At 49.7% G+C, this 57,671-nt stretch carries 54 protein-coding genes, 2 pseudogenes and 1 other annotated feature (1 of these 57 cut by a window edge); of the genes and pseudogenes, 34 read left to right on the top strand and 22 right to left on the bottom strand.

Annotation, left to right across the window (positions count from 1 at the left end; translation table 11 throughout):
• The first annotated feature begins 127 nt into the window (after window positions 1–127).
• The 11 genes from mnmG (at window position 128) to IX31_RS17675 (ending at window position 10,210) form a co-directional block, all read left to right on the top strand.
• Window positions 128–2,017 carry a tRNA uridine-5-carboxymethylaminomethyl(34) synthesis enzyme MnmG gene (gene mnmG, locus IX31_RS17725; protein ID WP_034460705.1) on the top strand — a complete coding sequence of 630 codons (1,890 nt, stop codon included), beginning with the start codon at window positions 128–130 and terminating at the stop codon, window positions 2,015–2,017.
• A 56-nt stretch (window positions 2,018–2,073) separates the two neighbouring features.
• The gene (rsmG, locus tag IX31_RS17720) at window positions 2,074–2,697 is read left to right on the top strand and encodes a 16S rRNA (guanine(527)-N(7))-methyltransferase RsmG (RefSeq protein ID WP_034460704.1); all 624 of its coding nucleotides are present in this window, start codon (window positions 2,074–2,076) and stop codon (window positions 2,695–2,697) included.
• 618 nt (window positions 2,698–3,315) lie between these two features.
• Complete coding sequence (gene atpI, locus IX31_RS17715; protein ID WP_034460701.1) at window positions 3,316–3,696, top strand: F0F1 ATP synthase subunit I; 381 nt, start codon at window positions 3,316–3,318, stop codon at window positions 3,694–3,696.
• Between the two features lie 8 nt (window positions 3,697–3,704).
• The gene (gene atpB, locus IX31_RS17710) at window positions 3,705–4,523 is read left to right on the top strand and encodes a F0F1 ATP synthase subunit A (protein WP_034460700.1); all 819 of its coding nucleotides are present in this window, start codon (window positions 3,705–3,707) and stop codon (window positions 4,521–4,523) included.
• A 48-nt stretch (window positions 4,524–4,571) separates the two neighbouring features.
• Window positions 4,572–4,811, top strand: a complete 240-nt coding sequence (atpE, locus tag IX31_RS17705) for a F0F1 ATP synthase subunit C (protein ID WP_000429386.1) — start codon at window positions 4,572–4,574, stop codon at window positions 4,809–4,811.
• A gap of 61 nt (window positions 4,812–4,872) precedes the next feature.
• Window positions 4,873–5,343 (top strand): F0F1 ATP synthase subunit B, encoded by a 471-nt coding sequence (gene atpF / locus IX31_RS17700; RefSeq protein WP_034460698.1) that lies wholly within the window; start codon window positions 4,873–4,875, stop codon window positions 5,341–5,343.
• Window positions 5,344–5,357: 14 nt separating this feature from the next.
• Window positions 5,358–5,891: a F0F1 ATP synthase subunit delta gene (gene atpH / locus IX31_RS17695; protein WP_034460697.1), complete on the top strand. Its 534-nt coding sequence runs from the start codon at window positions 5,358–5,360 to the stop codon at window positions 5,889–5,891.
• Window positions 5,892–5,903: 12 nt separating this feature from the next.
• Window positions 5,904–7,445 (top strand): F0F1 ATP synthase subunit alpha, encoded by a 1,542-nt coding sequence (gene atpA, locus IX31_RS17690; protein ID WP_034460696.1) that lies wholly within the window; start codon window positions 5,904–5,906, stop codon window positions 7,443–7,445.
• A 50-nt stretch (window positions 7,446–7,495) separates the two neighbouring features.
• A complete protein-coding gene (gene atpG / locus IX31_RS17685) occupies window positions 7,496–8,359 on the top strand; it encodes a F0F1 ATP synthase subunit gamma (protein ID WP_034460694.1) in 864 nt (287 codons plus the stop codon).
• Window positions 8,360–8,387: 28 nt separating this feature from the next.
• Window positions 8,388–9,770 (top strand): F0F1 ATP synthase subunit beta, encoded by a 1,383-nt coding sequence (gene atpD / locus IX31_RS17680; protein ID WP_034460693.1) that lies wholly within the window; start codon window positions 8,388–8,390, stop codon window positions 9,768–9,770.
• A 20-nt stretch (window positions 9,771–9,790) separates the two neighbouring features.
• Window positions 9,791–10,210, top strand: coding sequence for a F0F1 ATP synthase subunit epsilon (locus IX31_RS17675; protein ID WP_034460692.1), 420 nt, complete (start codon window positions 9,791–9,793; stop codon window positions 10,208–10,210).
• Window positions 10,211–10,277: 67 nt separating this feature from the next.
• Here the strand turns inward: IX31_RS17675 and IX31_RS17670 are convergent, their stop codons facing one another.
• Window positions 10,278–12,455 (bottom strand): right-handed parallel beta-helix repeat-containing protein, encoded by a 2,178-nt coding sequence (locus tag IX31_RS17670; RefSeq protein ID WP_034460690.1) that lies wholly within the window; start codon window positions 12,453–12,455, stop codon window positions 10,278–10,280.
• 339 nt (window positions 12,456–12,794) lie between these two features.
• Here IX31_RS17670 and glmU point away from each other — a divergent pair, with 339 nt between their 5' ends.
• Window positions 12,795–14,165 (top strand): bifunctional UDP-N-acetylglucosamine diphosphorylase/glucosamine-1-phosphate N-acetyltransferase GlmU, encoded by a 1,371-nt coding sequence (gene glmU / locus IX31_RS17665; protein WP_034460688.1) that lies wholly within the window; start codon window positions 12,795–12,797, stop codon window positions 14,163–14,165.
• 295 nt (window positions 14,166–14,460) lie between these two features.
• Window positions 14,461–16,290: a glutamine--fructose-6-phosphate transaminase (isomerizing) gene (gene glmS / locus IX31_RS17660; protein WP_034460687.1), complete on the top strand. Its 1,830-nt coding sequence runs from the start codon at window positions 14,461–14,463 to the stop codon at window positions 16,288–16,290.
• Window positions 16,291–16,362: 72 nt separating this feature from the next.
• On the opposite strand, the gene IX31_RS17655 is transcribed toward glmS, so the two are convergent.
• Window positions 16,363–17,634, bottom strand: coding sequence for an MFS transporter (locus tag IX31_RS17655; RefSeq protein WP_034460685.1), 1,272 nt, complete (start codon window positions 17,632–17,634; stop codon window positions 16,363–16,365).
• A 306-nt stretch (window positions 17,635–17,940) separates the two neighbouring features.
• Here IX31_RS17655 and rluF point away from each other — a divergent pair.
• The 6 genes and pseudogenes from rluF to phoU all read left to right on the top strand — a co-directional run.
• Window positions 17,941–18,675: pseudogene (gene rluF, locus IX31_RS17650) on the top strand (23S rRNA pseudouridine(2604) synthase RluF); the annotation flags it as partial.
• A gap of 143 nt (window positions 18,676–18,818) precedes the next feature.
• A complete protein-coding gene (gene pstS / locus IX31_RS17645) occupies window positions 18,819–19,859 on the top strand; it encodes a phosphate ABC transporter substrate-binding protein PstS (protein ID WP_034460684.1) in 1,041 nt (346 codons plus the stop codon).
• Window positions 19,860–19,981: 122 nt separating this feature from the next.
• The gene (gene pstC, locus IX31_RS17640) at window positions 19,982–20,944 is read left to right on the top strand and encodes a phosphate ABC transporter permease PstC (RefSeq protein WP_034460683.1); all 963 of its coding nucleotides are present in this window, start codon (window positions 19,982–19,984) and stop codon (window positions 20,942–20,944) included.
• On the top strand, window positions 20,941–21,831 hold the full coding sequence (gene pstA, locus IX31_RS17635) for a phosphate ABC transporter permease PstA (RefSeq protein WP_034460682.1): 891 nt from the start codon (window positions 20,941–20,943) through the stop codon (window positions 21,829–21,831). Before pstC ends, pstA begins: the two co-directional genes overlap by 4 nt.
• Before the next feature lie 47 nt (window positions 21,832–21,878).
• Entirely contained in the window at window positions 21,879–22,652 is a 774-nt protein-coding gene (gene pstB / locus IX31_RS17630; protein ID WP_034460764.1) for a phosphate ABC transporter ATP-binding protein PstB, read from the top strand.
• A 138-nt stretch (window positions 22,653–22,790) separates the two neighbouring features.
• Entirely contained in the window at window positions 22,791–23,516 is a 726-nt protein-coding gene (gene phoU, locus IX31_RS17625; protein ID WP_034460681.1) for a phosphate signaling complex protein PhoU, read from the top strand.
• 68 nt (window positions 23,517–23,584) lie between these two features.
• Here phoU and IX31_RS23450 read toward each other — a convergent pair whose 3' ends face one another.
• The 6 genes and pseudogenes from IX31_RS23450 to yieH all read right to left on the bottom strand — a co-directional run bounded on the left by IX31_RS23450 (window position 23,585) and on the right by yieH (window position 26,948).
• Window positions 23,585–23,779, bottom strand: coding sequence for a hypothetical protein (locus tag IX31_RS23450; RefSeq protein ID WP_157837384.1), 195 nt, complete (start codon window positions 23,777–23,779; stop codon window positions 23,585–23,587).
• A 139-nt stretch (window positions 23,780–23,918) separates the two neighbouring features.
• Window positions 23,919–24,125, bottom strand: coding sequence for a DUF4926 domain-containing protein (locus IX31_RS17615; RefSeq protein ID WP_034460680.1), 207 nt, complete (start codon window positions 24,123–24,125; stop codon window positions 23,919–23,921).
• Window positions 24,126–24,168: 43 nt separating this feature from the next.
• A pseudogene (locus tag IX31_RS22520) lies at window positions 24,169–24,378 on the bottom strand (transposase domain-containing protein); the annotation flags it as partial.
• Window positions 24,379–24,509: 131 nt separating this feature from the next.
• Entirely contained in the window at window positions 24,510–24,797 is a 288-nt protein-coding gene (locus IX31_RS17610) for a colicin immunity domain-containing protein (RefSeq protein ID WP_034460679.1), read from the bottom strand.
• Window positions 24,794–25,888: a DUF8093 domain-containing protein gene (locus IX31_RS23655; protein WP_081908676.1), complete on the bottom strand. Its 1,095-nt coding sequence runs from the start codon at window positions 25,886–25,888 to the stop codon at window positions 24,794–24,796. Before IX31_RS23655 ends, IX31_RS17610 begins: the two co-directional genes overlap by 4 nt.
• Window positions 25,889–26,282: 394 nt before the next feature.
• Window positions 26,283–26,948 (bottom strand): 6-phosphogluconate phosphatase, encoded by a 666-nt coding sequence (yieH, locus tag IX31_RS17595; RefSeq protein ID WP_034460678.1) that lies wholly within the window; start codon window positions 26,946–26,948, stop codon window positions 26,283–26,285.
• 180 nt (window positions 26,949–27,128) lie between these two features.
• Between yieH and IX31_RS17590 the strand changes: the two genes are divergently transcribed.
• Complete coding sequence (locus IX31_RS17590) at window positions 27,129–28,466, top strand: NCS2 family permease (RefSeq protein ID WP_034460677.1); 1,338 nt, start codon at window positions 27,129–27,131, stop codon at window positions 28,464–28,466.
• Window positions 28,467–28,572: 106 nt separating this feature from the next.
• Here IX31_RS17590 and IX31_RS17585 read toward each other — a convergent pair whose 3' ends face one another.
• The gene (locus IX31_RS17585; RefSeq protein ID WP_034460676.1) at window positions 28,573–28,914 is read right to left on the bottom strand and encodes a RamA family antibiotic efflux transcriptional regulator; all 342 of its coding nucleotides are present in this window, start codon (window positions 28,912–28,914) and stop codon (window positions 28,573–28,575) included.
• 21 nt (window positions 28,915–28,935) lie between these two features.
• Window positions 28,936–30,051: an MBL fold metallo-hydrolase gene (locus IX31_RS17580; protein ID WP_034460675.1), complete on the bottom strand. Its 1,116-nt coding sequence runs from the start codon at window positions 30,049–30,051 to the stop codon at window positions 28,936–28,938.
• A gap of 188 nt (window positions 30,052–30,239) precedes the next feature.
• Between IX31_RS17580 and IX31_RS17575 the strand changes: the two genes are divergently transcribed.
• Window positions 30,240–30,812: a TetR/AcrR family transcriptional regulator gene (locus IX31_RS17575; RefSeq protein ID WP_034460674.1), complete on the top strand. Its 573-nt coding sequence runs from the start codon at window positions 30,240–30,242 to the stop codon at window positions 30,810–30,812.
• Here the strand turns inward: IX31_RS17575 and IX31_RS17570 are convergent.
• The 7 genes from IX31_RS17570 to rpmH form a co-directional block, all read right to left on the bottom strand.
• Entirely contained in the window at window positions 30,809–31,375 is a 567-nt protein-coding gene (locus IX31_RS17570) for an NADPH-dependent FMN reductase (RefSeq protein WP_034460673.1), read from the bottom strand. The two genes, IX31_RS17575 and IX31_RS17570, sit on opposite strands and share 4 nt — an antisense overlap.
• Before the next feature lie 34 nt (window positions 31,376–31,409).
• Window positions 31,410–32,138 (bottom strand): 4'-phosphopantetheinyl transferase family protein, encoded by a 729-nt coding sequence (locus IX31_RS17565; protein WP_034460672.1) that lies wholly within the window; start codon window positions 32,136–32,138, stop codon window positions 31,410–31,412.
• Between the two features lie 211 nt (window positions 32,139–32,349).
• Window positions 32,350–33,714, bottom strand: coding sequence for a tRNA uridine-5-carboxymethylaminomethyl(34) synthesis GTPase MnmE (gene mnmE / locus IX31_RS17560; RefSeq protein WP_034460671.1), 1,365 nt, complete (start codon window positions 33,712–33,714; stop codon window positions 32,350–32,352).
• A gap of 107 nt (window positions 33,715–33,821) precedes the next feature.
• Window positions 33,822–35,468: a membrane protein insertase YidC gene (gene yidC, locus IX31_RS17555; RefSeq protein ID WP_034460670.1), complete on the bottom strand. Its 1,647-nt coding sequence runs from the start codon at window positions 35,466–35,468 to the stop codon at window positions 33,822–33,824.
• A gap of 2 nt (window positions 35,469–35,470) precedes the next feature.
• Entirely contained in the window at window positions 35,471–35,728 is a 258-nt protein-coding gene (gene yidD / locus IX31_RS22515; RefSeq protein WP_072009476.1) for a membrane protein insertion efficiency factor YidD, read from the bottom strand.
• On the bottom strand, window positions 35,692–36,051 hold the full coding sequence (gene rnpA / locus IX31_RS17550) for a ribonuclease P protein component (RefSeq protein WP_034460669.1): 360 nt from the start codon (window positions 36,049–36,051) through the stop codon (window positions 35,692–35,694). The genes yidD and rnpA overlap by 37 nt, the downstream gene beginning before the upstream one ends.
• Window positions 36,052–36,068: 17 nt before the next feature.
• Complete coding sequence (gene rpmH, locus IX31_RS17545; RefSeq protein ID WP_003849659.1) at window positions 36,069–36,209, bottom strand: 50S ribosomal protein L34; 141 nt, start codon at window positions 36,207–36,209, stop codon at window positions 36,069–36,071.
• A gap of 694 nt (window positions 36,210–36,903) precedes the next feature.
• Between rpmH and dnaA the strand changes: the two genes are divergently transcribed.
• The 4 genes from dnaA to gyrB are packed head-to-tail and all read left to right on the top strand — an operon-like array spanning window position 36,904 to window position 42,845.
• Window positions 36,904–38,223, top strand: coding sequence for a chromosomal replication initiator protein DnaA (gene dnaA, locus IX31_RS17540; protein ID WP_373978044.1), 1,320 nt, complete (start codon window positions 36,904–36,906; stop codon window positions 38,221–38,223).
• A gap of 4 nt (window positions 38,224–38,227) precedes the next feature.
• Window positions 38,228–39,328 (top strand): DNA polymerase III subunit beta, encoded by a 1,101-nt coding sequence (dnaN, locus tag IX31_RS17535; protein WP_034460667.1) that lies wholly within the window; start codon window positions 38,228–38,230, stop codon window positions 39,326–39,328.
• On the top strand, window positions 39,329–40,402 hold the full coding sequence (recF, locus tag IX31_RS17530; protein WP_034460666.1) for a DNA replication/repair protein RecF: 1,074 nt from the start codon (window positions 39,329–39,331) through the stop codon (window positions 40,400–40,402).
• A gap of 28 nt (window positions 40,403–40,430) precedes the next feature.
• Window positions 40,431–42,845, top strand: coding sequence for a DNA topoisomerase (ATP-hydrolyzing) subunit B (gene gyrB, locus IX31_RS17525; RefSeq protein ID WP_034460665.1), 2,415 nt, complete (start codon window positions 40,431–40,433; stop codon window positions 42,843–42,845).
• A gap of 1 nt (window position 42,846) precedes the next feature.
• On the opposite strand, the gene IX31_RS17520 is transcribed toward gyrB, so the two are convergent.
• Complete coding sequence (locus tag IX31_RS17520) at window positions 42,847–43,749, bottom strand: LysR family transcriptional regulator (RefSeq protein ID WP_034460664.1); 903 nt, start codon at window positions 43,747–43,749, stop codon at window positions 42,847–42,849.
• 136 nt (window positions 43,750–43,885) lie between these two features.
• Between IX31_RS17520 and IX31_RS17515 the strand changes: the two genes are divergently transcribed.
• From IX31_RS17515 to IX31_RS17500, 4 genes are all read left to right on the top strand, one after another.
• Window positions 43,886–44,911, top strand: a complete 1,026-nt coding sequence (locus IX31_RS17515) for a zinc-dependent alcohol dehydrogenase family protein (protein WP_034460758.1) — start codon at window positions 43,886–43,888, stop codon at window positions 44,909–44,911.
• Between the two features lie 48 nt (window positions 44,912–44,959).
• Window positions 44,960–45,349 carry a YidB family protein gene (locus IX31_RS17510; RefSeq protein WP_034460663.1) on the top strand — a complete coding sequence of 130 codons (390 nt, stop codon included), beginning with the start codon at window positions 44,960–44,962 and terminating at the stop codon, window positions 45,347–45,349.
• A 148-nt stretch (window positions 45,350–45,497) separates the two neighbouring features.
• On the top strand, window positions 45,498–46,316 hold the full coding sequence (gene yidA / locus IX31_RS17505) for a sugar-phosphatase (RefSeq protein WP_034460662.1): 819 nt from the start codon (window positions 45,498–45,500) through the stop codon (window positions 46,314–46,316).
• A 333-nt stretch (window positions 46,317–46,649) separates the two neighbouring features.
• A complete protein-coding gene (locus IX31_RS17500; RefSeq protein ID WP_034460661.1) occupies window positions 46,650–47,918 on the top strand; it encodes a YidR family protein in 1,269 nt (422 codons plus the stop codon).
• On the opposite strand, the gene IX31_RS17495 is transcribed toward IX31_RS17500, so the two are convergent.
• Complete coding sequence (locus tag IX31_RS17495; protein ID WP_122974052.1) at window positions 47,919–48,239, bottom strand: YceK/YidQ family lipoprotein; 321 nt, start codon at window positions 48,237–48,239, stop codon at window positions 47,919–47,921.
• A 247-nt stretch (window positions 48,240–48,486) separates the two neighbouring features.
• Window positions 48,487–48,563, top strand: a sequence feature (ROSE (Repression Of Heat Shock gene Expression) occurs in the 5'-region of heat shock genes and acts as an RNA thermometer to modulate expression.).
• Between IX31_RS17495 and ibpA the strand changes: the two genes are divergently transcribed.
• The 3 genes from ibpA (at window position 48,557) to IX31_RS17480 (ending at window position 51,450) form a co-directional block, all read left to right on the top strand.
• The gene (ibpA, locus tag IX31_RS17490; protein ID WP_034460660.1) at window positions 48,557–48,970 is read left to right on the top strand and encodes a small heat shock chaperone IbpA; all 414 of its coding nucleotides are present in this window, start codon (window positions 48,557–48,559) and stop codon (window positions 48,968–48,970) included. It overlaps the preceding feature by 7 nt.
• Window positions 48,971–49,083: 113 nt before the next feature.
• Window positions 49,084–49,512, top strand: coding sequence for a small heat shock chaperone IbpB (ibpB, locus tag IX31_RS17485; protein ID WP_034460659.1), 429 nt, complete (start codon window positions 49,084–49,086; stop codon window positions 49,510–49,512).
• Window positions 49,513–49,788: 276 nt separating this feature from the next.
• Window positions 49,789–51,450: a putative transporter gene (locus IX31_RS17480; RefSeq protein ID WP_034460658.1), complete on the top strand. Its 1,662-nt coding sequence runs from the start codon at window positions 49,789–49,791 to the stop codon at window positions 51,448–51,450.
• 33 nt (window positions 51,451–51,483) lie between these two features.
• On the opposite strand, the gene IX31_RS17475 is transcribed toward IX31_RS17480, so the two are convergent.
• Entirely contained in the window at window positions 51,484–52,188 is a 705-nt protein-coding gene (locus tag IX31_RS17475; protein ID WP_034460656.1) for a GntR family transcriptional regulator, read from the bottom strand.
• A gap of 358 nt (window positions 52,189–52,546) precedes the next feature.
• Here IX31_RS17475 and IX31_RS17470 point away from each other — a divergent pair, with 358 nt between their 5' ends.
• Window positions 52,547–54,169 carry an alpha-glucoside-specific PTS transporter subunit IIBC gene (locus IX31_RS17470; RefSeq protein ID WP_034460654.1) on the top strand — a complete coding sequence of 541 codons (1,623 nt, stop codon included), beginning with the start codon at window positions 52,547–52,549 and terminating at the stop codon, window positions 54,167–54,169.
• Window positions 54,166–55,488: a 6-phospho-alpha-glucosidase gene (locus IX31_RS17465; protein WP_034460652.1), complete on the top strand. Its 1,323-nt coding sequence runs from the start codon at window positions 54,166–54,168 to the stop codon at window positions 55,486–55,488. The genes IX31_RS17470 and IX31_RS17465 overlap by 4 nt, the downstream gene beginning before the upstream one ends.
• Window positions 55,489–55,539: 51 nt before the next feature.
• Here the strand turns inward: IX31_RS17465 and dsdA are convergent, their stop codons facing one another.
• A complete protein-coding gene (gene dsdA, locus IX31_RS17460) occupies window positions 55,540–56,868 on the bottom strand; it encodes a D-serine ammonia-lyase (protein WP_034460650.1) in 1,329 nt (442 codons plus the stop codon).
• Between the two features lie 18 nt (window positions 56,869–56,886).
• Window positions 56,887–57,671 carry the 3' portion of a D-serine transporter DsdX gene (gene dsdX / locus IX31_RS17455; RefSeq protein ID WP_034460648.1) on the bottom strand. It continues 553 nt past the right edge of the window, so only the last 785 of its 1,338 coding nucleotides appear in the window; its start codon lies off the right edge, out of view; its stop codon occupies window positions 56,887–56,889.

The following is a 57,671-nucleotide window of genomic DNA, read 5'->3' as shown; positions in this document are numbered from 1 at the left end:
TTAAATAAAAAAGATCTTCTTTTAATTACCTACGATCCCAAGACTTTCTCGAAAGGCTAAAGTTAAGTAGAATCGCCAACCTCGGGAATCAGTCATCCCCCCATTTGCAAAACCGTGAGGCAGTACCATGTTTTATCCAGATCCTTTTGACGTCATCATCATTGGCGGGGGTCATGCAGGCACTGAGGCTGCTATGGCCGCTGCACGGATGGGCCAACAAACCCTTCTTTTGACTCACAATATCGACACTCTGGGACAGATGTCTTGTAACCCAGCGATCGGTGGTATTGGCAAGGGACATCTGGTTAAAGAAGTGGATGCTTTAGGCGGTTTGATGGCAAAAGCTATCGACCATGCAGGCATTCAGTTTAGGATACTAAACGCAAGCAAAGGCCCCGCAGTACGGGCTACTCGTGCTCAGGCAGACCGAGTGCTGTATCGCCAGGCGGTACGCACTGCGCTGGAAAACCAACCAAACCTGATGATCTTCCAACAGGCGGTTGAAGATCTGATTGTTGAGAACGATCGCGTTGTCGGTGCTGTTACGCAAATGGGTCTGAAGTTCCGCGCTAAATCCGTGGTACTGACCGTCGGTACGTTCCTGGATGGCAAAATTCATATCGGACTGGATAACTACAGCGGTGGCCGTGCAGGCGATCCGCCATCCATTTCGCTTTCACGTCGTCTGCGTGAACTACCACTTCGTGTCAGTCGCCTGAAAACAGGCACACCTCCACGTATCGACGCTCGCACAATCGATTTCAGCGTACTTGCCCAACAGCATGGCGATACCCCAATGCCAGTGTTCTCGTTCATGGGAAATGTGAACCAGCATCCTGCGCAGGTACCGTGTTACATCACGCATACCAACGAAAAAACGCATGACGTTATTCGTAATAACCTTGATCGCAGCCCGATGTATGCTGGCGTTATCGAAGGGATTGGCCCGCGTTACTGCCCGTCTATTGAAGACAAAGTGATGCGTTTTGCTGATCGCAACCAGCACCAAATCTTCCTTGAACCTGAAGGGCTAACCAGCAACGAAATCTACCCGAACGGTATCTCCACCAGCCTGCCGTTTGATGTTCAGATGCAGATCGTCCGTTCGATGGAAGGTATGGAAAATGCGAAGATCGTCCGTCCTGGCTATGCCATCGAATACGACTTCTTCGATCCTCGCGATCTGAAACCAACACTGGAAAGCAAATATATCCAGGGTCTGTTCTTTGCTGGCCAAATCAACGGCACTACCGGTTACGAAGAAGCTGCGGCGCAAGGTTTATTGGCTGGTTTGAACGCAGCACGCTTCTCTGCTGAGAAAGAGGGATGGGCTCCTGCTCGCTCACAAGCCTACCTCGGCGTACTGGTTGACGATCTTTGTACTCTCGGTACCAAAGAGCCGTACCGCATGTTTACCTCACGAGCCGAATACCGCCTGATGCTGCGTGAAGACAACGCCGATCTGCGTTTAACCGCCGTTGGCCGTGAAATGGGTCTGGTGGATGACGAACGTTGGGCACGCTTTAACGAAAAACTGGAAAGCATTGAGCTTGAGCGCCAGCGTCTGAAAGATATCTGGCTGCACCCTCACTCTGAAAGCGTTGAAGAAGTGAACGCAAAATTAAGCGCCCCTCTTTCTCGTGAAGCAAATGGCGAAGATTTACTGCGTCGCCCAGAAATGACCTATGCTGAGATGATGCAATTGTCAGTGTTCGCACCGGGCCTTCAAGATCCACAGTCTGCTGAACAGGTAGAAATTCAGGTTAAATACGAAGGCTACATTGCTCGTCAGCAAGAAGAGATTGAAAAACAACAACGTAACGAAAATACATTGTTGCCTGCAACACTTGATTACCGGCAGGTGAGTGGTCTTTCTAACGAAGTGATCGCGAAGCTAAACGATCACAAACCAGTCTCGATTGGGCAGGCCTCACGCATTTCAGGGGTAACCCCGGCTGCGATCTCTATTTTGCTTGTCTGGCTAAAAAAACAAGGCTTGCTACGCCGTAGCGCCTGATGAATACATTTCAGGGCCAGGATTTCCTGGCCTTTTTTTGATGGGTATAAACCACAGTGCTTAACAAACTCAATCGCCTGCTGGATAGTGCAGGCATTACGTTGCCAGAAAACCAGAAACAACAGCTGGTGGGTTATGTTGAACTGCTCCACAAGTGGAACAAAGCGTATAACCTAACCTCCGTTCGTCTTCCTGATGAAATGTTGGTGCGCCATATTCTCGATAGTATCGTTGTAGAGCCGTACTTGCAGGGCTCACGTTTTATCGATGTGGGAACAGGCCCGGGTTTACCGGGGATACCGCTGGCGATAGTGCGCCCGGACTCGCATTTTACGCTGCTGGACAGCCTCGGTAAGCGTGTTCGCTTCCTGCGTCAGGTTCAACATGAGCTTCACCTTGATAACATCATGCCAGTACAAAGCCGTGTAGAAGAATTTCCGGCTGAGCCACCATTTGATGGGGTTATCAGCCGTGCTTTTGCCTCAATGACTGACATGGTGACATGGTGTAAACATCTGCCTGCTGAGAATGGTCGCTTTTACGCTCTCAAAGGATTGCGCCCGGATGACGAAATTGCAGCCTTACCCGCAAGCTTCACGGTTGAAGATGTTATTCGTTTGCAGGTGCCAGAGCTTGATGGTGAACGCCATCTGGTGATGATTAAGCCAAACAAAAATTAATATTTATCAAAAAAAGGCGAAAAAGGATTGTTTCGAGAACGTTAAAAATACGAGGGGAAATGCCTGAAATCTCTGGTTACATTTAACGCAATCCTAACTTTCCTGCTTGTAGTTTTTAACGTGGCGAGCATTGTCGATTTCAAAAATAGTAAACAATGAAAATATAACCCTGCTAAATATTTTGTAGGGTTGTAACTCGCGTGAATGTTAAAATTTTAATAAAAATGTCAATGGATTGTTTTGAGTGTGTTTCAGGCTATTTTAAATAGAGTAGACAGTAATCAGCTTATTTATCAGTCATCTGTGTTTCGCACTTTATGAGGCAGACAAATGCATAATGCCTATGAGATGTTTGATTTGTGATCGGGTGCACGCTTTATAATGCGGTTATTTCGGTTGTTTGCAGTTTTTAAGAAAATAACCGCTATTCAGCAAAAGTTGAAAAATAACGCCACAGGAAAATATTTAAACATTTGTTCACCTTTTTGCTACTTAATGTTTGAAATCACGGGGCCGCACCGTATAATTTGCTCGCTTTTTGAGGCTTGACTCAAAGTCGTAAAGGCAGTTTTATACCAGCGCGATATACCCCGAAGGGAGCAGGAGTTTGGATAAGCCATGTCTGTGTCTCTGTTGAGTAGAAACGTTGCTCGTAAGCTTTTATTCCTTCAGCTTCTTGCAGTGATAGCAATTGGATTGCTGTTTTGTCTCAAAGACCCCTGGTGGGGTGCTTCTGCTTTTGGCGGAGGCCTGGCAGCCTGGTTGCCAAATGTTGTATTTATGAATTTTGCCTGGCGTCACCAGGTGCATACACCGTCAAAGGGCCGTTTGGCCTGGACCTTCGCTATTGGCGAAGTATTAAAGGTGATAGCGAGCTTTACCATACTGGTGGTGGCGTTAGCTGGTTTTAAGGCGGTATTGTTGCCGCTTATTGTGACGTGGGTTTCGGTGCTGGTTGTGCAGATACTCGCACCAGCTGTAATTAACAACAAAGGGTAAGAGGCATCATGTCTGCAGGAGAAATCTCTACACCGCAGGAGTATATAGGCCACCATCTGAATAACCTTCAGTTGGACCTGCGTACTTTCTCGCTGGTTGATCCGTATCACCCCCCAGCTACCTTCTGGACACTCAATATTGACTCCATGTTCTTCTCCGTGGTTCTGGGTTTCTTGTTCCTGGTGTTATTCCGCAAAGTAGCAAAAAACGCTACCAGTGGTGTACCAGGGAAATTCCAGACGGCAGTTGAGTTGGTCATAGGCTTTGTTAATAGCAGTGTCAAAGACATGTACCATGGCAAAAGCAAGGTCATCGCACCTCTTGCTCTGACGGTCTTTGTCTGGGTATTCCTGATGAACCTGATGGACCTGCTGCCAATCGATTTCCTGCCGTTTATCGGCGAGCATATCTTTGGCCTGCCAGCCCTGCGTGTGGTGCCGTCTGCGGACGTGAATATCACCCTGTCTATGGCGCTTGGTGTGTTTATCCTGATTCTTTTCTACAGCATCAAAATGAAAGGCATTGGCGGCTTCACGAAAGAGCTGACGCTGCAGCCGTTCAATCACTGGGCATTTATACCGTTCAACTTAATCCTTGAAGGTGTGAGCCTGCTGTCCAAACCTATTTCTCTTGGTCTGCGACTGTTCGGCAACATGTATGCCGGTGAATTGATTTTCATTCTGATTGCTGGTCTGTTGCCGTGGTGGTCACAGTGGATTCTGAGTGTGCCTTGGGCCATTTTCCACATCCTGATCATTACGCTGCAAGCCTTCATTTTCATGGTTCTGACGATCGTCTATCTGTCGATGGCATCTGAAGAGCATTGATTTTACTTACCACTACTGCGTTTTAACTGAAACAAACTGGAGACTGTCATGGAAAACCTGAATATGGATCTGCTGTACATGGCTGCCGCTGTGATGATGGGTCTGGCGGCAATCGGTGCTGCGATCGGTATCGGCATCCTCGGGGGAAAATTCCTGGAAGGCGCAGCGCGTCAACCTGATCTGATTCCTTTGCTGCGTACTCAGTTCTTTATCGTTATGGGTCTGGTGGATGCTATCCCGATGATCGCTGTTGGTCTGGGTCTGTACGTGATGTTCGCCGTCGCGTAGTAAGCATTGCTTAATACACCAAGCAATATCAGAACGTTAACTAACAAAGAGGCATTGTGCTGTGAATCTTAACGCAACAATCCTCGGCCAGGCCATCGCGTTTGTCCTGTTTGTTCTGTTCTGCATGAAGTATGTATGGCCGCCAATCATGGCAGCCATCGAGAAGCGTCAACAAGAAATTGCTGACGGTCTCTCTTCTGCAGAACGTGCCAAAAAGGACCTTGACCTTGCACAGGCCAACGCGACCGACCAGCTGAAAAAAGCCAAAGGTGAAGCTCAGGTGATCATTGAGCAGGCGAACAAACGCCGTGCTCAGATCCTTGAAGAAGCTAAAACCGAGGCAGAGCAGGAACGTGACAAAATCGTTGCACAGGCTCAGGCAGAAATCGACGCAGAGCGTAAACGCGCTCGTGAAGAACTGCGTAAGCAAGTGGCTCTGCTGGCTATCGCCGGTGCCGAGAAGATCATTGAACGTTCCGTGGATGAAGCTGCTAACAGCGACATCGTTGATAAACTGGTCGCTGAACTGTAAGGAGGGAGGGGCTGATGTCTGAATTTGTAACTGTAGCTCGCCCCTACGCCAAAGCAGCTTTTGACTTTGCCGTCGAGCACCAAAGCGTTGATAACTGGCAGCATATGCTGGCTTTCGCCGCCGAGGTGTCTAAAAACGAACAAATAGCAGAGCTTCTTTCCGGCGCATTAGCTCCGGATACTCTCTCTGCGTCGTTTATCTCCATCTGTGGTGACCAGCTAGACGCCAATGGCCAGAACCTGATTAAGGTGATGGCTGAAAATGGGCGTCTGAAAGTTCTTCCTGATGTTCTTGAGCAATTCGTTCAATTGCGCGCAGCCCGAGAGGCTACCGTTGAAGTCGAAGTGACTTCTGCCAGCGCATTAAACGAAGACCAGCTTTCGAAAATTAGCGCCGCGATGGAAAAACGTCTGTCACGCAAAGTTAAGCTGAATTGCAAAATTGACAAGTCTGTAATGGCGGGTGTCATTATCCGCGCAGGTGATATGGTTATTGATGGTAGCGTACGCGGCCGTCTTGATCGCCTGACAGACGTCTTGCAGTCTTAAGGGGACTGGAGCATGCAACTGAATTCCACCGAAATCAGCGAACTGATCAAGCAGCGCATTGCTCAGTTCAGTGTTGTGAGCGAGGCTCACAACGAAGGTACAATCGTTTCTGTAAGTGACGGTATCATCCGCGTACACGGCCTGGCCGATGTTATGCAGGGTGAGATGATTTCCCTTCCGGGAAACCGTTACGCCATTGCACTGAACCTCGAGCGCGACTCTGTAGGTGCAGTAGTAATGGGTCCGTACGCTGACCTTGCCGAAGGCATGAAAGTTAAGTGTACTGGCCGTATTCTTGAAGTTCCCGTTGGCCGTGGCCTGTTAGGTCGCGTGGTGAACACCCTGGGTGCACCAGTCGACGGTAAAGGTCCTTTAGAGCATGACGGCTTCTCCGCTGTTGAAGCGATTGCACCTGGCGTTATCGAACGCCAATCCGTAGACCAACCTGTGCAGACAGGCTATAAGTCCGTTGATGCCATGATCCCAATCGGTCGTGGCCAGCGTGAACTGGTCATCGGTGACCGTCAGACAGGTAAAACTGCTCTGGCGATCGATGCCATCATCAACCAGCGTGATTCCGGCATCAAATGTATCTATGTGGCTATCGGCCAGAAAGCGTCCACCATTTCTAACGTGGTTCGTAAACTGGAAGAGCACGGCGCACTGGCAAACACCATCGTTGTTGTTGCAACTGCATCAGAATCTGCTGCACTGCAATACCTGGCACCGTACTCCGGCTGCGCAATGGGTGAATACTTCCGTGACCGCGGTGAAGATGCACTGATCGTTTATGATGACCTGTCTAAACAGGCTGTTGCTTACCGTCAGATTTCTCTGCTGCTTCGTCGTCCACCTGGTCGTGAAGCTTACCCAGGTGACGTTTTCTATCTCCACTCCCGTTTGCTGGAACGTGCTGCGCGTGTTAACGCCGAGTACGTTGAAGCATTCACTAACGGTGAAGTGAAAGGTAAAACAGGTTCCCTGACTGCACTGCCGATTATCGAAACGCAAGCTGGTGACGTTTCCGCGTTCGTTCCGACTAACGTAATTTCTATTACCGATGGTCAGATCTTCCTGGAATCCAACCTGTTTAACGCCGGTATTCGTCCTGCGGTTAACCCGGGTATCTCCGTATCCCGTGTTGGTGGTGCTGCTCAGACCAAGATCATGAAAAAACTGTCCGGTGGTATCCGTACCGCTCTGGCACAGTATCGTGAACTGGCTGCGTTCTCTCAGTTTGCATCAGACCTTGACGATGCGACCCGTAAGCAGTTGAGCCACGGTCAGAAAGTGACTGAGCTCCTGAAACAGAAACAATATGCGCCGATGTCTGTTGCGCAGCAGTCTCTGGTTCTGTTCGCTGCTGAACGTGGTTACCTCGAAGATGTGGAACTGGCTAAAATCGGTAGCTTCGAAGCCGCTCTGCTGGCTTACGTTGACCGTGACCATGCTCCACTGATGCAAGAAATCAACCAATCTGGTGGCTATAACGACGAAATCGAAGGCAAGCTGAAAGGCATCCTCGATTCCTTCAAAGCAACTCAGTCCTGGTAAAGTCTGGCGGCTTGTCTTAGGGCAAGCCGCAAGGCATTGAGGAGAAGCTCATGGCCGGCGCAAAAGAGATACGTAGTAAGATCGCAAGCGTCCAGAACACGCAGAAGATCACCAAAGCAATGGAAATGGTCGCCGCGTCCAAAATGCGTAAATCGCAGGAACGCATGGCTGCCAGCCGTCCTTACGCAGACACCATGCGTAAAGTGATTGGTCACCTTGCTCTGGGGAATCTTGAATACAAACACCCTTACCTGGATGAACGCGAAGTCAAACGCGTGGGCTACCTGGTGGTGTCCACTGACCGTGGTCTGTGTGGTGGCTTGAACATTAACCTGTTCAAAAAGCTGCTGGCTGACATGAAAGAGTGGTCCGATAAAGGCGTTCAAAGCGAAATCGCAATGATCGGCTCTAAAGGCGTCTCTTTCTTCAACTCTGTAGGCGGCAATATTGTTGCTCAGGTGACTGGTATGGGTGATAACCCTTCCCTGTCCGAGTTGATTGGCCCGGTGAAAGTGATGTTGCAGGCCTACGATGAAGGCCGTCTGGACAAGCTGTATGTTGTCAGCAACAAATTTATTAACACAATGTCTCAGGTTCCTACTCTTACCCAACTGCTGCCGTTACCGCCAGCAGAAGACGGCGAGTTGAAGAAGAAATCCTGGGATTATCTGTATGAACCTGATCCTAAAGCGCTGCTGGATACCTTGTTGCGCCGTTATGTGGAATCTCAGGTTTATCAGGGCGTCGTAGAAAACCTGGCCAGCGAGCAGGCCGCACGTATGGTGGCGATGAAAGCCGCTACCGACAATGGCGGCAGCCTGATTAAAGAGCTGCAGTTGGTTTACAACAAAGCTCGTCAGGCCAGCATTACTCAGGAACTCACCGAAATCGTCGGTGGCGCTTCCGCGGTATAACCAGGTTTACGTATTTAGAGGATTCGAGATGGCTACTGGAAAGATTATCCAGGTAATCGGCGCCGTGGTGGACGTCGAGTTCCCTCAGGATGCCGTACCAAAAGTGTACGACGCTCTTGAGGTTACAAATGGTAAAGACCGTCTGGTGCTGGAAGTTCAGCAGCAGTTAGGTGGTGGCGTAGTGCGTACTATCGCCATGGGTACTTCTGATGGTTTGCGTCGTGGTCTGGAAGTTTCTAACCTCGATCACCCAATCGAAGTGCCGGTAGGTAAAGCAACTCTGGGTCGTATCATGAACGTCCTGGGTGAGCCTATCGACATGAAAGGCGATATCGGCGAAGAAGAGCGTTGGGCTATTCACCGTCCTGCTCCAAGCTACGAAGAGCTGTCCAGCTCTCAAGACCTGCTGGAAACCGGCATCAAAGTAATGGACCTGATTTGCCCGTTCGCTAAGGGCGGTAAAGTTGGTCTGTTCGGTGGTGCGGGTGTTGGTAAAACTGTAAACATGATGGAGCTGATCCGTAACATCGCGATCGAGCACTCCGGTTACTCTGTGTTTGCAGGCGTGGGTGAGCGTACTCGTGAGGGTAACGACTTCTACCACGAAATGACCGATTCCAACGTTCTGGACAAAGTATCACTGGTTTATGGCCAGATGAACGAGCCACCAGGTAACCGTCTGCGCGTTGCGTTGACCGGTCTGACCATGGCTGAGAAGTTCCGTGACGAAGGTCGTGACGTTCTGCTGTTCGTTGATAACATTTACCGTTATACCCTGGCCGGTACAGAAGTATCTGCACTGCTGGGTCGTATGCCATCTGCGGTAGGTTACCAGCCTACTCTGGCAGAAGAGATGGGTGTTTTGCAGGAGCGTATTACCTCCACCAAAACTGGCTCTATCACTTCTGTTCAAGCGGTATACGTACCTGCGGATGACTTGACTGACCCATCTCCAGCAACCACCTTTGCTCACTTGGATGCAACCGTGGTACTGAGCCGTAACATCGCGTCTCTGGGTATCTACCCTGCGGTAGATCCACTGGATTCCACCAGCCGTCAGTTAGATCCACTGGTTGTTGGCCAGGAACACTACGACACCGCGCGTGGCGTGCAGTCTATTCTGCAACGTTACCAGGAACTGAAAGACATCATCGCCATTCTTGGTATGGATGAACTTTCTGAAGAAGATAAATTGGTTGTAGCACGTGCGCGTAAGATTCAGCGCTTCCTGTCTCAGCCATTCTTCGTAGCAGAAGTCTTTACCGGTTCTCCGGGCAAGTTCGTATCGCTGAAAGATACTATCCGTGGCTTTAAAGGCATCATGGACGGCGAATATGACCATCTGCCAGAGCAGGCGTTCTACATGGTTGGTACTATCGACGAAGCCGTTGAGAAAGCTAAAAAACTTTAACGCCTTAATCGGAGGGTGACATGGCAATGACTTATCACCTGGACGTCGTCAGCGCGGAGAGCCAAATGTTCTCCGGTCTGGTTGAGAAGATCCAGGTAACGGGTAGCGAAGGTGAGCTGGGGATTTATCCTGGCCACGCCCCGCTGCTCACCGCCATTAAGCCTGGTATGATCCGCATCGTTAAACAGCACGGACAGGAAGAGTATATCTACTTGTCTGGTGGTGTGATGGAAGTGCAGCCTGGCACGGTAACCGTGCTGGCCGATACCGCAATTCGTGGTCAGGACCTCGACGAAGCTCGAGCCCTGGAAGCGAAGCGTAAAGCGGAAGAGCGCATCCATAGCTCCCACGGTGATGTGGACTACGCTCAGGCTTCTGCTGAACTGGCTAAGGCGATCGCGAAACTTCGCGTTATCGAGTTGACCAGAAAAGCGATGTAACTACCTGCTTGAAAAGACAAATGCCAGCCAGGTTTCCCTGACTGGCATTTTTTTCGTCTGAACTATTCTACTGCTTTGTCAGAAACTCACCCGTTTTGAACGAACCATCAGCATTACGTTGTAAAGGCACTGGCAGCGTCAAAGACTGATAATCTTTTATGCTCAGTTGATTACCTTCGCTGTTTTCCGTTTTACCATCCCGAATGAAATAGTTGCTGTTATCTACGTTGCCGGAGATAGCATCATCATATTTCCCCTCAACGCTACGCAATGAAATGTTATCGGTGAACTTACCCTGAGTTTCCGCGCTGCCATAAGGGCTTGGGCGGAAGATATAGTTAAAGCGTTGGTTATCAACAGCAACGTTATTCGCCACCACCAGTGCACCAGGGTTGAAGTTATCGGTAAAGCCATCGAGATGGTTACCAATCGCGATGCTGTTGTGGATTTGATGTGCGACAGGCTGCCCTTCCCCGCCCAGTTTGAAACCATTGCTGGTGTTGTTGCGGGCAATAGAGTTCTCGATCACCACAACACCATTTGCACCGTCTTCAATTTTGTTGAACAGGTCATAGCCATCATCAATATTGTCATGCGCATAGCATCCTTCAAGACGGTTACCATCACCCACACGCATCTTCACCGCAAAGCCATCGGCATTAATTTTGCCAGGATCTTCATTACTGAACGATTCCGCGTTAACAACTCTGTTGAAGCTTGCCCAAAGTGGACGGCCTACATCAGCAGGAGATGAAATCTGGATACCTGTGTCGTCATTTTTATAGGCGATTACACTTTCGATAAGGTTATGGCTGCCCTGAACCCGCAAGCTCTTATCGGTGACTTCAATACCTTTGACATGCCAGTAGTTACCATCCAAAGCCAGGCCGCGAATCACGACTTTACCATCGGCCTCAAGTGTTTTCAGTTTGCCTTTTAAGCCACTGTCAGCCGTCGGAATGGTAGTAAGTGGGTACTCACCGCTGCTTAAGATGATTTTTCCACCAGGAGATACGAGGGATATGGCGCTTGCCAAATCTAATGGTGCGGATTGAGAGCCCTTGTTACTTGATGCACCATCTGGCGCTACGTAAAGCGTATTACCCTCTATGTTTTTGACTTGCTCAACCACGAAGTTTTGGGTGACAGGGGGTTTGTCTTTACCGCTGGTTGGGGTAAACGTCACGGTGAAACGTGCTTGCTCTTTAAGTGTGGTTGGCAGAGTGAACATCTCCCCGGCCTTGGCCACTTTTTCCTGACCAATCACAACTTCATCCTGGCGTACAGTGAAGTTGCCGTCATAGTTAGCACGTGCCTGTACCACGTATTGGCTGGTGGTGCTTTTTGCTGGAGAGGCAATTTGCATCACAACAGGCCATGCTTTCGGCACGAAAGGTGCGGAAGCAATTGTATTTGCCGCACTCGTTTCTAATGACGCATCGCTAACAGTGATTTTGGCATTGCGGGAGGCAAAGAAACCGACGTAATACTTGTTCTTATCCTGGCTTGTGATGATATCGGCGCGTTTAACTTTTTCAGAAACCCATGCGTCGCTACCGGCTGGAGCCCATGAAGTGATAAAACCCTCATTGGTTCGCTCGAGCTTCATCCGGAAAGTCGGTGTTTTACTTAGATCAATGGCTTCCTGATAGCTTTTACGAGAAATCGTTGAACCGGTATTTCCCCATGGCTGAGTAATACCATCACGAGTTATAGCCTGCATTTTTACTCGTGATGCGTCTTTTTTATCCTGCGTCATTATGGCATTCATCACCATATTGGAAGCCGCAGGGAACTCTTCGTAACCCTCTTTCAGTGGCTCCTGGCGCGGGTTGCCTAATACATCCCTGACCAGCATCCCTGCACCTTCCTGAGCAGCCGGTTTAGCGCCATTTTCAGGGCCAAACTGATCGACACTGACCGTTGCCTGTAATACAAAATTCTCGCTGGCAGGTAGTGCGGTATAGAAGAACGTTAATCCATCGTGAGAGTTAGCGATTTTACCGCCACGGCTTTCTATGGTAATGGGCCTGGACAGATCGGCAGAATCTGCAGTTGCCAGCTTTTTGCCGTCGATCGTTACGTTGTTCACACCCACTTTTTCAGGTAAGACGTTAGATGAAAAGTTAACATCTGTTGATTGCCCGAAAGCAATCGCGTGCCAGATGGGTTGTTGCTGTGCGGTTGCCGGTAGGGATAAAGCCGCGCCGCAAAGCGTAAGAGCCAGAGGTATTTTTGACGCCATTATTATTCTCCTTATAAATGTCCGCGCCATTATCTGTAAAAATGAAACATTGTTTCTTTTATGTTTGTCACAAAGGCTGATTTTTAAAACACTAACATTTCAAATATGTGGAGTAGCTTTGTTTCCGGCTGAAAAGAAGTCTTAATCCACAGAGATCTATGGCTTTTGTTATTTCAGAAGTACTTTTTCCGAGCTTATCCACCTACAATTGAGCACATGAGCAACTGAAAAGAGCATCAGAAGCCTGTTTTTTAGGCATCGCGTTTTTTGTTGCAAAATATGTAGAATTTTCAACGTTAAATCGTTTTACTTCCTTCTCAAATTAAAGTCAGGACGCGTATGTCAAACAATGCGATGAGCGTGGTTATCCTAGCCGCAGGCAAAGGAACCCGCATGTATTCAGACCTCCCGAAGGTATTACATACCCTTGCCGGGAAACCGATGGTTCAACATGTTATTGATGCGGCTAATAACTTAGGTGCCCAGCGTGTACATCTGGTTTACGGCCATGGCGGCGATCTGCTCAAAAATACACTCAGCGATAGCTCACTTAATTGGGTATTGCAGGCTGAGCAGTTGGGGACAGGTCATGCAATGCAGCAAGCTGCGCCGTTCTTTGCTGACGACGAAGACATTCTGATGCTTTACGGTGATGTGCCGCTGATTTCCGTCGAATCTCTACAGCGACTGCGTGATGCCAAACCACAGGGCGGCATTGGTTTGCTGACTGTAAAACTCGACGATCCAACCGGCTATGGTCGTATTGCTCGTGAGAATGGCAAGGTTGTTGGCATTGTTGAGCATAAAGACGCGACTGAAGAACAACGCAAAATTGACGAAATCAACACCGGTATTCTGGTGGCGAATGGTGCGGATCTGAAACGCTGGTTGGCGAAGCTCGATAACAACAATGCGCAGGGTGAGTTCTATATCACTGACATTATCGCGCTGGCGCACCACGAAGGCCGTGAAATCACCGCCGTTCACCCGGACCGTTTAAGTGAAGTAGAAGGCGTGAACAACCGCCTGCAGCTGTCACGTCTTGAGCGCGTCTACCAATGTGAACAAGCAGATAAACTGCTGCTGGCAGGTGTGATGCTGCGCGATCCGGCGCGTTTCGACCTGCGTGGTGAACTGACGCACGGGCGTGATGTAGAAATTGATACTAATGTCATTATTGAAGGTTCGGTGACCTTAGGTCATCGCGTCAAAATTGGCACTGGCTGCGTTATCAAAAACAGCGTGATTGGTGATGACTGCGAAATTAGTCCATACACCGTTGTAGATGATTCGACCCTTGCGGCAGCCTGTACAATTGGCCCGTTCACTCGTTTGCGCCCTGGTGCGGAACTGGCGGAAGGCGCACACGTAGGCAACTTCGTGGAAATGAAAAAAGCGCGTCTGGGCAAAGGCTCAAAAGCCGGGCACTTAAGCTACCTGGGTGATGCTGAAATTGGCGATAACGTGAATATCGGCGCTGGCACCATTACCTGTAACTACGATGGCGCGAACAAATTTAAAACTATCATCGGCGATGACGTTTTTGTCGGTTCAGACAGCCAATTAGTGGCACCGGTCACTGTGGCACGCGGTGCGACGATTGGCGCAGGCACAACGGTCACGCGTAATGTTGGTGAAGACGAACTGGTTATCAGCCGTGTGAAGCAGACTCATATTCAGGGTTGGCAGCGTCCGGTTAAGAAAAAATAATTTTTTAACCCTCTCCCATGGGAGAGGGTTGGAGTGAAGGTCATTCTCGAAAATGACCCGCTCCGCAGCAGTACTAAAAAAATAACCCCACTCTCTACAAGGCTCGGGGCCCCGGAAAACGGGATATTTACCTAAAGAATTTCGTGCGACAGAAAGGCGGTAAACTTGAGAATTCCTGGGAGCTTACACAAGTGGATGAGCAAGTGCAGCCAACGCATCTGTAGTGCGAAAGACGACAGGTAAAACAGGTCAGCGACAACACATGGCGTAAAGCCATTATCAGGAATCTAATCTTATGTGTGGAATTGTTGGCGCGGTTGCGCAACGTGATATCGCTGAAATCCTTCTCGAAGGATTACGTCGTCTGGAATACCGTGGTTATGACTCTGCGGGCCTGGCTGTAGTAGATGAAAAAGGTCATATGACCCGTCTGCGCCGTCTGGGTAAAGTGAACAAGCTAGCTGAAGCTGCCGCAGAAACTGCGCTGCATGGCGGTACTGGTATTGCACACACTCGCTGGGCGACACACGGCGAACCATCAGAAGTTAACGCTCACCCGCATGTTTCCGAACATATTGTGGTGGTTCATAACGGCATTATCGAAAACTATGAACCGCTGCGCGAAGCACTACAGGGTCGTGGTTACACCTTCGTTTCACAAACGGATACCGAAGTTATTGCTCACCTGGTTCACTGGGAACTGGAGCAAGGCGGTACTTTGCGTGAAGCTGTGCTGCGTACCATCCCACAACTGCGTGGCGCTTACGGCACCGTAATCATGGACACCCGTAATCCAGACGTGCTGCTGGCAGCCCGTTCAGGCAGCCCAATGGTTATCGGCCTGGGGATGGGCGAAAACTTTATCGCCTCCGACCAACTAGCATTACTGCCGGTAACGCGTCGCTTCATCTTCCTGGAAGAAGGTGATATCGCAGAAGTGACTCGTCGCTCTGTAACCGTCTTCGATACCAAAGGTGAGCTGGTTAAACGTCCTGATATCGAATCCAGTCTGCAATATGACGCAGGCGATAAAGGTATTTATCGCCACTACATGCAAAAAGAGATCTACGAGCAGCCGAACGCGATTAAAAATACCCTGACGGGCCGCATTAGCCATGGTGCTATCGATCTCTCTGAGCTTGGCCCACAAGCCAACGAAATGTTGTCTCAGGTTGAGCACATTCAAATTGTGGCGTGTGGCACTTCCTACAACTCAGGTATGGTTTCGCGCTACTGGTTTGAATCACTGGCAGGCGTGCCTTGCGATGTCGAAATCGCGTCTGAATTCCGCTACCGTAAATCAGCGGTGCGTCGTAACAGCCTGATGATTACCCTTTCTCAGTCAGGTGAAACGGCAGATACCCTTGCGGCGCTGCGTTTGTCTAAAGAGCTGGGCTATCTGGGCTCTCTGGCTATCTGTAACGTGCCGGGTTCTTCTCTGGTGCGTGAATCCGATCTGGCGCTGATGACCAACGCGGGTACTGAAATCGGTGTGGCTTCGACCAAAGCGTTTACCACTCAGTTGACCGTTCTGCTGATGCTGGTGGCGAAACTGAGCCGCCTGAAAGGTGCTGATGCTTCGATTGAGCAAGACATTGTTCATGGTTTGCAGGCGCTGCCGAGCCGTATCGAGCAAATGTTGTCCCAGGACAAACGTATTGAAGCGCTGGCTGAAGATTTCTCTGACAAGCATCATGCGCTGTTCTTAGGTCGTGGCGATCAGTACCCAATCGCAATGGAAGGCGCGCTGAAGCTCAAAGAGATCTCTTACATTCACGCTGAAGCGTATGCGGCAGGTGAGCTGAAACACGGCCCGCTGGCGCTGATTGATGCGGATATGCCGGTTATCGTTGTGGCTCCAAACAACGAACTGCTTGAAAAGCTGAAATCGAATATCGAAGAAGTGCGCGCGCGTGGCGGCCATTTGTATGTATTTGCAGATAAAGATGCAGGCTTTGCCAGCAGCGACAACATGCACATTATTGAGATGCCGCATGTAGAAGAAGTTATCGCACCTATCTTCTACACCGTCCCGTTGCAGTTGCTGTCTTATCACGTTGCGCTGATTAAAGGCACCGACGTTGACCAGCCACGTAACCTGGCAAAATCAGTTACGGTTGAGTAAGCCGTTTTAAGCTGTCATACAAAATGAAAAAGCCCGGTTGCGCTTAGCACAACCGGGCTTTTTATTGCTAAATCAACTCTCTTCCTGTGTCACCAGTTTTGGTTCCTCAGGTGATTTCAGCAACACCCACAAGACAATCGCTCCGATAACATCAAACACCGAAAGCACCGCGAACAACGGGCTGAAACCAACAGTGTCAGCCAGCGCACCCACAACCAGTGCAAACATGGTGCTGGCCGTCCACGCAGCCATGCCGGTAAATCCGTTAGCGGTAGCAACTTCGTTGGAGTCGAACATATCAGAAGACAGGGTAATCAACGCGCCAGACAGTGACTGGTGAGCGAAGCCACCAACGCATAACAGTGCAATCGCCACCATTGGGCTGCCGAACAAACCGACCATGCCCGGCAGGATCATCAGCACGGCACCCATTGTGACGACCAGTTTGCGCGATACAACAATATTCACCCCGAAAATTTTCTGGAACATACCAGGCAGATAACCGCCAATAATGCAGCCAAAATCGGCGAACAGCATCGGGATCCAGGCAAACATAGCGATATCTTTGAGGTTAAAGCCGTAGGTGTGCACCATAAACAGTGGGATCCACGCGTTAAACGTACCCCACGCAGGTTCTGCCAGGAAACGCGGCAATGCGATACCCCAAAACTTACGTTGTTTCAGCAGGCGACCAATACGAACTTTCTCAACCTTTGGTTTCTCTGGCTGACCATCGGTTATATAGAGATACTCTTCCCGGGACAGTGATTTGCTTTTCGATGGACGGTTATAAGTGAAGTACCAACCCGTAGCCCACAGCACACTGAAAATACCGACGAGAATAAACGCCAGTCTCCAGTCTCTGATATAAATAGCCCAGGCCACCAGCGGAGGTGCGATCACTGCGCCTATAGAAGAACCAACGTTGAAATAGCCTACGGCGACTGAACGTTCGGTATCCGGGAACCATTCAGTTACTGATTTTAATCCAGCTGGAATCATCGCACTTTCGGCGAAACCACCAAGGCCACGGAACATTGCCAGACCTTTCCAGCCTGTCGCAAATGATGCACCAATGCAGAACACACCCCACATCAGGCCGAAAATGGTGTAACCCACTTTGGTGCCTAAAGTATCAAGCAGATAACCTGCGATAGGTTGTGCAATGGTGTAACACGCCGAGAATGTCGCAATAATGTAAGAATATTGCTGGGTGGTAATGTGCAAATCGCTCTGTAATGTTGGCGCTGCGGCAGAAATAGTATTTCGGGTTAAATAGCAAAGAATGGTGCCTAATGTCACCAGTGACAGCATAAACCAGCGCTTGTGGCCTGTTTTGCGCATAATGAATCCCCGTTTTCAAGCAATAAGTGGCCTGACCGCTGCAAGGCAGCAGGCAAATAAATAATTCAGAGGAGATAAAAATCAGCGGCGCTTCAGAAGACGTCGAGGATTCTGGTTTGGCCCATCCTGGACTTGTTTTTGTTATGTAGATCACATCTTCTTTTGATAATGAACCTGTGTTTCACTTTTATTTGTGATTCATCTCAATTTTTTATGTGTAATCTACCCCTAAAGGATAATGTATGTGACGTGTGTCACATTTCTTTAAGTGATGAATTACTAGTAATGATGAAAAATATGAATGATATGCACCGCATAATCCCCACCGATTCACCGATACGAATTAATAAGTACATTAGCGATTGCGGTATCTGTTCCCGCCGTCAGGCCGATCGTTACGTTGAAGAAGGCGATGTGTTTATTAACGGCAGGCAGGCTAGTTTTGGCGCTCAGGTGTTTTCCGGGGATGTGGTGAAGCTAAACAACCAGCTTATTGAGCCCCGTGATGAAAACGATCTCGTGCTGATGGTTCTAAATAAGCCTGTGGGCATCATCACCACGATGGAAAAGAGTGTGTGCGATAACATCAGTGGTCTCATTCATAGCGACAAACGCGTTTCTCCTGTCGGGCGTCTGGATAAACATTCGCAGGGGCTGATTTTACTGACCAACCACGGTGATGTAGTTAATAAAATTCTACGCGCCGGTAATAATCACGAAAAAGAGTATGTCGTCACCGTGAACAAACCGATGTCTGACGAGTTTATTATTGGGTTGAGCGCGGGTGTTCCGATACTGGGTACGGTAACCAAACCCTGTAAAGTGACGAAAGAATCTTCTCAAATATTTCGCATTATATTAGTTCAAGGGTTGAACCGTCAGATCCGCCGGATGTGTAAGTATTTTGGCTATGAAGTCACCCGGCTTGAACGAATCCGCATCATGAATATCTATCTGGAAGGGTTGCCGTTAGGGGAATCACGCTATTTAACTGGCGAGGAACAAAGTGAATTATTGAAGCGGATTAAGCATTCAGAATCTGCCGTATGACAGGGTGAAATAAGCAGCAAAGCGGCCTGTCATAAAACTGTCATATTTCGTACATTTAACTGTCACCAAACTGTCCTATTTTCTATCCTGCATCCACTAAACAACGATTTACGTTCACCTCTGCAGGAGACATTATGAAAGTTATGCGTACCACTGTCGCAACTGTTGTCGCCGCGACCTTATCCCTGACTGCTTTCGGCGCAAACGCCGCTGCAAGCCTGACTGGTGCTGGTGCAACATTCCCTGCGCCGGTGTATGCCAAATGGGCAGATACCTACAATAAATCAACTGGTAATAAAGTGAACTACCAGGGTATTGGCTCCTCAGGTGGCGTTAAACAAATCATTGCTAACACTGTAGATTTCGGCGCATCTGATGCCCCGCTGTCTGAAGATAAACTGCAACAAGAGGGGCTGTTCCAGTTCCCGACTGTTATCGGTGGTGTCGTTCTGGCAGTTAACCTGCCGGGCGTGAAATCCGGTGAGCTGGTGCTCGACGGTAAAACTCTGGGTGACATCTACCTGGGCAAAATCAAAAAATGGGATGACGAAGCAATTGCTAAACTCAACCCAGGCATGAAACTGCCACAGCAGAATATCGCGGTTGTGCGTCGCGCTGACGGTTCCGGTACTTCCTTCGTCTTCACCAGCTACCTGGCGAAAGTGAACGAAGAGTGGAAATCTAAAATCGGTGCAGGCTCAACGGTAAACTGGCCGACCGGCCTGGGCGGTAAGGGTAACGACGGTATTGCAGCCTTCGTTCAGCGCCTGCCTGGTTCAATCGGTTATGTTGAATACGCTTACGCTAAACAAAACAATCTCGCTTATACCAAACTGGTATCTGCTGATGGTAAACCAGTAGCGCCTTCAGAAGAGAACTTTGCCAATGCGGCGAAGGGTGCTGACTGGAGCAAATCATTCGCTCAGGATCTGACAAACCAGAAAGGTGACAGCGCGTGGCCAATCACGTCTACAACCTTCATCCTGGTTCACAAAGAGCAGAAAAACCCAGAGCAAGGTGCTGAAGTGCTGAAGTTCTTCGACTGGGCTTATAAAGACGGTGCTAAACAGGCAAGTGACCTGGATTACGCCGCTCTGCCAGATGCGGTGGTTGAGCAGGTTCGTGCTGCATGGAAGACCAACGTGAAAGACAGCTCTGGTAAGGCGCTTTATTAATTAACGAGAATGGCGGATGGCGCGAATGCTTATCCGCCTTACAATTGCTTTTCGTAGGTCGGATTAGCGTAAGCGACATCCGACATGTTGTAAGAAATGTATTTAAACTTAAAGAGTAAGCTATGGCGGTAAGTAAGCCGACGTTCAAGTCCCCTGGTAAACAAGGTGATGTCATTTTCAGTGCGCTGGTAAAACTGGCTGCGCTGATTGTGCTATTTCTGCTGGGCGGCATCATCATCTCCCTGATCATCTCCTCCTGGCCGAGTATTCAGAAGTTTGGTTTCTCGTTTTTGTGGACCAAAGAGTGGGATGCTCCTAACGATATTTACGGTGCACTGGTTCCGATTTACGGCACGCTGGTGACTTCGTTTATTGCCCTGCTGATTGCTGTGCCTGTGAGTTTTGGTATCGCCCTTTTCCTGACGGAACTGGCACCAAACTGGCTGCGTCGCCCGCTGGGTATTGCCATTGAACTGTTGGCTGCTATCCCAAGTATCGTATACGGCATGTGGGGTCTGTTCATCTTTGCTCCGCTGTTTGCGAAATACTTCCAGGAACCTGTCGGCAACGTGCTCTCTTCTGTGCCGATTGTTGGTGAACTGTTTTCAGGCCCTGCGTTTGGTATCGGTATTCTTGCCGCAGGCGTGATACTGGCAATTATGATCATTCCCTACATTGCAGCCGTTATGCGCGATGTATTCGAACAAACCCCTGTGATGATGAAAGAGTCGGCCTACGGTATTGGCTGCACCACATGGGAAGTTATCTGGCGCATTGTTTTACCGTTCACCAAAAATGGTGTGATTGGCGGTGTGATGCTGGGTCTGGGTCGTGCTCTGGGTGAAACCATGGCAGTGACCTTTATCATCGGGAACACCTATCAACTCGATAATGCATCGCTGTATATGCCGGGCAACAGTATTACGTCTGCCCTGGCGAACGAATTTGCTGAAGCGGAATCTGGCCTGCACACCGCAGCGCTGATGGAACTTGGCCTGATTTTGTTTGTTATCACCTTTATCGTACTGGCTATCTCTAAGTTCATGGTTATGCGTCTGGCGAAGAATGAAGGAGCGCGCTCATGACAACAATGGAAATGCAAAGCCGCGCCGCTTTAGCTGAATCTCGCCGCAAAATGCAGGCGAAGCGCCGCTTCAAAAACCGCATAGCGCTGACACTCTCAATGGGAACGATGGCGTTTGGTCTGTTCTGGCTGGTGTGGATCCTGTTCTCAACGGTGACTCGCGGTATCGACGGCATGTCGATTGCGCTGTTTACCGAAATGACGCCTCCACCAAATACGGAAGGCGGTGGTTTAGCCAACGCCCTTGCGGGCAGTGGCCTGTTAATCCTGTGGGCGACCGTATTCGGGACGCCGCTGGGCATCATGGCGGGTATCTACCTGGCGGAGTACGGACGCAAATCCGCACTGGCTGAAATCATTCGTTTTATAAACGACATCCTGCTTTCTGCACCATCAATCGTCGTCGGTCTGTTTGTCTACACCATTGTTGTCGCGAAAATGCAGCACTTTTCCGGCTGGGCTGGGGTGATTGCGCTGGCGTTGTTGCAGGTGCCAATCGTTATTCGTACTACCGAAAACATGCTGAAACTGGTGCCAGATAGCCTGCGCGAAGCGGCTTACGCACTTGGTACGCCAAAGTGGAAAATGATTTCCGCGATTACGCTCAAAGCGTCTGTTTCCGGGATTATTACCGGGGTATTGCTGGCGATTGCACGTATCGCGGGTGAAACGGCCCCTCTGCTGTTCACGTCTCTCTCCAACCAGTTCTGGAGCACCGACATGATGCAGCCACTGGCTAACTTGCCGGTCACGATATTCAAATTTGCAATGAGCCCGTTTGCCGAATGGCAACAGTTAGCCTGGGCTGGCGTTCTGATTATTACCCTTTGTGTGCTGCTGCTGAACATTCTGGCGCGAGTGATTTTCTCAAAGAGTAAACACGGTTAAATTTTGCGACGCGGCAAAGGCGGCGTCGGATGGAGATTAAGAAACAGATGAGTATGGTCGATACTACCCCAGACAAAATTCAGGTTCGTGATTTGAACTTCTATTACGGTAAGTTCCATGCCCTGAAAAACATCAATCTGGATATCGCTAAGAACCAGGTTACCGCATTCATTGGCCCGTCAGGCTGTGGCAAATCCACCCTGCTGCGTACATTCAACAAAATGTACTCGCTCTACCCGGAGCAGCGTGCCGAAGGTGAGATTCTGTTGGATGGGGAAAACATCCTCACCCAGAGCCAGGATATCGCCTTATTGCGCGCCAAAGTCGGCATGGTATTCCAGAAGCCGACGCCATTCCCGATGTCGATTTATGACAACATCGCGTTCGGCGTGCGCCTGTTTGAAAAACTGTCACGCAGCGACATGGACGAGCGCGTGCAGTGGGCTTTGACCAAAGCCGCATTGTGGAATGAAACCAAAGATAAATTACACCAGAGCGGATACAGTCTCTCCGGTGGCCAGCAGCAGCGTCTGTGCATTGCGCGTGGTATTGCGATTCGCCCGGAAGTGTTGCTGCTTGATGAGCCATGTTCAGCGCTCGACCCAATCTCTACCGGTCGTATTGAAGAGCTGATCACAGAGCTGAAACAGGATTACACCGTGGTTATCGTTACCCACAATATGCAGCAGGCGGCACGTTGTTCAGATCACACAGCGTTTATGTACCTGGGTGAGCTGATTGAATTTAGCGAAACCGATACGCTGTTTACCACCCCTGCGAAAAAACAAACCGAAGATTACATTACTGGCCGTTACGGTTGATTTGCCCTTTATCTTTCAGCCTGTAACTGTGTTGGCTGCCTTTGCTCACCCCAGTCACGTAGTTTTCTACGCTCCTGGGGATTCGCTCAGTTGCCGCCTTGTTACTGTCTAAAATCTATCGGGCAACGGGAGAATACAATGGATAGCCTCAATCTCAACAAACACATTTCCGGCCAGTTTAATGCCGAGCTGGAATATATCCGCACTCAGGTGATGACCATGGGTGGGCTGGTGGAGCAACAGCTTTCTGATGCCATCACCGCCATGCACAATCAAGATGGCGAGCTGGCGAAGCGCGTTATCGAAGGCGACCAGAAAGTCAATATGATGGAAGTCGCGATCGATGAAGCCTGTGTACGCATCATTGCGAAACGCCAGCCAACCGCCAGTGACTTGCGCCTGGTAATGGCCATCATCAAAACAATTTCTGAGCTGGAACGTATCGGTGACGTAGCCGATAAAATTTGCCGCACGGCGCTGGAGAAATTCTCCCAGCAGCACCAACCGTTGCTGGTTAGCCTGGAATCCTTAGGCCGCCATACCGTGCAAATGCTCCATGATGTGCTGGATGCTTTTGCGCGAATGGATCTCGATGAAGCAGTGCGTATCTATCGTGAAGATAAGAAAGTTGACCAGGAATATGAAGGCATCGTGCGCCAATTGATGACTTATATGATGGAAGACTCACGCACCATTCCAAGCGTGCTGACTGCGCTGTTCTGTGCGCGTTCTATTGAGCGTATTGGCGACCGTTGCCAGAATATCTGCGAGTTTATTTTCTACTTCGTTAAAGGCCAGGACTTCCGTCATGTCGGTGGTGACGAGTTGGATAAGTTGCTGGCGGGTAAAGATCCGAAAGAGTGATTTATTGCCTCATCTGACTTAATCAGTTCCCTCTCCATTAGGAGAGGGGTTTTATCCACTCTTCTAACTTAATGAATTGCTGAAACCTTCTCTCCGCTAATCATCGCCAACCCCTCACCAGTATCAATAAAACGTGGTGCTTTTAAGTCGTCGACCAGCAGATTCACCATTTCAAATAACATTCCCGTGATGTGAGCCTTCTGTTCCGCTGACTCCTGATGATTTAACAGCACTATCGTTAGCGCCACACAATATTCACGCAACGTTTCTGAATCCGTCGAAATTGGGCAACAAAGACTCTGTTTTAAGGTGGATCTTTTTCCTTGAATACACCGGAAACGCCATCCGTGGTGATCCGGTGGGGCAGGTATCGGATGTTATGGTAAATCCGCAATCCTGTAATTATTCTTGCGGGATATAATCCGTTACTTGCTCAGGTAAAAGATCAGGCATCGCAATAGTTCGCCCTTCATCATCAACAAATTCAACCATGTAAGCCAGATTTGGTTTTTCATGAATAAATACGATGGCACCCACCATGCCTTTAGTTAAACCTTCATCCGGCAAATCTTCGGCTAACACAACTACTTCAAACTCTTCTCTTCTCATGGCCTGTATCTCACTTAACAAAAATCGTTGTCATGCGTGGAACGGTAATGGGTTCATTGCGGAAAAATGCCATAGAAACCACCATCCAGATAACCCTATCACCGGGCAGACGACGACGGCGAACCGTGGCGTGCTAAAGCGTCAGGCAATGTTGTATCCACTCAGCCGGAAGGTGCTCTGCGAAAAGCTGTGCAGAAGGTGGCGGCATGAGCGGGTGGTCGTGGAAATAGAGCAGGTCGTTGAGAAGTGGCATAGGAAAACGGCTCCCTGTAGTGGAAGCCGTTATAGTGCCGCAGTTTAGGGAGCGGCATTGCGCTATCGCGGGCTATTTGTCTGAGGTGGGCAACGTAACTAAGATTGAAGCTCCCTATGCTTTGATTTACTTTAGATATTTTTTGGATGTTTACTCTCAAATGAGTTAATCATTGATATGATTTGTTCACGAAGTTTATTCTCATCAATTTCATGATCATCTCTATCATCTTCTGGGTTGTATGAGTCAGCCAAGCAAAACACACTGGATAAGTACTCGCTCAAATCTTGATTATCTTGTGATAATTGTTTGTTATCTCGCTCTATCCGCCATAGCTCCATATAGGCATTGACGAACTCATCAGCAGAAAGTCTTTCGTTAGCAAATGACTTTGTAAATGTATAAATTGAAATGCTCATCGTAATATCCCGTTTTTTATGTAGTTATCATATTGAGCTGATGTTGAATCAAGTTTAAATCCTGTAATGAAATTACCAGACTCCCCCAGAACAACGGCACTATTACTATTTGGGTTAAAGAACACATTTGAGTCTTTTACAAATCCATAAGTTCCGAGTTTAAAGGTGTCGGTATCTTTCATATGAGATTTTATAGCATCGTGAAAATAACCTAAAGTTTCAGGGTTCTTCTTGGTTGAAGTGACACCAAAATCAATGGCGTGTTTGAATTTTTTATCAAGTTGTTTTTGAGTTACATCCTTTAGTTCTGATATCAAATTCCCATTTTTGTTTGCTGTGGCTCCATTTGGGATGGTTTTCCCAAGTTCTTCCAGTTCCGAAACTGGTATTCTCCCCATCATCGCGCCAGCAGCAACAGATGCACCCGCAATAATCAGGCCTTTGTTATCCATGACCTGATCGTAACCCGCTGGTGCATCGCCACCAAGCTGCTGCGCAGTGTCATGAAATCCTTCTATATTACCGTTATAAATACCACCAGCCGCCAGAAGCCGTCCCGCAGCTTTGCTGTTGATGGTTTTCGCTGCCTGTGCGTGTTGCACTGGTGCATCGCCGTAATATGCCTGCTTCACAGTCGGTGCGGGTTTACGTCCGTTGTGGTTGTTAAGGCACTTTTCATAAGCCTTTCTCACTTCACTTTCGAACCACTCGTGATAGTGATCCATAAAACAGTCGTAGACCAGATTGCTGTCTTCATCGAAATAGAATGGATTGCGGCGATTATCCCACTGGGCGTGAGTGTCGATGCCGATGATCCAGCCCTCGTCGATATTTCGCTGCGTATCGTCGTAAACGTTATCGGCATAACCCCTCTGACGGCGCTTATCAGGCGCGGAAAACAGGCTCAGATTTCCGCTTTTGCGTCGGGGGACGTCATGGCAGGAAATGTTGTCGGGGTAATGATAATGATCGCTACTGATTTCGTAGAATATTCGCGCCTGGCTGAAAGCATCCCGCGGAGACAAAATGTACTGAAAATCAGCCGGAGAAAGCTCTCTTTCTGCATCCCATGCTCTTAGTAACCTGAACATCCATGTTCCCTGTTCCCATTTTTAAATTAAGGTTATTAAACTTTCAAATAAAGCACCAGGCAAGACATGTCTTATGTCCGTGGTAAAAACACTAAAAGATGGTGTGCCTAAAAGAGTTTGAAGCCCAATCGTACGAGATCGTACGCCAGGTACATCTTTGGGTATGCCAGGCGAGTAAATAAAACGAGGGTTTTATAAACTCCGCCAGAGAATGTTTCTATCTTAGTCCATTCAAAGTACATGGTATTTCTGACTGGAGTCGTGAGAAATCAATCGTTCATGCACGGAAAGAGCTAATAGAGGCTAATTCTGTAGTTAGGGTAAAATGTGGGAGGATTGCCGTGCCTGCGCGGTAGTTGTAGGGCGGATAAGCTTGCGCCATCCGCCATCTTCTTTAACCCGTAATATTCCAGCCTCGCGCACGCCATAACTCCGGCAACTGCGCTAAATCGGTAAAAGTTGTCACTTTCGGATGGTCAATCGGCTTGTTATGCGGGTCGGCGCAGAAATAAAAAACTTCCATGCCTGCGGCTATTCCTGATTGCGCACCCGCCATTGAATCATCTACCAGCACGCAGTTCTTCACATCCACGCGCATGGCATCTGCAGCATGAAACATTAATGCCGGATCGGGTTTCCACGCCTGAATATCGTAGCCACTAAACAATTTGTCCGGGAAATGGTGAAGCATGTCGGTTTTGCCCAACGAATGCTGCATCTTGCTGACAGGGCCGTTGGAGACGATACACATCGGCACTTTGATTTGCGCGACTAACGCGGCGGCTCCTTCAATCTCCACCAGCTCGCTGTCAAACAGTCGCGAAACCTCAGCGCGATAAATAGGCTCCAGCACCTCTTTTGACAGATTCACGCCATATTGGGCGTTGATAGTATCGATAATCTCGTAGAGCTTTATACCCTTAAAGGTTTTGTGAACCTCCTCAAGCGCAAGTTCAATGCCGTATTGCGCAAACATATGTACGTAGGCTTTGGAGCAAATAACCTCACTATCAACCAGCGTGCCATCGCAGTCGAAGAACACCGCATCTATCCGGGACATACCGCTTCCTTATTAAAGAGTGAACGGCCATCTTACCCAATTTGCGCAATTTTTGTGGCACGCAATCGTTGCCGTATAAGAAAATTCAATGAAAAAAAATCTGTGTTGGTCATCATGTTTTGTAATTTTTGGTATAGGATAGCGACGGATTTTCCCTCTCAATGTTCGGAATTAAGACTAATGAGCCAACCACAATCTACTCCGGCCGCAAATCCGGGGCTGCTCGAGCGCGTGTTTAAACTGCGCGAACACGGCACCACGGCCCGCACTGAAGTGATCGCCGGTCTTACGACCTTCCTGACGATGGTGTATATCGTTTTCGTCAACCCGCAGATCCTTGGCGCCGCTGGTATGGATACCCAGGCCGTTTTTGTCACCACCTGTTTGATTGCCGCATTAGGTAGCATCCTGATGGGTATTTTCGCCAACCTGCCAGTAGCACTGGCACCGGCCATGGGTCTGAACGCGTTCTTCGCCTTTGTGGTGGTTGGCGCGATGGGGATCTCCTGGCAAGTCGGCATGGGCGCCATTTTCTGGGGTGCCGTAGGTTTGCTGCTGCTGACCATTTTCCGCGTTCGCTACTGGATGATTGCCAATATTCCGGTGAGTCTGCGTATCGGTATTACCAGTGGTATCGGTCTGTTCATCGGTATGATGGGGCTGAAAAACGCCGGTATTATCGTAGCGAACAAAGATACCCTGGTGACCATTGGTAACCTGACTTCGCACAGCGTTCTGCTGGGCGCGCTGGGCTTCTTTATCATTGCAATCCTGGCTTCGCGTAACATTCACGCAGCTGTGTTGGTCTCAATCGTTGTGACTACTCTGCTGGGCTGGATGATGGGTGATGTTCAATATCACGGTATTGTCTCCGCGCCACCAAGTGTGTTGTCTGTTGTGGGCCAGGTTGATTTAGCCGGTTCACTGAACATTGGTCTGGCAGGCGTTATCTTCTCCTTTATGCTGGTTAACCTGTTTGACTCATCTGGTACGCTGATTGGCGTGACAGATAAAGCAGGGCTTGCCGACGAAAAAGGGAAATTCCCACGCATGAAGCAAGCGCTGTACGTTGATAGCGTCTCTTCTGTTGCGGGTGCATTTATCGGGACATCTTCCGTTACCGCGTATATCGAAAGCTCTTCTGGCGTGTCTGTTGGCGGGCGCACTGGCCTGACTGCGGTTATCGTTGGCCTGTTATTCTTGCTGGTTATCTTCCTGTCACCGCTGGCGGGTATGGTTCCGGCATATGCAGCAGCAGGCGCACTGATTTACGTTGGCGTGTTGATGACATCCAGCCTGTCGCGCGTGAAGTGGGATGACCTGACTGAAGCCGTTCCAGCGTTTATTACTGCAGTGATGATGCCATTTAGCTTCTCAATCACAGAAGGTATCGCACTGGGCTTCATCTCTTACTGTGTGATGAAACTTGGCACAGGCCGCTGGCGTGAAATTAGCCCATGCGTGATTGTTGTGGCGCTGCTGTTTGTTCTTAAAATCGTCTTTATCGATTCACATTAATTGGTTTTGCCGGAGACGCTTTGCTTATCCGGCCTACTTATTAACCGTGCTTCTTAGAGTAAGCGTAGCGTCATCCTCCGATACATTTGGCGGATGGCGCTAATACTTACCCGTTCAATGTATGATTATCCCTGCGATACCTGCCCGGCGGCTGATGGAATGTGCGGGTAAATATCCGCGTAAACGTCTGCTGTGAATCAAAGCCATACTTCAAACTAATGTCGTAAACCTTGTTATCGGTATCGCGTAAATCACGTGCAGCCAGCAAAAGTTTGCGCTCACGAATATATCTCCCCAAACTCTCGCCTTTGTACTGCATAAACAACCGCTGCAAGTGCCACTTTGAATAACCTGCGTGATCGGCAATATCATCAATACGTAATGGTTGATGCAGATTGTCGTCAATCCACTGAACAATGGTGTCGATAACCTGGGCTGAAATTGTCATTTATCCCCCTGCGCGGTTCGCTTACATGGCACTGGTCGATTCCCACCAGGCGCTAAATTGTTGTGCGTTGTCGTTCACCAATACAGGCTCACCCTGCTTTGGTGTTAACAGGCGAAAATCTTTATCAGCACTGGCTGCTGCGAGGCTTTTGTAGGGTGCATCCCAGGTGTGCTTAGCCAGCACAAAACGACCCGCATGGCCCGGCAACACGGCGCGTGCGTTCAAATCAACGGCTGCCTGCGCAGTTTCGTTCGGCATCATATGAATATTGCTCCAGTCCTCGTCGTACTGGCCGTTTTCCATGATGGCAAGATCAACAGAACCAAACTGTTCGCCAATCGTTTTGAAATGAGGCCCGTAGCCGGTATCACCGCTGTAATAGACTTTGTGGTCATCAGTTACAAACATAAAACTCGCCCATAAAGTCTGGTTGCTCTTCAGGCTACGACCGGAGAAGTGACGGGCGGGCAGAACATGGACCGTCAGCCCATTTGAAACTTTTACCGACTGATTCCAGTCTTTTTCGTGAATGATCTCGCTATTTATGCCCCAATAGCGCAGATGTGAACCGACGCCCAGTGGCGTGATCACCTGGCGGATTTTTGGTTTCAGCGCTTTAATCGTCGCGTAATCCAGATGATCGTAGTGGTCGTGGGAAATAATCAGCAGATCGATTTCAGGCATCGACTCCGCACTCCATGGGTAATCCCCTGGAAAGGCTTTATTCAGGAATGAAAAAGGGGCGGCGTAATTACTGAATACCGGGTCGATCAGAATACGTTTGCCGGCGAGCTGGATGTACCACGAGGAGTGGCCGAGCCAGACCATGGTGTCCTGCTCCAGCGGCAAGCTCGCCAGATCGGTTTTCACCAAAGGCAGCGAATGCTGTGGGCGTGCATTTTCAGTTCGTGTGGTTAAAAACCCCCACCATGCCGCCAGCTTACTTTTCTGCCCGGTATATCCGAGAGTTGGAACCTGGTTGCGGAACTGCCCGTCCACGTAATTTGCAGAACGTTCAACTAAGCTTAAACCTTCACCTTGCGGAGCCTGACCAAAACCGGCATTCAGGACAAAAGGCAAACTGGCTGCTGTTGCAATCAACATAATAATAACCGCGCATAGGGAGAGACGTTTCATTTCCTGGCCTGCATGTTCGTCCCATCCGCTGGCACGATGCTAATAAATTTGATAATGAGTGAGTAAGCACTCATTATAGATGGGGCGTGATAACCGTCAAGATCATTTTCAATCGCTGACATTGCGCGTTGCAGTGCCGTAGCTTGCGTGATTCAATTTGTGTTTTGGTGTGAATGAGGAAAAATGTTGTGGCTCGTCCGAAGAGTGAAGATAAGAAACTGGCGATACTGGAAGCGGCGACTATCGCTATTGGCCAGGCGGGGATTGTTGCGTCTACTGCTCAGATTGCTCGTGCTGCTGGTGTGGCAGAAGGCACACTGTTTCGCTATTTTGCCACGAAGGACGATTTGCTCAACGAGCTGTACCTGCATTTGAAACAGGGCTTACTTTTTTCAATGCAGGAGAATCTCGACCGTACACTGAAAGACCCGAAAGAATATACCCGTTATATCTGGAACAGTTATATCGACTGGGCAATCCGCAATTCGCAAGCCCACAGGGCGATCCGTCAATTAGCGGTGAGCGATAAAATAGGCGAAGAAACCAAGCAGAAAGTGGCGGAGATGTTCCCGGAAATGCATGAAATTTGTTCGCAATCGATACTGAAGGCTTTTAGTAGCGGCCCGTATCGCGCGTTTAGTGATGCCATTTTTTCTTCACTGGCAGAGACGACCATGGAGTTCGCCAGCCGAGAACCGGAACGGGCTGGCGATTTTAAAGCGTTAGGCTTTGAAACTATGTGGCGCGCATTAGCGAATTAACTTTTAACTCGCTGAATATAATCACCAAATGCAGCCAGTTGCCCAGCCAGATGATCGAGTGTGCTTTGATCAACTACTTCACCTGTTTGCGTATCGACTTTATTCTGAATCACACCACCCATAAATTCTGGCTTGTTCATCACCATCGCGTCGAGGAACACCAGAATCTGGCGTAGATGGTACTGACAACGTGCGCCGCCGATTGCACCCATTGAACTGGTTTGAATCAGCACAGGCTTTCCTGCCAGAGGCTGTTCAGGTAAACGAGATAGCCAGTCGATGGCATTCTTCAGCCCGCCCGGTACCGAGTAGTTATATTCCGGCGTGACAATCACCACACCGTCTGCGGCGCGAATTTGTTCGGCAATGGCTTCAACGCTTGATGGGAAACCCTCTTCTTGCTGCACATCGGCGTCATACAAAGGAATGTCTTTAATCGACGGCAACGCATCGATGCTCATTCCCGCAGGAGCGATTCCTGGCAAAGTACGAGCAACCATAGCGTTGAATGAACCATGACGCAGGCTGCCTAATAACGTGACTATCTTTAACGTGTCGGACATAAATACTCCTTGGTGTCAGTACGTTCGGGAACGATCAGTTTTGATATAACACTTTTTCTGACGACATGCTGGTTAAACGAATAATGCTGCCATTGGGATCCTGATAGCGAGATTTGACATCTCCCAGGCTATGCCAGTTCTGTGGGGCTTCAAATTCCCACAAACTGAGCTTTTCAATGGCTGGTGACACCACGCATCCCCAGATCAATAGCCCTTCCACATCGCTGATCGCTTCAATTTCTGATTGGTCGCTAGCACGTATTCGCCCGGCCCCAGGCAGGAGTTGCAAACTTTCTTCGCGGCCTGTCAGTTTAAAAGTGCTTTGATGCAATGTGCGTAGTTGTGCGCGAGCTTCACCTGGGTTTTTTTGATTGTTTATCCAGATGGATTCATTACTGCGAAAAGTAGAGCCTGAGGCGACAGATGGGAGATGGCCAAAAGACTGGTTAATCTCAATATCTAATCCACAGCGGCCTTCGGTTGTTATCAGAACGGCGACGTTGTTTCCGGCATAGGCAATGCTGAAGTCCATTAATGAAGGATCGGCAAAGTGTGGGCGCCCAGTTGCAGTGGCAACTATTCTCGGTAGCTGTTGAATGCCATAAAGCATATGCAGTAATTCAGCTAGTAGGCTACGAGAGGCTAAATACCGTGTGCGGCGATGCTCTGGCATTTGCAGAGCTTCAGTCTGGCACTCTTTATTCAGTCGGCTAGAAAAGGGGTATTTCTGATTGAGCGTACATCTTGCGAAGTGCGTTGCCATTTGTCTCTCCTTGATAATGGACACAGTACTTAGCGATCGATTGTAGGTTTTTTAAAGCACAAACGCACGGACAGGTGTGTGTAAAAAAGCGTCAATAGATCAACCCTATGAATATTTAGCTTTTAAAGCACCAGACAAAATGGCAAAAAATCCCGCAATACTGGATATACTGCGGGATGAGCAAAAAGTGAGCACACGCTTACTTTTTAGATTACTTACCGATACAGAAGCTGGAGAAGATGCGTCCGAGCAAATCATCAGAGGTAAATTCGCCAGTGATTTCACTTAAGCTTTGCTGAGAAAGGCGTAGCTCTTCAGCCAGTAACTCCCCGGCCCATGCGCCCAGCAGCTGTGCTTTCCCTTGCTGCAGGTGGGTTGCCGCCTGTTCCAGCGCCTGTAAGTGGCGACGACGCGCCAGGAAGCCGCCTTCCATATTGGTTTCAAAGCCCATGCTCTGTTTTAGATGATCGCGCAGCACATCAACGCCTTCACCGGTACGTGCAGAAAGGCGTACTAGTGAGTGACCGTTCACATCGCTCAGGCCCAGCGTTTCGCCAGTCACGTCTGCTTTGTTACGTACAACTGTAATGGGCAAACGTGTTGGCAAGCGTGCAATAAAGTCTGGCCAGATTTCTGCAGGGTCTGTGGCATCGGTGGTGGTGCCATCAACCATAAACAGTACGCGGTCAGCTTGTTCGATCTCATTCCACGCACGTTCGATACCAATACGCTCAACTTCGTCGCTTGCTTCGCGAAGACCTGCGGTATCAATGATGTGTAGCGGCATGCCATCAATGTGGATATGTTCACGTAATACATCGCGGGTTGTTCCGGCAATATCCGTCACAATCGCTGCTTCGCGACCAGCAAGGGCGTTCAACAGGCTTGATTTCCCGGCGTTTGGACGGCCAGCAATCACTACCTTCATCCCTTCGCGCAGCAAACTTCCCTGGCGTGCTTCGGCACGAACAGCGTCCAGATCGTTAATCACCTGGTTTAGTTGCGCTTCAATTTTGCCGTCAGAGAGGAAGTCTATTTCTTCATCCGGGAAATCAATCGCTGCTTCTACGTAAATGCGTAGATGAGTCAGCGCTTCGACCAGATGGTTTACGCGGGCGGAGAAAGCGCCCTGCAAAGAATTTAATGCTGAACGAGCGGCTTGCTCGGAACTGGCATCAATCAGGTCAGCAATCGCCTCTGCCTGCGCCAAATCCAACTTGTCATTCAGGAATGCCCGCTCAGAGAACTCACCAGGCCTTGCGATACGCAGCCCTGGGAGCGCCAGAATGCGTTTTAACAGCAAGTCGAGGATAACCGGGCCACCGTGCCCCTGAAATTCCAGCACGTCTTCACCTGTGAAGGAATTTGGCCCAGGGAACCACAGCGCGATGCCTTGATCGAGCACGCTGCCGTCTGCATCACGGAATGGCAGGTAATCGGCATAGCGTGGTTTAGGGAGTTTACCCAGAATCGCTTGCGCGACTTCACGAGCTTGCAGGCCTGAGACGCGCAGGATACCGACTCCACCACGTCCCGGCGGTGTCGCCTGGGCAACGATTGTCTCGTTATGGCTCATAATTTTCCCTTTCGAGATGGCTAGTGGATAACGCTTCGCTTATCCACCCGACAAAATAAAAAAGGCGGTCTATTGACCGCCTTTCGTAAGCTTCTAGCTAATTGTTATCAGGTCTTTTTCTTATCGCGACTGTGTAAGCCACGTTTCTCAAGACCGCGATAAATCAGCTGCTGCTGGATGATGGTCACTGTGTTACTGACGATATAGTACAGTACCAGGCCTGACGGGAACCACAGGAAGAACACCGTGAAGATGACCGGCATAAAGGTCATGATCTTCTGCTGCATCGGGTCGGTCACGGTGGTCGGCGACATCTTCTGAATGAAGAACATCGTCAAGCCCATCAGGATCGGCAGGATGTAGTACGGGTCTTGTGCAGACAAGTCATGAATCCACAGTGCGAACGGCGCATGGCGCAATTCCACAGAACCCATCAGCATGTAGTACAACGCCAGGAAGATTGGCATCTGGATAACCAGCGGGAGACAGCCACCCAACGGGTTAACTTTCTCAGCTTTATACAACGCCATCATTTCCTGACTCTGGCGCTGCTTATCGTCACCAATACGTTCACGCATGGCCGCCAGTTTCGGCTGCAACATACGCATTTTCGCCATGGATGTGTACTGCGCTTTAGTCAGCGGGTACATGATGCCACGAACGATAAAGGTGATAACGATAATGGAGAAGCCCCAGTTACCGATGAAGCTGTGGATAAATTTCAACAGTTTGAACAGCGGCTGAGAAATAAACCACAACCAACCATAATCCACTGTCAGGTCAAGGTGCGGCGCAACGGCTGCCATTTTGTCCTGAATTTCCGGGCCGACCCACAGGGTGCTACCCAGTTTAGCGGTCTGACCTGGCTGAACCAGTTGCGGCGAAGATTTATAACCAATCGCTGCCACATCGTTGTTCAGTTTGGTGGTATAGAAGTTGTTGGTACCCTGATTATTTGGAACCCACGCTGTTGCGAAATACTGCTGCAGCATCGCAACCCAACCATTGCTGGCGTTGACGTTCAGGTTCTCACCGTCTGCGATTTTATCGAATTTATATTTTTCGTATTTCGCATCTGGAGTCGAGTACGCAGCACCACGGAAGGTATGCAACGCAAAGTTGTTGCTTCCTGTATCGCGGTGAGTCGGCAAATTGATGGACTGCTTCAACTGACCAAAAGTAGCCAGTTCCAGCGGTTTCTCACCGGCGTTCTTCACATCGTAATTCACGCTTACCGCGAACTCGCCACGTTTCAGGGTGAAGGATTTAGTGAAGGTATTGCCCGCCGCATCGGTATAGGTCATTGGGATAACGATTTCGTTCTGGCCTTCTGGCAGCACGAAAGTATCGCTAGCAACGTTATACAGAGGACGCTCACCGTTAGCCGGGTTATCCGGGCCATCGCGACCGGTCAGGCCACTTTGCGCCTGGTAGACAAACTCTGGCGTAGTTTCCAGTAACTGGAACGGCTCATTAGATTTGAGCTCTTTCGGGTAGGTCAACAACAGCGCCTGCTCAACATCACCACCACGGGTGTTGATGGAAAGCTCAAGAACGTCAGTTTTAACTGTGATGAGTTTACCCTGGCCACTGGTCGGCACACCCTGGTTTGCGGCGTTACCTGCTGCGGTGGTCGTAGTCTGCGTGGTCTGCTGTACCTGAGGTTGTGGAGCGTGGTCCTGCTCCCAGGCTTGCCAGATCATGAAAGACACGAACAACAAAGCGATGAGAAAGAGATTGCGTTGCGAATCCATCGTTAGTGTTCTCTGGTATCAAAAGGTCCAGGTGGGACGGGATCGTCTCCACCGGGGTTCAAAGGGTGGCATTTTAATACGCGTTTCACTGTCAACCAACTGCCTTTTAACACCCCAAACCTGCGCAATGCCTCAATTCCGTAGTGAGAACAGGTTGGAGTAAAACGACAATGCGGCCCGAGAAGCGGACTTATCAGGCGCTGATAGACCCTAATCAGGCCTATCAAGAGCCGGGAGAAAGGCGACAATGACGGCGCCATAACTTTTCCAATGCTTCCGATAAAGCCCGGTTATCCAGGTCTGCAACCCCTTTCTTAGCCACTACCACGAAATCCATTGCAGGAAGTTCGTGCTGACGCAAACGGAAACTCTCACGCGTCAGACGTTTAATCCGATTGCGTTCGTGTGCACGTTTAACATTTTTCTTAGCGACTGTAAGACCGATGCGGGGATGCCCCAGCGAATTTAGGCGGCCGAGGATGGTGATTTGCGGCGTGCCAGCCCGTTGAGGCTGCTGGAAGACGAAAGTGAAATGAGTGGGAGTTAACAAGCGTAACTCCCTGGGAAATGCGAGCTTAACCACTCAGGGGTTAGCTTTTATTACTTAGAAACGGTCAGACGAGAACGGCCTTTAGCACGACGACGTGCCAGTACCTGACGACCATTTTTTGTAGCCATACGAGCACGGAAGCCGTGTGAACGGTTGCGCTTCAGTACAGACGGTTGAAAAGTGCGTTTCATGGCGATTTCTACCTAAACTTGGATAAATTTCACTGGGTTAGCGAAGAGCCCTGCAGAAACTGCAAACGACTTACGCCTCAGTGTGGCTGATTAAAGAGGCCGGATTGTAATAATTGTACACTCCGGAGTCAATTCTCTTTCCTTATTTCCCGTGCCTTAATTCGCTTTTTGACCCTTAAAACGACCAGGATCTGACCAAAATAAAGCCGTGGTGACACGCGACGGGTGGGGAATTATACGGCGTCCCCATTAAAGCGCAAGGATCGTTGGGGATCTTCCTTAGATCAGATAAGTCGATTTTGTGCGCGAGTCAGTAAATTTTCCAATATAGGAACGTAACGCACTGCGCGTCTGGCAGGATCGTTTACACTTAGACTCCACAAAACAGCCCTGTGGATAAATCGGGAAGAAACTGTGAGAAACAGAAGATCTCTGGCGCACTTTAGGCTATGATCCGCGGTCCCGATCGTGATCCTTTAGCGTTCACCCTGGGGTAAACCGCAGATAGCGGTTCGCACGCTTCCCGTACCGGGATCCCTGTGGGAAAGTCGGCGTGTGTCAACAATCATGAATATAAACTTTCAGTCTTCGTCATTTTATCGACTTTGTTCGAGTGGAGTCCGCCGTGTCACTTTCGCTTTGGCAGCAGTGTCTTGCCCGATTGCAGGATGAGTTACCAGCCACAGAATTCAGTATGTGGATACGCCCCCTACAGGCGGAACTGAGCGATAACACGCTGGCCCTGTATGCGCCAAACCGTTTTGTGCTCGACTGGGTGAGAGATAAGTACCTCAATAATATCAATGGCTTGCTCAATGATTTTTGTGGCACTGATGCACCCGTATTGCGTTTTGAAGTTGGCAGCAAACCGGTCAGCCAAACAATGAACCAGCAGGCTGTAACCAGCGCTCCTGCGCATGTACATATTGCACGTCCAACGAATCAAATTCGTCCAAGTTGGGATAACCTCCCGGCTCCGGCTGAACACTCCTATCGCTCTAACGTTAACGTAAAACATACTTTCGATAACTTCGTTGAAGGTAAGTCGAACCAACTGGCTCGCGCGGCAGCACGTCAGGTGGCAGACAACCCTGGTGGCGCTTATAACCCTTTATTCCTTTATGGCGGCACCGGTCTGGGTAAAACGCACCTTTTGCATGCTGTTGGCAACGGTATTATTGCGCGCAAACCGAATGCAAAAGTGGTGTACATGCACTCTGAACGTTTCGTTCAGGACATGGTAAAAGCACTGCAAAATAACGCTATTGAAGAGTTCAAACGTTACTACCGTTCTGTTGACGCACTGCTGATTGATGACATTCAATTCTTTGCTAATAAAGAACGCTCACAAGAAGAATTCTTCCACACCTTCAACGCCCTGCTTGAAGGTAACCAACAGATCATTCTGACTTCGGATCGTTATCCAAAAGAGATCAACGGTGTTGAAGATCGTCTGAAATCTCGCTTCGGTTGGGGGCTCACGGTTGCGATTGAGCCACCAGAACTGGAAACGCGTGTTGCGATCCTGATGAAAAAAGCAGACGAGAACGATATCCGTCTGCCGGGTGAAGTGGCCTTCTTTATTGCCAAGCGTTTACGTTCAAACGTGCGTGAGCTTGAAGGGGCATTGAACCGTGTTATTGCCAACGCCAACTTTACTGGCCGGGCGATTACCATCGACTTCGTGCGCGAAGCGCTGCGCGATCTGCTGGCGCTGCAAGAGAAGCTTGTCACCATCGACAATATTCAGAAGACGGTGGCAGAGTACTATAAAATAAAGATTGCTGACCTGTTGTCCAAGCGTCGTTCCCGCTCTGTTGCCCGTCCACGTCAAATGGCAATGGCTCTGGCGAAGGAACTGACTAACCATAGCTTGCCAGAAATCGGCGATGCCTTTGGTGGCCGCGACCATACTACGGTTCTCCATGCCTGCCGTAAGATTGAGCAGTTGCGTGAAGAAAGCCACGACATCAAAGAAGATTTCTCTAACCTAATCAGAACATTATCTTCGTGACGCTATGAAATTTACCGTTGAACGTGAAACTTTATTAAAACCGCTGCAACAGGTGAGTGGCCCGTTAGGTGGCCGTCCGACGTTACCGATTCTCGGCAACCTGCTGTTGCAAGTCGCGGAAGGAACTCTTTCATTAACAGGTACTGACCTGGAAATGGAGATGGTGGCGCGTGTCGCGTTGGTGCAACCGCATGAGCCGGGTGCCACGACGGTTCCAGCACGTAAATTTTTTGATATCTGCCGTGGTTTGCCGGAAGGTGCAGAAATAGCTGTTACGCTTGAGGGCGACCGTATGTTGGTGCGCTCCGGGCGTAGCCGATTCTCGCTCTCGACGCTGCCTGCTGCTGATTTCCCTAACCTGGACGACTGGCAGAGCGAAGTAGAATTCACGCTCCCGCAAGCGACCATGAAACGCCTGATTGAAGCCACGCAGTTTTCTATGGCGCATCAGGACGTTCGCTACTATTTGAACGGCATGTTGTTTGAAACCGAAGGCGAAGAGTTACGCACCGTGGCGACCGATGGTCACCGCCTGGCTGTGTGTTCTATGCCGGTCGGTCAGTCTTTGCCTAACCATTCGGTGATCGTGCCGCGTAAAGGCGTGATTGAGCTAATGCGTATGCTGGACGGCGGCGACTCGCCGTTGCGTATCCAGATTGGTAGTAACAACATTCGCGCTCATGTTGGCGACTTTATCTTCACGTCTAAGCTGGTTGATGGTCGTTTCCCTGATTATCGCCGCGTGTTGCCGAAGAATCCTGATAAGCATCTGGATGCCAGCTGCGATTTGCTGAAACAAGCGTTTTCACGCGCAGCCATTCTTTCGAACGAGAAATTCCGTGGTGTTCGCCTGCAGGTTATTCAAAACCAGCTGAAAATCACGGCTAACAACCCGGAACAGGAAGAAGCCGAAGAGATTCTTGACGTCACTTACGACGGCACAGATATGGAAATTGGTTTCAACGTCAGTTACGTGCTTGATGTCCTGAATGCACTGAAGTGCGAGAACGTACGCATTTTGCTGACCGACTCTGTTTCCAGCGTGCAGATTGAAGATGCAGCCTCACAAGCGGCGGCGTATGTTGTGATGCCAATGAGACTGTAGATGTCGCTCAACAGGCTGTTAATTAAAGACTTTCGAAATATCGAAGATGCGGATCTGGCTCTGTCTCCAGGGTTTAATTTCCTGGTCGGAGCCAACGGAAGTGGCAAAACCAGCGTGCTGGAGGCGATTTATACCCTCGGGCACGGGCGTGCTTTTCGTAGTCTGAAAATTGAACGTGTGATTCGCCATGAAACAGAATCCTTTGTACTGCATGGACGTATACAGAACGGCGAGCGGGAAACCTCAGTTGGCCTGACCAAAGACCGTGCAGGCGACAGCAAAGTGCGCATCGACGGCAGCGACGGCCATAAAGTGGCTGAACTTGCCCTGTTGATGCCCATGCAACTCATCACCCCAGAAGGGTTTACCTTGCTTAACGGTGGCCCGAAATACCGTCGAGCTTTCCTCGACTGGGGATGTTTCCACAATGAACCAGGATTTTTTGTCGCCTGGAGCAATCTCAAGCGCCTACTTAAGCAACGCAACGCTGCGTTGCGCCAGGTAACGCGTTATGCGCAGTTGCGGCCATGGGATCAAGAGCTTATCCCACTAGCGGAGCAAATTAGCCGCTGGCGTGCCGACTACAGTGCAGCCATTGCTGATGACATGGCTGATACCTGTGCACAATTTCTGCCGGAGTTCTCGCTTAACTTCTCCTTCCAGCGTGGTTGGGAAAAAGAGAGTGACTATGGCGAGTTACTGGAACGCAACTTCGAACGCGATCGAATGCTGACCTACACCGCCCACGGCCCCCACAAAGCGGATTTTCGGATACGTGCAGACGGTGCGCCGGTAGAAGATACGTTGTCGCGCGGGCAGCTTAAATTACTGATGTGCGCTTTAAGACTGGCACAGGGTGAGTTTCTCACCCGACAGAACGGGCGACGTTGCCTGTATCTGATAGATGATTTTGCCTCTGAACTAGATGATGCACGCCGTGGTCTATTAGCCAGCCGGTTAAAGGCGACGGAATCACAAGTTTTTGTTAGCGCGATTAGCGCAGAACATGTGATGGATATGGCGGACAAAAATTCGAAGATGTTCGCCGTGGATCAGGGTAAAATAACGGATTAACCCAAGAATAAATGAGCGAGAAACGTTGATGTCGAATTCTTATGACTCCTCCAGTATCAAAGTCCTTAAAGGGCTGGATGCGGTACGTAAGCGCCCGGGAATGTATATCGGTGATACGGATGACGGCACCGGTCTGCACCACATGGTATTTGAGGTCGTAGATAACGCTATCGACGAAGCACTTGCCGGTCACTGTAAAGACATCGTTGTCACCATTCATGCTGATAACTCTGTCTCTGTAACCGATGATGGTCGTGGTATTCCTACTGGTATTCACCCGGAAGAAGGTGTGTCTGCTGCCGAAGTTATTATGACCGTGCTTCACGCCGGCGGTAAGTTCGATGACAACTCTTATAAAGTTTCTGGTGGTCTGCACGGTGTGGGTGTTTCTGTAGTTAACGCCCTGTCCCAGAAGCTGGAATTGCTGATTCGCCGCGAAGGCAAAGTGCACCAGCAAACTTACATCCACGGTGTGCCACAGGCGCCGCTGGCCGTTACGGGCGAATCTGACGTAACCGGTACGCAAGTCCGTTTCTGGCCGAGCCACGAAACCTTCACCAACGTGATTGAGTTTGAATACGACATTCTGGCTAAACGCCTGCGCGAACTGTCGTTCCTGAACTCTGGTGTTTCTATCCGCCTGATTGATAAGCGTGATGGCCGCCAGGACCACTTCCACTACGAAGGCGGTATCCGCGCGTTTGTTGAATACCTCAACAAAAACAAAACCCCAATTCACCCAACTGTGTTCTATTTCAGCACTGAAAAAGACGGTATTGGCGTAGAAGTGGCGTTGCAGTGGAACGACGGTTTCCAGGAAAACATCTACTGCTTTACCAACAACATCCCGCAGCGCGATGGTGGTACTCACCTTGCTGGTTTCCGTGCGGCGATGACGCGTACTTTGAACGCGTATATGGATAAAGAAGGCTACAGCAAAAAAGCGAAAGTTAGCGCCACCGGTGACGATGCCCGTGAAGGCCTGATTGCTGTTGTCTCCGTGAAAGTTCCAGACCCTAAATTCTCTTCTCAGACCAAAGACAAACTGGTTTCTTCTGAAGTGAAAACCGCAGTTGAACAGCAGATGAACGAACTGTTGTCTGAATACCTGCTGGAAAACCCATCTGACGCGAAAATCGTGGTCGGTAAAATTATTGATGCAGCTCGTGCTCGTGAAGCAGCACGTCGCGCACGTGAAATGACCCGTCGTAAAGGCGCGCTCGATTTGGCTGGTCTGCCTGGCAAACTTGCTGACTGCCAGGAACGCGACCCGGCTCACTCCGAACTGTACCTTGTGGAAGGGGACTCTGCGGGCGGCTCTGCAAAACAGGGGCGTAACCGTAAGAACCAGGCCATTTTGCCGCTCAAAGGTAAAATTCTGAACGTTGAGAAAGCGCGCTTTGACAAAATGCTCGCCTCTCAGGAAGTGGCTACGCTGATTACCGCGCTGGGCTGCGGCATTGGCCGTGACGAATACAACCCGGATAAGTTGCGTTACCACAGCATCATCATCATGACGGATGCGGACGTCGATGGTTCGCACATCCGTACCCTGCTATTGACCTTCTTCTATCGTCAAATGCCTGAAATCGTTGAGCGCGGCCATGTGTATATCGCACAGCCACCGCTGTACAAAGTGAAGAAAGGCAAGCAAGAGCAGTACATCAAAGACGATGAAGCGATGGATCAATATCAAATTGCCATTGCCCTGGACGGCGCAACACTGCATACCAATGCCCACGCACCAGCAATCGCTGGCGAAGCGCTGGAAAAACTGGTGTCTGAGTTTAAAGCTTGCCAGAAAATGATTGGCCGCATGGAGCGCCGTTATCCGCGCAACTTGCTGAACAACCTCGTTTATCACACAACGCTTGAAGACACCGATTTGGTTGACGAAAGCAAAGTGACTGCCTGGGTTTCAGCACTGGTTAACGCGCTTAACGAAAACGAACAGCACGGCAGCACCTGGAACTCCCTGGTTCGTCATAACCGTGAACTGAACCTGTTCGAGCCAGTGATCCGTGTGCGTACCCACGGCGTTGATACTGACTATCCGCTGGAGCAAGAGTTTATCGTTGGTGGTGAATATCGTCGTATTTGCACACTGGGCGAAAAACTGCGCGGTCTGATCGAAGAAGATGCGTTCATCGAACGTGGCGAGCGCCAACAACCTGTTGCCAGCTTTGAGCAGGCGCTGGAGTGGTTGGGTAAAGAGTCACGTCGTGGCCTGTCGATTCAGCGTTACAAAGGTTTGGGCGAAATGAACCCGGACCAACTGTGGGAAACCACAATGGATCCACAAAGCCGTCGTATGTTGCGCGTGACCGTTAAAGACGCGATTGCAGCCGATCAGTTGTTCACCACCCTGATGGGCGATGCGGTTGAACCTCGTCGTGCATTTATCGAAGAAAACGCCCTGAAAGCGGCGAACATCGATATCTAAGTTAGTTCATGCTGGTGGGCAATCTGCTCACCAGCATATCCACAGCCAGCCTCACTTTTAGCGGTAGATGAAGTGTTTGTAACCACACCGCATGCGTTTCATAAACACTATCCAGATCCTTGCTCAGTATCCTGACCAACTTCCCATTCTTTAACTCTTCCTCAATCAACCAGCACGGTAACAGCGCAATACCAAACCCGGCAATCGACGCATCTGCTATCGCTTCTAAATCGTCCATCAGCATTCGTGATTTCGGGACAAACTCGCTTTTCTTATCGCCTTCACCATTAATAATCCAACGATGCGGTACGCCTGAATTGATGTAATTAAACACTTCATGGTGCGATAAATCGTCGATGGTTTGTGGTTCACCATGTTGCCGTAAATAGTGAGGTGATGCGCAAATCATCATGCGATGCTCGCCTAGCTTTCGTGCGACCAGACCGCTGCTGTCCGGCAATTTTCCGTTGCGAATCACCAAATCCAGCCCGTCTTCAAGCAGGTCTGAAACTCTGTCGCTAAATAGTAATTCCAGCTTTAAATCGGGATGTTGGATGGCAAATTCTGTCAGCAACGGCGCAATACACATGCGGCCATACAGTGCCGGCATTGAAACTCTCAACCGCCCCCGAACGGATTTTTTCCCGCTTTCCAGCAGTGTTTCGGCAGCCTGAATTTCTTCCAGTGCGCGCAGACAGTGCTCATAAAAAATTGCGCCTTCATCGGTTAGCGCCAGGCTGCGCGTAGTTCGTTGAAAAAGCCGCACGTTTAATCGATGCTCGAGTTGGGAAATGGTTTTGCCCACGGCTGAACGTGAAAGGTGCAGGCGTTCAGCGGCAAGAGAGAAGCTGCCTGCTTCAACAGCAGTAACAAAAACAGAAATGCCCTTCAGCTGCTCGCTCATTATTTGTATCCATTCAGGAACCAATATCTGGAAAATCTATCGCCACTGGTGATTGAAGGTCAACGATATACTTTCGGTGGTGATGAATTAACCTGAGTCCCTGGAGATAATGATGAGCCAAACGATCAGCAAAACGATCAGCAGAACAATGCAACGCTGGACGATGAATGCCGTTGGGCGTGAAAACCTGACACTTTCTACAGAAACGATCCCAACACCAGGACCTGGATATGTACTGGTGCGCGTGAATGCGGTTGCGCTTAACTATCGCGATAAAATGGTGATTGATGGATCTATGCCATTGCTGCTTCCCTTCCCCTTTACTCCCTCGTCAGACATGGCGGGCGTGGTGGAAAGTATCGGGGAAGGCGTCACTCGTTTTCAGAAAGGTGCGCGTGTTATCTCGACATTTTCACCTGACTGGATAGACGGTAAACCAAATGGTAATGCCCGAACTCCACCATATCGCACGCTCGGCGGTGTGCATCAGGGGATGCTCGCGGAGTATGTTGCTATGAGTGAAAACTGGCTGGTGGATTCACCTGCAAGCCTCGACGATATTCAGGCCAGCACGCTACCATGCGCGGGGCTTACCGCCTGGTTTGCATTGGTTGAACGTGGCGGCTTAAGCGCAGGAAAATCAGTGCTGGTGCAGGGAACGGGCGGAGTTTCTATGTTTGCGTTGCAAATCGCCAAAGCTCACGGCGCGAAAGTGTTTATCACTTCGGGTAGCGATGAAAAACTCGCGCAGGCGAAAGCCCTGGGTGCCGACCACGGCATTAACCGACTGAAAAATGACTGGGTTGATGCCGTTTACGAACTCACACAGGAGAACGGAATCGACCATATTATTGAAACCGTCGGCGGCGCAAACTTGGCAAATTCCCTGCGTGCGGTTGCGGTGCATGGGCGTATATCCGTGATTGGTGTGCTGGACGGTTTTGAGTTCTCAGGCCCTGCGGGTGAGTTGCTGCTGAAATCCCCAACCATTCAAGGTATTGGTGTCGGTCACCGCCGCGCACTGGAAGATTTCGTCCGCGCTATTGACGCAAACAACATCAAACCGGTCATCGAAACGACCTACCGCTTTGATGAACTACCGCAGGCGCTGGCGCATCTTGACCGTGGCGCCTTCGGCAAAATTGTCGTAACAGGCCCGTGATTGACTACACTTCTAAGGCACACTTCGTGATTGCAAGAGGACACGGTCATGGGTTTATTCGATCAAGTTACTGGCATGATGGGGGGTGGCGATGCAGGTAAATTCAAAGTCATCCTTACATGGATTAATGAACAAGGCGGCATTCAGGCAATTCTTGAACGTTTTCGGGAAAAGGGTTTCTCTGATGTAGTCACCTCCTGGCTGAGCGGTGCGCATAATCAAAGCGTTAACCCTGAGCAGGTGCAGGAGGTGCTAGGCACCCCAGCAATCAGCGGTTTAGCTGAGAAACTCGGGATTGATGTGGGAAGTGCATCTCAGCTGCTGGCAGAGCAGCTCCCGAAAATCGTCGACACGCTTTCACCTGCGGGTGAAGTCGCTCACGATGAAGATTTGCTGACCAAAGGCTTCCATATGCTGAAGGATAAATTCTTCCGCTAGCTGAAAAACGCCACTCACGCTGATTAATTGCGGATCTGAGTGGCGTTTTCTTATCGCTAAAACGGACCTTTTTTGTGCAAAACGCAGCGCTGTTTTTGCGAGCTTAATCGCGTTAGCATGAGATAAACTCATTACCTCAGAAAATCCTATGCCTATAAAACTCATTGCTATTGATATGGACGGCACTTTGTTGCTGCCCGATCACACCATCTCTCCAGCCGTAAAAGCTGCTATCGCCAGCGCGCGTGAACGCGGTGTAAATGTTGTTTTGTGTACCGGACGCCCTTTTGCAGGAGTTGAGAGCTATCTCAGAGAACTGCACATGGATAAGCCAAATGATTACTGCATCACCTATAACGGAGCTCTGGTGCAGAAAGCGAGCGACGGCAGTTCCGTGGCGCAAACCGCACTGAGCTATGATGATTACCGTTATCTGGAACAGCTTTCTCGCGATGTTGGTTCTCACTTCCACGCGTTGGACAGACACACGCTATACACCGCGAACCGCGATATCAGCTATTACACCGTTCACGAATCTTTCGTCGCCAATATCCCGCTGGTGTTCAGCGAGCCAGAAAATATGGATAAAAACGGCGCATACCTGAAAGTGATGATGATCGATGAGCCAGCGGTTTTGGATAAAGCGATAGCCAAAATTCCAGAAGAGGTTTATGAGCGCTATACGTTGCTAAAAAGCTCCCCATACTTCCTGGAAATTCTCGATAAGCGCGTGAACAAAGGTACGGGCGTGAAAGCGCTGGCAGAAACCCTTGGCATCAAGCAAGAAGAAGTGATGACGCTGGGCGACCAGGAAAACGACATTGCGATGCTGGAATATGCAGGAATCGGTGTTGCGATGGATAACGCCATCGATAAAGTTAAAGAAGTCAGCAACTTTGTCACTAAATCAAACCTTGAAGATGGCGTTGCATACGCGATTGAGAAGTTTGTTTTGAACGACCGATAAAACATACGCCCCGGTAATGACTAATAATGCCGGGGCTTATCTACACTGATACTCATCGGGTCTTATTCTTCAGAAGTTAACCATGCCTTTTCTAACCTCTGCTCGACAATACTGCCGCGACCATTTTTCTGCTTTAAACCTTGAACTACGTTTCTGGCATACATCGACTACAAGAATGCTTTTTGCTGGCGGGAATATTAGGCATTGTGCTTCTACCATTGCTTCATGGCTCTGCGTGGTTATGACGCTCATCGCCGGGCTAATGCTTGCTATCATCATGCTGCTCGTACGCGCGCTTAACGCTCATTTCAGTCATCGTCTCAGGGTAAAACCATGACCAAACAACTCACCTTTGCATCACGTAACCATCAACTCACTAACATCAACACCTGGACGCCAGATAGCCAGTGGCTGGTGTTTGATGTTCGCCCTTCTGGCGCGTCGTTTACCAGTGAAACGATTGAAAGGGTTAACGTGATGACTGGCGAAGTGGAACTGATCTATCAGGCATCGCATGACGCGCATGTCGGCGTGGTGACCGTGAACCCGCAGCAACCCGAGCGCTATGTCTTCATCCACGGCCCGGAAAACCCGGATGCTAACTGGCAGTACGATTTCCATCACCGCCGTGGCGTGGTGGTCGAAAACGGCATTGCCACCAATCTCGATGCAATGGATATTACCCCACCGTTTACCCCTGGCGCTTTGCGTGGTGGCAGCCATGTTCACGTCTGGAGCCCGGATGGTTCACGCGTGAGCTTCACTTATAACGATCATGTGATGCATGAATACGATGCGGCGAAAGATCTGCGGAATGTCGGGATTGCTCTGCCTTTTGGCCCCGTCACTCCGGTAAAACAACATCCTCGTGAATATGATGGTAGCCATTATTGTGTGCTGGTGAGCCGTACTACGCCTTCACCACAGCCCGGAAGCGATGAAGTTAACCGTGCCTATGAAGAAGGCTGGGTGGGTAACTATGGCTATTTAAAACCTGATGGCAGCCACCAACGTTGGGCGCTGGCGTTTATTGGCGATACCCTTTCAGCCAAAGGCGAGAAAGTGCCCGAGCTGTTTATCGTTGATTTGCCTGAACACAAAGAAGCTTATTTAGAAGCTGGTTCTGAGCCAATTGAAGGCACACCATCCTCTCTGCCAGCACCACCTGCAGGCATTGAGCAAACACGCCTGACTTTCACTCATCAGCAGCGTTACCCAGGATTAGCCACGTTGCCACGGCATTGGGTGCGAAGCAGTCCGGACGGCAGCTTACTGGCGTTCTTGATGCGCGATGATGCCGGTATTGTGCAAATGTATCTGATTTCACCAAACGGTGGGGAACCACGCCAACTTACACATGGGCAAGACGATATCCAGTCGGCGTTTAACTGGCATCCCGCTGGGCAAACCGTGGGCTTTGTGAGCAAGGGGCAAATTGTCTTATGCGATGTGAGCAATGGGAAAATCACGCCGCTTACAGCACCAGATAGTGGTGCGCCTTCAGCAGATGCGGTGGTGTTTTCACCTGATGGCAAATACATCGCCTGGATGCAGGATGTTGATGGATTCCGTCAGTTATTTATGACGCAAACAGACTGTTAATTACTGAACAGGCGGGATCACAGAATTGGTTGCCAGATTCTTGCTCTCGCTAGCTTCAACTTGTGATTTCAGCGATTTGTCGTTGCGGAACATATCCCACGGTAACAGCACAGTATCCATCACCGCCGTGAACGGCATATCCAGCGCGACAAACGGTTTATATCCCCAGCTTGTCTCGCCGTCGGCCAGCATTTCGTAGCTGGCTCGCGTGCCTGGATAGTATCCTTCTTGCCCACCAGTGTGAGTCATCACACTTGAACATCCGCTGACTGTTAGCAATCCGCTGCCGAGAATTAATGTTGGAAGATAGCTTTTCATCATTAGTGTTGTTTATCGTTTATGGGGGGCCATTTCCGGCCAGGCTGCTCTGGTTTATATCACCCATGCAGATAATTAATTTATTGCTTTTGCCACTCTGTGGCGGCTATCGCAGATAAATCCTGTTTACTACCAAAACAGTCTATGTATGGACAGCAGAAGCCGCAAAAAATTTCCTTTTGTGGCCTTGAAAAGCGTGAATAAGGACCGATTTTAGAGATGTAGTCAGAAAAAGTACGCCGTAAGGGTACTTGGTTTTAGAAGCCTGTCCATGATGGAAGGTAATGTTTGAGTCTCGCTGATTTCAGGAGTTTTTATATATGCGTAATTTCGACCTATCCCCGCTTTATCGTTCAGCTATTGGTTTTGACCGTCTGTTTAACCTGCTGGAAAACAACCAAAGCCAGAGCAATGGCGGCTATCCTCCATACAATGTTGAATTAGTTGACGAAAATAACTATCGCATTGCGATTGCTGTTGCCGGTTTCGCCGAAAGCGAACTGGAAATTACAGCCCAGGATAACCTGCTCGTTGTGAAAGGTGCACATGCAGATCCGCAACCAGAGCGAACTTATCTCTATCAGGGGATTGCTGAGCGCAACTTCGAACGCAAATTCCAGTTAGCGGAAAACATCCACATTCGTGGTGCTAACCTGGTTAACGGCTTGCTGTATATCGACCTTGAACGCGTGATTCCGGAAGCGATGAAACCGCGCCGTATCGAAATCAATTAATTCTGCGGGTCGCTTTGTGCGGCCCAGACAATAAAGGCTGGCTTGCCGTCAGGGAGCCAATACCAGTTCGCATACTGGTAAGACTTAACTCGCTTCAAAGAAGGAGAAAACTTATGCGTAACCACGATTTATCACCTCTGCTGCGTCAATGGATCGGTTTTGACAAACTGGCTAATGCTTTACAAACAAGCACTGAAGGCCAGTCATTCCCGCCTTACAACATTGAAAAAGGCGATGACAATCATTACCGCATTACGCTTGCGCTGGCAGGTTTCCGCCAGGAAGATCTCGAAATTGAACTCGAAGGTACGCGTCTGCATGTGAAAGGGACGCCGGTTAAACCCGAGAAAGAGCCAACCTGGCTGCATCAAGGGTTAGTGACTCAGCCATTTAACCTGAGCTTTACCCTTGCTGAATATATGAAAGTATCTGGCGCAACCTTTACCAATGGTCTGCTGCATATAGATCTGGTGCGTGAAATCCCTGAAGCCGTTGCGCCAAAACGCATTGCTATCAGCGAACGCCCGGCACTCAACAGCTAAACTGAGTATCCCCTTTTAGGCCCCGTTTTATGGGGCCTAAAACTAATGACAAACCTTTTCGTAGGTCGGATAAGCGCAGCGTCATCCGACAAAACTGGCGAAAATGGTGGATGACGCTAACGCTTATCCCCCCTACAAAACCCGATCATCACCCTTTGTCAGTAATCTGAGGCCCCGTTTTATGGGGCCTTTTTTTGTGCTCTGTACCCCATTAACTCCTTCTCCTCTCTGCCAGAATCCCTTGTAACGATGATGTTATTCACAGGGAAATCTTCGATGAGTGGAATAGCGTTAACTGTCAGTATGTTGGCTCTGGTCGCAGTCGTCGGCTTATGGATTGGCAATATCAAAATACGCGGTGTCGGATTTGGTATCGGTGGCGTGCTGTTCGGCGGGATTATTGTTGGCCATTTCGTCAGTGAGGCGGGGGTAAGCCTGAATGGAGATATGCTTCATTTCATTCAGGAATTCGGCTTGATCCTCTTCGTCTACACAATTGGTATTCAGGTTGGGCCTGGTTTCTTCTCCTCGCTACGCGTTTCCGGTTTACGTCTTAACCTATTTGCTCTTCTGATTGTCGTGATTGGTGCATTGGTCACGGCACTCGTCCATAAAATTTTCGATGTTCCACTTCCTGTGGTGCTGGGTGTTTTCTCTGGAGCGGTAACTAACACACCAGCGTTAGGTGCAGGCCAGCAAATTTTGGCCGACCTCGGTACGCCTTCAGAGTTGGTCGATAAAATGGGGATGAGCTACGCGATGGCTTATCCGTTCGGTATTTGCGGGATTCTTCTGACCATGTGGTTAATTCGCATGGCATTTCGGATTAATGTCGATCAAGAAGCGCAGCGCTTTGATAGCAGTAATGGGCAAAATCACGCGCAACTTCAGACGATGAATATCTGTGTCGCCAACCCAAACCTTAACGGATTACCTATTCAGGAAGTGCCGGTCCTTAATAGCGATACGATTATATGTTCGCGTTTGAAACGTGGGGAATTGCTGATGGTGCCAGCGCCTGGCACTGTTATTCAAACCGGAGATTTACTACATCTCGTCGGCCAGGAAAAAGATCTGCACTCTGCATTGCTGGTGATTGGCCAGCAGGTGGATACCTCGCTTTCGACTCGTGGTACAGACCTGCGTGTTGAGCGTGTGGTGGTGACTAACGAGAAAGTGCTCGGCAAGAAAATTCGCGATCTGCATTTAAAACAAAAGTATGACGTGGTGATTTCTCGTCTGAATCGTGCAGGTATTGAGCTGGTCGCAAGCAGCAATGCCAGCCTGCAATTTGGCGACATCCTGAACCTGGTGGGCCGCCCGGAATCAATAGAAGCGGTAGCCGCTGAAGTCGGTAACGCGCAACAGAAACTCCAGCAGGTGCAAATGCTGCCAGTGTTTATTGGCATTGGGCTTGGGGTGTTGCTCGGTTCTATTCCGCTATTTATTCCTGGCTTCCCTGTGGCTCTACGCCTTGGGCTGGCAGGTGGGCCGCTTATTATGGCGATCATTCTTGGGCGAATTGGTAGCATCGGCAAGCTCTATTGGTTTATGCCGCCAAGTGCCAACCTTGCGCTGCGCGAGTTAGGAATTGTGCTGTTCCTGGCGGTGGTTGGATTGAAATCGGGCGGTGATTTTATCAGTACTTTGCTCCACGGAGATGGAGTCAGCTGGATTGGCTATGGGATTCTGATTACAGGAATTCCATTGCTGGTGACTGCATTGCTGGCAAGGTTACTCGCCAAAATGAATTATCTGACACTGTGCGGAATGTTGGCAGGTTCAATGACCGATCCCCCTGCACTGGCTTTTGCCAACGGCCTGCACGCAACCAGCGGAGCTGCGGCACTCTCTTATGCCACTGTTTATCCACTGGTGATGTTCCTGCGCATTATCACGCCGCAACTACTGGCGGTTATCTTCTGGGGAGGAATGTAGAAATAAGGTGCCCGCTTAGACGGGCATCTCTTTTTAATGCACCCGCCGTAAATGGTAATCCACCTGGTATTCGCTGGCATTTCGGAACATCACTGAATAATTCACATAGTCGCCGCTGTCGCTGTATGACAGTGATGTGATGCGCAAAATAGGCGTTAGCTCGTTGATGTTAAGCAATTTTGCCATCTTCTTGTCTGCCAACACGGGTGTCAGGCTTTCATAGTTACCGCACACGATAATGTGACACTCATCCTCGATATAGCTGAATTTTGAACCTTCCAGATGTGCGACGGACAAATTACGGAATAATTTCACCGGCATATAGCTGTCTTCTACCATTAACGGCTTGCCATCTACCGAGCGCACCCGACGCGAGTAATAGATCCGTTCATCAATATTAATGCGTAATTGGCTGGCGATTGCTGGTGGGGCGGGCATCACATTAAATTCCAATACCTCGCTCACCACCTCCTTACCCTGGTTACGCATCACCTCAATAAAACCGGTCAAATTTGTCGTTTCGTGGTGAACATCTTTCTTCGCGACATAAGTACCACTGCCGTGGCGACGCACAACCAAACCCCAACTCACCAGTAAATCGATGGCTTTACGGATCGTCATACGTGAAACACCAAACTCACCTGCCAGACGAACTTCAGAAGGTAGCGGGCTGCCAATGTTGTAATCAGCAGAATTTAGCCGGATGCGTAACCGATCGGCGATAGATTTGTAGATCACCTGTAGACCTCTTAGCAGCTTTGAATGGGGTTTATAAAGCCGTTACTTCATTGTTTAACTACATAATTTAAATAATTTTTATTTCATATTTTCATGGTGAATAAGAAATTAAAAATCGCTGTGTCTATTTATTCATTCAAAAGTAGACAACTTACCCTAAACAAAAACTATGAAAGCGATCACGAATCGGTGCGGCAGGCAAAGATAAGTCGCCTACACCTCCCTACTCTCAGTCTCAGACCAGCGTTTAAAAAATAAGGTCACTTATACCCGTCATCCTTCGAGCTGCAGTGGGGTTGGCTGCAACTTGAATGCAAAAGGGTATTTACCCTACAGGTTGTTACGTGAGGATTTAAAAATGCTCAGTCAAATACAACGTTTTGGTGGCGCAATGTTTACCCCGGTTTTGTTATTTCCATTCGCCGGGATTGTTGTAGGCATCGCCATTATGTTGCGCAACCCGATGTTCGTCGGCGAAGCGCTAACCGCACCCGATAATTTATTCGCGCAAATTGTTCACATTATTGAGGAGGGTGGCTGGACGGTATTCCGTAATATGCCGCTGATTTTTGCCGTCGGCTTACCGATTGGCCTTGCTAAGCAAGCGCAGGGCCGTGCTTGCTTAGCGGTGCTGGTGAGCTTTATGACCTGGAACTACTTCATCAATGCCATGGGAATGACCTGGGGCCATTACTTCGGCGTCGATTTCAGCGCCGATCCGGTGGCTGGAACTGGGTTAACCATGATTGCCGGGATCAAAACACTCGATACCAGCATTATCGGCGCGATTGTTATCTCCGGGTTCGTCACCGCTATCCACAACCGCTATTTCGACAAACAACTCCCCGTCTTTCTCGGCATCTTCCAGGGCAGTTCATTTGTCGTGATTGTCGCCTTCTTTGCCATGATTCCTTGCGCCTGGCTTACCCTTTTTGGCTGGCCAAAAGTGCAGATGGGCATTGAATCCTTGCAGGAATTCTTGCGCAGCGCCGGTTCGCTTGGTGTCTGGGTTTATACCTTCCTGGAACGCATTCTGATTCCAACTGGCTTGCATCACTTCATCTACGGTCCGTTTATCTTTGGCCCGGCGGTAGTTGAAGGGGGCATTCAGGTTTACTGGGCGCAGCATTTGCAGGAATTCAGCCAGAGCACGTTGCCGCTGAAAACGCTGTTCCCCGAAGGCGGGTTTGCACTGCACGGTAACTCGAAGATATTTGGCTGCCTGGGAATTGCGCTTGCTCTGTATGCCACCTCAGCTCCTGAAAACCGCGTGAAAGTCGCAGGATTACTGATACCCGCAACACTCACCGCGATGCTGGTGGGTATTACCGAACCGCTGGAATTTACCTTCCTGTTTATCTCGCCAGTTTTATTTGCCGTCCATGCATTCCTCGCCGCAACGATGGCAACCGTGATGTACATGTGTGGCGTGGTGGGCAACATGGGTGGCGGCCTTCTCGACCAGTTCCTACCGCAAAACTGGATACCGATGTTCCACAACCACGCATCGATGATGTTTATCCAGATTGGTATTGGCCTTGTCTTCACAGGCATCTACTTCGTGGTGTTCCGTACCCTCATCTTGCGCTTCAACCTGAAAACGCCAGGTCGTGAAGAGAGTGAGATCAAGCTTTACAGCAAGGCGGATTACCAGGCATCACGCAAGCAAACCACCGCTGCTGCGACCAAAGAGACCAAACAAGGTCAGGCCGCAGGCTTCCTCGAAGCGCTGGGTGGTAGCGACAACATTCTTAGCGTCAATAACTGTGCGACTCGCTTACGTATCACCCTCGCAGATATGGCTCTGACGCACAGTGACGACATTTTCAAAGCGCTGGGCGCCCACGGTGTGGTGCGACGCGGCAACGGTATTCAGGTGATTGTGGGCCTGCATGTCCCACAAGTCCGGGACCAACTTGAAACCCTGATGAAAGACACTTCTTCGACCGAACTTAAATCCATGACGGAGGCAGTATCATGAAAAAATTCTCTGTAGTAGTAGCCGGTGGCGGCAGCACATTCACTCCTGGTATCGTACTGATGTTACTGGCAAACCAGCATCGCTTCCCGCTGCGTGCCCTGAAGTTTTATGACAATGACGGTGCACGTCAGGAAACTATTGCAGAAGCTTGCAAAGTTATCCTCAAAGAGCAGGCGCCTGAAATAGAGTTCAGCTATACCACTGACCCGAAAGAAGCCTTTACCGATGTGGACTTCGTGATGGCCCACATCCGCGTGGGTAAATACCCGATGCGTGAAAAAGACGAGAAAATCCCACTGCGCCATGGCGTCCTGGGCCAGGAAACCTGTGGACCTGGCGGGATTGCCTACGGTATGCGCTCCATCGGTGGGGTATTAGAGCTGGTTGATTTTATGGAAAAATATTCGCCAAACGCCTGGATGCTTAACTATTCAAACCCGGCAGCGATTGTGGCTGAAGCGACACGTAAACTGCGCCCGAACGCGAAGATTCTCAACATTTGCGATATGCCCATTGGCATTGAAAGCCGCATGGCGCAAATCGCTGGCCTGAAAGATCGCAAAGAGATGCGCGTACGTTATTACGGCCTTAACCACTTTGGCTGGTGGACATCTATTGAGGATCAGAATGGCAACGACTTGATGCCTAAGATCCGCGAACATGTGGCTAAATTTGGTTATGTTCCGCCATCAGATGAGCACGGAACTGAAGCCAGCTGGAACGATACGTTTTCTAAAGCAAAAGATGTATGGGCTCTGGACCCGAGCACCTTCCCTAATACTTACCTGAAATATTACCTGTTCCCGGATTATGTGGTTAAGCACTCCAATCCGGAACACACCCGCGCCAACGAAGTGATGGAACACCGCGAAAAACATGTATTTGGTTCCTGTAATGCCATCATTCAGGCAGGGAAATCATCGGCAGGGGAGCTGGAGATTGACGAACATGCGTCATACATCGTCGATCTGGCGGCGGCAATTGCCTTTAACACTCAAGAACGCATGCTTTTAATTGTGCCAAACAACGGTGCGATTAATAACTTCGACCCGGAAGCGATGGTTGAAATTCCATGCCTGGTTGGGAAAAGCGGGCCGGAGCCGCTGGTTGTCGGCAATATTCCACAGTTCCAGAAAGGGTTGATGAGCCAGCAGATTGCGGTGGAAAAACTGGTGGTAGAAGCCTGGGAAGAGGGTTCATATGTGAAATTGTGGCAGGCGATTACGCTGTCGAAAACCGTGCCAAGTGCATCGGTTGCCAAAGCGATTCTTGATGATTTGATTGAGGCAAACAAAGAATACTGGCCTGAGCTGAAATAACGGCAAACAGGGTAAGGGGGAGCGTATCCCCCTTACAAAATCTGTTAAGGGTTACTTCGCTTTCGCCAGATATTGGGCCATCTCTGCTTCTGGCACCATGCCACCGCCTGTCGCCCAGACGATATGAGTGGCATTTTGCAGTTGATGCGCGGTGAAGCCATGCATCTGCTGGTAAGCCGTATCAGCACTTACGTGCAATGGGCCAGGCATTCCCGCCAGCGCAGAAGGCTCGAGGCGAATATTCTCTTCTTGCGCCAGCCAGCCGAGCAGCTGGTACATCGTCTGGTCTTCAAGAGTATAGAAACCGTCGAGTAACCGTTGCATTGCGCGCCCAACAAACCCGGATGCACGCCCCACCGCCAGGCCATCAGCGGCAGTAACATTATCAATACCCAAATCCTGCACTGATATTTCATCATGCAGACCCGTATAAACCCCCAGCAGCATACAAGGCGAATGCGTCGGTTCTGCAAAGAAGCAGTGAACGTTATCACCAAACGCCATTTTCAGACCAAATGCCACGCCACCAGGTCCACCGCCCACGCCGCATGGCAGGTAAACAAACAGCGGGTGATCTTTATCCACAACGCGACCTTGTTGGGCAAACTGCTCTTTTAAGCGCTGGCCGGCAACTGAGTAGCCGAGGAAAAGCGTGCGGGAATTTTCGTCGTCGATAAAGAAACAGTTCGGGTCGGATTCAGCTGCTTTACGGCCCTGTTCAACGGCAACGCCGTAATCTTGTTCGTATTCCACAACCGTCACACCATGGCTGCGCAGTTTGGCTTTTTTCCATGCGCGAGCATCGGCAGACATATGCACGGTGACATTAAAGCCAATGCGTGCGCTCATGATGCCGATGGATAACCCCAGGTTGCCGGTTGAACCCACCGCGATGCTGTACTGGCTAAAGAAAGCTTTAAATTCAGGTGACAGCAGTCTGGTGTAGTCATCGTCGGTGGTCAGTAAACCGGCTTCGATTGCCAGTTTTTCGGCATGTGTCAGGACTTCATAAATCCCACCACGTGCTTTGATGGAGCCTGAAATCGGCAGATGGCTGTCTTTTTTCAGCAGCAATTGGCCACAGATTTGCTGATCAAACTCTTTTTCCAGGCGTTTTTGCATTGCCGGAATGGCTACCAGTTCGGACTCGATAATGCCGTTAGTCGCAGCGGTTTCCGGGAATGCCTGCGCCAGATAAGGTGCAAAACGCTTCAGGCGCGCATGGGCATCCTGTACATCTTCGGCCGTCAGACCCACGTACGGTAAGCCTTCGGCGAGGGTTGTGGTTTCCGGGTTAAACCAACGGGTTTCTTGCAAATCAATCAGATCGCGAACCAGCGGAAATTGTTGAATCAATGTGTTTATTTCAGCGTTTTTCATAAGACAATCTCTTTGCGCTTAGATGATAAAGGAAAGCAGGAACGTCGCGCCCAGTGCCAGTAGAGAGGCGATAAATGTCGCCGTTGTATAGTATTTGAATGTTTCGTTAAGCGTGGCGCCGCAATATTGCTTCACCAGCCAGAACAGTGAATCTGTGACGATAGTGCAGCCAATTGCGCCGGAGCCAATAGCTATGGTGATAATTTCCGGGCTGACGTTGGGGTATAGTGGCAACATCGGCGCGACAATCGCGGTTGCTCCCATCATTGCCACCGTTGCTGAGCCTACCGCCGCATGCAAAATCAGGGCGACCAGCCATGCCAGCAAAATCGGGTGCATATGCAAATTGGATAACAACACGGCCAGCGAATCTGCCAGACCACTGGTTTTCAGGATGGCGTTAAATGCGCCGCCCGCACCGATAATCAGCAAAATATTGGCGATAGAACCAAAACCATTCTCGGTATGGGTTAACAGCTGGCTCATGCCGATATGCTGGCGTAATCCAAGCACGTAATAGGCGACAAACACTGCAATAAACATGGCTGTTATTGGGTTGCCGATAAACTCCAGCAGGGTATAGAGCGCCCCGCCTTTCGCCATATTCAGCTCGGCGAGGGTTTTGACCAGCATCAGGCCAATTGGCAGCAAGATAGTGAACAGTGTCGCGCCCAATGAAGGCAGAGTTTCTTCGTTACGAACTTTCAGGTCGGAAAATTCAGCTGGCACCGCTTTAAATGGCAGGCGATTGCCGACGATTTTCAGGAACAGCGGCCCGCCGACTAACGATGCAGTTAAGCCCA

Origin of the sequence: Buttiauxella noackiae, assembly GCF_000737905.1 — a bacterium.
Taxonomy (GTDB): Bacteria; Pseudomonadota; Gammaproteobacteria; order Enterobacterales; family Enterobacteriaceae; genus Buttiauxella; species Buttiauxella noackiae.
Note: the sequence above shows the minus strand (reverse complement) of the source record. Positions and strands in the feature narration are given on the sequence as shown.

What these genes read in the sequence shown, in the direction of transcription:
- IX31_RS17615 (WP_034460680.1), bottom strand. Translation starts at nt 24,125, where the DNA reads ATGAGAAGAGAAGAGTTTGAAGTAGTTGTGTTAGCCGAAGATTTGCCG.
- glmS (WP_034460687.1), top strand. Translation starts at nt 14,461, where the DNA reads ATGTGTGGAATTGTTGGCGCGGTTGCGCAACGTGATATCGCTGAAATC.
- dnaA (WP_373978044.1), top strand. Translation starts at nt 36,904, where the DNA reads ATGTGGATACGCCCCCTACAGGCGGAACTGAGCGATAACACGCTGGCC.
- phoU (WP_034460681.1), top strand. Translation starts at nt 22,791, where the DNA reads ATGGATAGCCTCAATCTCAACAAACACATTTCCGGCCAGTTTAATGCC.
- dnaN (WP_034460667.1), top strand. Translation starts at nt 38,228, where the DNA reads ATGAAATTTACCGTTGAACGTGAAACTTTATTAAAACCGCTGCAACAG.
- atpG (WP_034460694.1), top strand. Translation starts at nt 7,496, where the DNA reads ATGGCCGGCGCAAAAGAGATACGTAGTAAGATCGCAAGCGTCCAGAAC.
- pstA (WP_034460682.1), top strand. Translation starts at nt 20,941, where the DNA reads ATGACAACAATGGAAATGCAAAGCCGCGCCGCTTTAGCTGAATCTCGC.
- atpB (WP_034460700.1), top strand. Translation starts at nt 3,705, where the DNA reads ATGTCTGCAGGAGAAATCTCTACACCGCAGGAGTATATAGGCCACCAT.
- IX31_RS17670 (WP_034460690.1), bottom strand. Translation starts at nt 12,455, where the DNA reads ATGGCGTCAAAAATACCTCTGGCTCTTACGCTTTGCGGCGCGGCTTTA.
- atpI (WP_034460701.1), top strand. Translation starts at nt 3,316, where the DNA reads ATGTCTGTGTCTCTGTTGAGTAGAAACGTTGCTCGTAAGCTTTTATTC.
- IX31_RS17675 (WP_034460692.1), top strand. Translation starts at nt 9,791, where the DNA reads ATGGCAATGACTTATCACCTGGACGTCGTCAGCGCGGAGAGCCAAATG.
- atpH (WP_034460697.1), top strand. Translation starts at nt 5,358, where the DNA reads ATGTCTGAATTTGTAACTGTAGCTCGCCCCTACGCCAAAGCAGCTTTT.
- yidA (WP_034460662.1), top strand. Translation starts at nt 45,498, where the DNA reads ATGCCTATAAAACTCATTGCTATTGATATGGACGGCACTTTGTTGCTG.
- mnmG (WP_034460705.1), top strand. Translation starts at nt 128, where the DNA reads ATGTTTTATCCAGATCCTTTTGACGTCATCATCATTGGCGGGGGTCAT.
- ibpB (WP_034460659.1), top strand. Translation starts at nt 49,084, where the DNA reads ATGCGTAACCACGATTTATCACCTCTGCTGCGTCAATGGATCGGTTTT.
- IX31_RS17580 (WP_034460675.1), bottom strand. Translation starts at nt 30,051, where the DNA reads ATGAAACGTCTCTCCCTATGCGCGGTTATTATTATGTTGATTGCAACA.
- IX31_RS17500 (WP_034460661.1), top strand. Translation starts at nt 46,650, where the DNA reads ATGACCAAACAACTCACCTTTGCATCACGTAACCATCAACTCACTAAC.
- atpE (WP_000429386.1), top strand. Translation starts at nt 4,572, where the DNA reads ATGGAAAACCTGAATATGGATCTGCTGTACATGGCTGCCGCTGTGATG.
- yidD (WP_072009476.1), bottom strand. Translation starts at nt 35,728, where the DNA reads ATGGCGCCGTCATTGTCGCCTTTCTCCCGGCTCTTGATAGGCCTGATT.
- gyrB (WP_034460665.1), top strand. Translation starts at nt 40,431, where the DNA reads ATGTCGAATTCTTATGACTCCTCCAGTATCAAAGTCCTTAAAGGGCTG.
- ibpA (WP_034460660.1), top strand. Translation starts at nt 48,557, where the DNA reads ATGCGTAATTTCGACCTATCCCCGCTTTATCGTTCAGCTATTGGTTTT.
- IX31_RS17480 (WP_034460658.1), top strand. Translation starts at nt 49,789, where the DNA reads ATGAGTGGAATAGCGTTAACTGTCAGTATGTTGGCTCTGGTCGCAGTC.
- IX31_RS17655 (WP_034460685.1), bottom strand. Translation starts at nt 17,634, where the DNA reads ATGCGCAAAACAGGCCACAAGCGCTGGTTTATGCTGTCACTGGTGACA.
- IX31_RS17510 (WP_034460663.1), top strand. Translation starts at nt 44,960, where the DNA reads ATGGGTTTATTCGATCAAGTTACTGGCATGATGGGGGGTGGCGATGCA.
- recF (WP_034460666.1), top strand. Translation starts at nt 39,329, where the DNA reads ATGTCGCTCAACAGGCTGTTAATTAAAGACTTTCGAAATATCGAAGAT.
- pstC (WP_034460683.1), top strand. Translation starts at nt 19,982, where the DNA reads ATGGCGGTAAGTAAGCCGACGTTCAAGTCCCCTGGTAAACAAGGTGAT.
- IX31_RS17610 (WP_034460679.1), bottom strand. Translation starts at nt 24,797, where the DNA reads ATGAGCATTTCAATTTATACATTTACAAAGTCATTTGCTAACGAAAGA.
- pstB (WP_034460764.1), top strand. Translation starts at nt 21,879, where the DNA reads ATGAGTATGGTCGATACTACCCCAGACAAAATTCAGGTTCGTGATTTG.
- atpA (WP_034460696.1), top strand. Translation starts at nt 5,904, where the DNA reads ATGCAACTGAATTCCACCGAAATCAGCGAACTGATCAAGCAGCGCATT.
- glmU (WP_034460688.1), top strand. Translation starts at nt 12,795, where the DNA reads ATGTCAAACAATGCGATGAGCGTGGTTATCCTAGCCGCAGGCAAAGGA.
- IX31_RS17565 (WP_034460672.1), bottom strand. Translation starts at nt 32,138, where the DNA reads ATGGCAACGCACTTCGCAAGATGTACGCTCAATCAGAAATACCCCTTT.
- yieH (WP_034460678.1), bottom strand. Translation starts at nt 26,948, where the DNA reads ATGTCCCGGATAGATGCGGTGTTCTTCGACTGCGATGGCACGCTGGTT.
- IX31_RS23655 (WP_081908676.1), bottom strand. Translation starts at nt 25,888, where the DNA reads ATGTTCAGGTTACTAAGAGCATGGGATGCAGAAAGAGAGCTTTCTCCG.
- IX31_RS17520 (WP_034460664.1), bottom strand. Translation starts at nt 43,749, where the DNA reads ATGAGCGAGCAGCTGAAGGGCATTTCTGTTTTTGTTACTGCTGTTGAA.
- pstS (WP_034460684.1), top strand. Translation starts at nt 18,819, where the DNA reads ATGAAAGTTATGCGTACCACTGTCGCAACTGTTGTCGCCGCGACCTTA.
- mnmE (WP_034460671.1), bottom strand. Translation starts at nt 33,714, where the DNA reads ATGAGCCATAACGAGACAATCGTTGCCCAGGCGACACCGCCGGGACGT.
- IX31_RS17465 (WP_034460652.1), top strand. Translation starts at nt 54,166, where the DNA reads ATGAAAAAATTCTCTGTAGTAGTAGCCGGTGGCGGCAGCACATTCACT.
- IX31_RS17470 (WP_034460654.1), top strand. Translation starts at nt 52,547, where the DNA reads ATGCTCAGTCAAATACAACGTTTTGGTGGCGCAATGTTTACCCCGGTT.
- dsdA (WP_034460650.1), bottom strand. Translation starts at nt 56,868, where the DNA reads ATGAAAAACGCTGAAATAAACACATTGATTCAACAATTTCCGCTGGTT.
- IX31_RS17570 (WP_034460673.1), bottom strand. Translation starts at nt 31,375, where the DNA reads ATGTCCGACACGTTAAAGATAGTCACGTTATTAGGCAGCCTGCGTCAT.
- atpD (WP_034460693.1), top strand. Translation starts at nt 8,388, where the DNA reads ATGGCTACTGGAAAGATTATCCAGGTAATCGGCGCCGTGGTGGACGTC.
- yidC (WP_034460670.1), bottom strand. Translation starts at nt 35,468, where the DNA reads ATGGATTCGCAACGCAATCTCTTTCTCATCGCTTTGTTGTTCGTGTCT.
- IX31_RS17590 (WP_034460677.1), top strand. Translation starts at nt 27,129, where the DNA reads ATGAGCCAACCACAATCTACTCCGGCCGCAAATCCGGGGCTGCTCGAG.
- IX31_RS17495 (WP_122974052.1), bottom strand. Translation starts at nt 48,239, where the DNA reads ATGATGAAAAGCTATCTTCCAACATTAATTCTCGGCAGCGGATTGCTA.
- rpmH (WP_003849659.1), bottom strand. Translation starts at nt 36,209, where the DNA reads ATGAAACGCACTTTTCAACCGTCTGTACTGAAGCGCAACCGTTCACAC.
- IX31_RS17585 (WP_034460676.1), bottom strand. Translation starts at nt 28,914, where the DNA reads ATGACAATTTCAGCCCAGGTTATCGACACCATTGTTCAGTGGATTGAC.